Origin of the sequence: Halomonas sp. AOP13-D3-9, assembly GCF_052379125.1 — a bacterium.
Taxonomy (GTDB): Bacteria; Pseudomonadota; Gammaproteobacteria; order Pseudomonadales; family Halomonadaceae; genus Vreelandella.
On sequence record NZ_JBQSYH010000013.1, the window covers coordinates 57,672 to 113,963 of the forward strand.

At 55.3% G+C, this 56,292-nt stretch carries 48 protein-coding genes, 7 tRNA genes and 2 pseudogenes (1 of these 57 cut by a window edge); 27 read left to right on the top strand and 30 right to left on the bottom strand.

Translation table 11 applies throughout. From position 1 onward, the window contains the following. Positions 1 to 734: 734 nt before the first annotated feature. The 6 genes from ACT3UM_RS15180 to ACT3UM_RS15205 form a co-directional block, all read right to left on the bottom strand. Positions 735 to 822: transfer RNA gene (locus tag ACT3UM_RS15180), tRNA-Ser, on the bottom strand. 106 nt (positions 823 to 928) lie between these two features. Continuing rightward, positions 929 to 1,438 carry a YiiD C-terminal domain-containing protein gene (locus tag ACT3UM_RS15185; protein ID WP_498900146.1) on the bottom strand — a complete coding sequence of 170 codons (510 nt, stop codon included), beginning with the start codon at positions 1,436 to 1,438 and terminating at the stop codon, positions 929 to 931. Positions 1,439 to 1,453: 15 nt separating this feature from the next. Then, positions 1,454 to 2,014, bottom strand: a complete 561-nt coding sequence (locus ACT3UM_RS15190) for a nitroreductase family protein (RefSeq protein ID WP_498900148.1) — start codon at positions 2,012 to 2,014, stop codon at positions 1,454 to 1,456. A gap of 91 nt (positions 2,015 to 2,105) precedes the next feature. Next, positions 2,106 to 2,939: an NADPH-dependent 7-cyano-7-deazaguanine reductase QueF gene (queF, locus tag ACT3UM_RS15195; protein WP_498900150.1), complete on the bottom strand. Its 834-nt coding sequence runs from the start codon at positions 2,937 to 2,939 to the stop codon at positions 2,106 to 2,108. Between the two features lie 38 nt (positions 2,940 to 2,977). Then, the gene (locus tag ACT3UM_RS15200) at positions 2,978 to 3,751 is read right to left on the bottom strand and encodes an ABC transporter permease (protein ID WP_498900152.1); all 774 of its coding nucleotides are present in this window, start codon (positions 3,749 to 3,751) and stop codon (positions 2,978 to 2,980) included. Beyond that, positions 3,748 to 4,731: an ABC transporter ATP-binding protein gene (locus ACT3UM_RS15205; protein ID WP_498900154.1), complete on the bottom strand. Its 984-nt coding sequence runs from the start codon at positions 4,729 to 4,731 to the stop codon at positions 3,748 to 3,750. Before ACT3UM_RS15205 ends, ACT3UM_RS15200 begins: the two co-directional genes overlap by 4 nt. 402 nt (positions 4,732 to 5,133) lie before the next feature. On the opposite strand from ACT3UM_RS15205, the gene ACT3UM_RS15210 reads away from it, so the two are divergent. Then, positions 5,134 to 6,651 carry a methyl-accepting chemotaxis protein gene (locus ACT3UM_RS15210; protein ID WP_498900156.1) on the top strand — a complete coding sequence of 506 codons (1,518 nt, stop codon included), beginning with the start codon at positions 5,134 to 5,136 and terminating at the stop codon, positions 6,649 to 6,651. A 216-nt stretch (positions 6,652 to 6,867) separates the two neighbouring features. Here ACT3UM_RS15210 and ACT3UM_RS15215 read toward each other — a convergent pair. From ACT3UM_RS15215 to ACT3UM_RS15240, 6 genes are all read right to left on the bottom strand, one after another. Continuing rightward, positions 6,868 to 6,942, bottom strand: a tRNA-Gly gene (locus tag ACT3UM_RS15215). Positions 6,943 to 6,968: 26 nt separating this feature from the next. Further along, positions 6,969 to 7,044: transfer RNA gene (locus ACT3UM_RS15220), tRNA-Glu, on the bottom strand. A 131-nt stretch (positions 7,045 to 7,175) separates the two neighbouring features. Then, positions 7,176 to 7,250 (bottom strand) — tRNA-Gly (locus tag ACT3UM_RS15225). Between the two features lie 47 nt (positions 7,251 to 7,297). Beyond that, positions 7,298 to 7,373: transfer RNA gene (locus ACT3UM_RS15230), tRNA-Glu, on the bottom strand. A gap of 4 nt (positions 7,374 to 7,377) precedes the next feature. Continuing rightward, positions 7,378 to 7,452: transfer RNA gene (locus ACT3UM_RS15235), tRNA-Gly, on the bottom strand. Between the two features lie 53 nt (positions 7,453 to 7,505). Further along, a tRNA-Glu gene (locus tag ACT3UM_RS15240) sits at positions 7,506 to 7,581 on the bottom strand. A 332-nt stretch (positions 7,582 to 7,913) separates the two neighbouring features. On the opposite strand from ACT3UM_RS15240, the gene ACT3UM_RS15245 reads away from it, so the two are divergent. From ACT3UM_RS15245 to htpX, 8 genes are all read left to right on the top strand, one after another. After that, on the top strand, positions 7,914 to 9,017 hold the full coding sequence (locus ACT3UM_RS15245; RefSeq protein WP_498900158.1) for a TRAP transporter substrate-binding protein: 1,104 nt from the start codon (positions 7,914 to 7,916) through the stop codon (positions 9,015 to 9,017). Position 9,018: 1 nt separating this feature from the next. Next, positions 9,019 to 9,528, top strand: coding sequence for a TRAP transporter small permease subunit (locus tag ACT3UM_RS15250; RefSeq protein WP_498900160.1), 510 nt, complete (start codon positions 9,019 to 9,021; stop codon positions 9,526 to 9,528). 3 nt (positions 9,529 to 9,531) lie between these two features. Next, positions 9,532 to 10,857 carry a TRAP transporter large permease gene (locus tag ACT3UM_RS15255; protein WP_498900163.1) on the top strand — a complete coding sequence of 442 codons (1,326 nt, stop codon included), beginning with the start codon at positions 9,532 to 9,534 and terminating at the stop codon, positions 10,855 to 10,857. 24 nt (positions 10,858 to 10,881) lie between these two features. Further along, positions 10,882 to 12,468 carry a gamma-glutamyltransferase family protein gene (locus tag ACT3UM_RS15260; RefSeq protein ID WP_498900165.1) on the top strand — a complete coding sequence of 529 codons (1,587 nt, stop codon included), beginning with the start codon at positions 10,882 to 10,884 and terminating at the stop codon, positions 12,466 to 12,468. A 136-nt stretch (positions 12,469 to 12,604) separates the two neighbouring features. Continuing rightward, positions 12,605 to 13,003 (top strand): peptide-methionine (R)-S-oxide reductase MsrB, encoded by a 399-nt coding sequence (gene msrB / locus ACT3UM_RS15265; RefSeq protein ID WP_035577725.1) that lies wholly within the window; start codon positions 12,605 to 12,607, stop codon positions 13,001 to 13,003. A 79-nt stretch (positions 13,004 to 13,082) separates the two neighbouring features. Beyond that, entirely contained in the window at positions 13,083 to 14,039 is a 957-nt protein-coding gene (gene ylqF, locus ACT3UM_RS15270; RefSeq protein ID WP_035577722.1) for a ribosome biogenesis GTPase YlqF, read from the top strand. Positions 14,040 to 14,128: 89 nt separating this feature from the next. Next, positions 14,129 to 15,376 (top strand): pyridoxal phosphate-dependent aminotransferase, encoded by a 1,248-nt coding sequence (locus ACT3UM_RS15275; protein WP_498900167.1) that lies wholly within the window; start codon positions 14,129 to 14,131, stop codon positions 15,374 to 15,376. Between the two features lie 130 nt (positions 15,377 to 15,506). After that, positions 15,507 to 16,412: a protease HtpX gene (gene htpX / locus ACT3UM_RS15280; protein ID WP_498900169.1), complete on the top strand. Its 906-nt coding sequence runs from the start codon at positions 15,507 to 15,509 to the stop codon at positions 16,410 to 16,412. 289 nt (positions 16,413 to 16,701) lie between these two features. Here the strand turns inward: htpX and ACT3UM_RS15285 are convergent, their stop codons facing one another. Both ACT3UM_RS15285 and ACT3UM_RS15290 read right to left on the bottom strand, forming a co-directional pair. After that, complete coding sequence (locus tag ACT3UM_RS15285; protein ID WP_498900303.1) at positions 16,702 to 17,028, bottom strand: helix-turn-helix domain-containing protein; 327 nt, start codon at positions 17,026 to 17,028, stop codon at positions 16,702 to 16,704. 45 nt (positions 17,029 to 17,073) lie between these two features. After that, a pseudogene (locus tag ACT3UM_RS15290) lies at positions 17,074 to 17,271 on the bottom strand (Ada metal-binding domain-containing protein); the annotation flags it as partial. A 526-nt stretch (positions 17,272 to 17,797) separates the two neighbouring features. On the opposite strand from ACT3UM_RS15290, the gene ACT3UM_RS15295 reads away from it, so the two are divergent. Both ACT3UM_RS15295 and ACT3UM_RS15300 read left to right on the top strand, forming a co-directional pair. Continuing rightward, entirely contained in the window at positions 17,798 to 18,694 is an 897-nt protein-coding gene (locus ACT3UM_RS15295) for a DMT family transporter (RefSeq protein ID WP_498900171.1), read from the top strand. Between the two features lie 126 nt (positions 18,695 to 18,820). Next, positions 18,821 to 19,000, top strand: a pseudogene (locus ACT3UM_RS15300) (protease HtpX); the annotation flags it as partial. A gap of 73 nt (positions 19,001 to 19,073) precedes the next feature. Here the strand turns inward: ACT3UM_RS15300 and ACT3UM_RS15305 are convergent. The 3 genes from ACT3UM_RS15305 to pdxB form a co-directional block, all read right to left on the bottom strand. After that, positions 19,074 to 19,361: a helix-turn-helix domain-containing protein gene (locus ACT3UM_RS15305; RefSeq protein WP_498900173.1), complete on the bottom strand. Its 288-nt coding sequence runs from the start codon at positions 19,359 to 19,361 to the stop codon at positions 19,074 to 19,076. Continuing rightward, complete coding sequence (locus ACT3UM_RS15310) at positions 19,354 to 19,665, bottom strand: type II toxin-antitoxin system RelE/ParE family toxin (RefSeq protein WP_498900175.1); 312 nt, start codon at positions 19,663 to 19,665, stop codon at positions 19,354 to 19,356. Before ACT3UM_RS15310 ends, ACT3UM_RS15305 begins: the two co-directional genes overlap by 8 nt. A 115-nt stretch (positions 19,666 to 19,780) precedes the next feature. Further along, the gene (pdxB, locus tag ACT3UM_RS15315) at positions 19,781 to 20,944 is read right to left on the bottom strand and encodes a 4-phosphoerythronate dehydrogenase PdxB (protein ID WP_498900177.1); all 1,164 of its coding nucleotides are present in this window, start codon (positions 20,942 to 20,944) and stop codon (positions 19,781 to 19,783) included. Between the two features lie 110 nt (positions 20,945 to 21,054). Here pdxB and ACT3UM_RS15320 point away from each other — a divergent pair, with 110 nt between their 5' ends. After that, positions 21,055 to 21,336, top strand: coding sequence for a hypothetical protein (locus ACT3UM_RS15320; RefSeq protein ID WP_071695775.1), 282 nt, complete (start codon positions 21,055 to 21,057; stop codon positions 21,334 to 21,336). Between the two features lie 23 nt (positions 21,337 to 21,359). Here ACT3UM_RS15320 and ACT3UM_RS15325 read toward each other — a convergent pair whose 3' ends face one another. Continuing rightward, positions 21,360 to 21,695: a glutaredoxin family protein gene (locus ACT3UM_RS15325; RefSeq protein ID WP_035577713.1), complete on the bottom strand. Its 336-nt coding sequence runs from the start codon at positions 21,693 to 21,695 to the stop codon at positions 21,360 to 21,362. 29 nt (positions 21,696 to 21,724) lie between these two features. Further along, positions 21,725 to 23,962 (bottom strand): bifunctional 23S rRNA (guanine(2069)-N(7))-methyltransferase RlmK/23S rRNA (guanine(2445)-N(2))-methyltransferase RlmL, encoded by a 2,238-nt coding sequence (rlmKL, locus tag ACT3UM_RS15330; RefSeq protein WP_498900180.1) that lies wholly within the window; start codon positions 23,960 to 23,962, stop codon positions 21,725 to 21,727. 344 nt (positions 23,963 to 24,306) lie between these two features. Here rlmKL and rmf point away from each other — a divergent pair, with 344 nt between their 5' ends. Next, positions 24,307 to 24,516, top strand: a complete 210-nt coding sequence (gene rmf / locus ACT3UM_RS15335; protein WP_240716179.1) for a ribosome modulation factor — start codon at positions 24,307 to 24,309, stop codon at positions 24,514 to 24,516. Positions 24,517 to 24,592: 76 nt separating this feature from the next. On the opposite strand, the gene ACT3UM_RS15340 is transcribed toward rmf, so the two are convergent. From ACT3UM_RS15340 to ACT3UM_RS15360, 5 genes are all read right to left on the bottom strand, one after another. Beyond that, positions 24,593 to 25,606 (bottom strand): quinone-dependent dihydroorotate dehydrogenase, encoded by a 1,014-nt coding sequence (locus ACT3UM_RS15340; RefSeq protein ID WP_498900182.1) that lies wholly within the window; start codon positions 25,604 to 25,606, stop codon positions 24,593 to 24,595. 119 nt (positions 25,607 to 25,725) lie between these two features. Next, the gene (locus ACT3UM_RS15345; protein ID WP_498900184.1) at positions 25,726 to 30,549 is read right to left on the bottom strand and encodes an NAD-glutamate dehydrogenase; all 4,824 of its coding nucleotides are present in this window, start codon (positions 30,547 to 30,549) and stop codon (positions 25,726 to 25,728) included. Positions 30,550 to 30,707: 158 nt separating this feature from the next. Further along, entirely contained in the window at positions 30,708 to 31,832 is a 1,125-nt protein-coding gene (gene trmA, locus ACT3UM_RS15350; protein ID WP_498900186.1) for a tRNA (uridine(54)-C5)-methyltransferase TrmA, read from the bottom strand. A gap of 40 nt (positions 31,833 to 31,872) precedes the next feature. Beyond that, positions 31,873 to 32,709 carry a glutamate racemase gene (gene murI, locus ACT3UM_RS15355; protein WP_498900188.1) on the bottom strand — a complete coding sequence of 279 codons (837 nt, stop codon included), beginning with the start codon at positions 32,707 to 32,709 and terminating at the stop codon, positions 31,873 to 31,875. Positions 32,710 to 32,797: 88 nt separating this feature from the next. Then, positions 32,798 to 33,343, bottom strand: a complete 546-nt coding sequence (locus ACT3UM_RS15360; protein WP_035577700.1) for a hemerythrin domain-containing protein — start codon at positions 33,341 to 33,343, stop codon at positions 32,798 to 32,800. A 225-nt stretch (positions 33,344 to 33,568) separates the two neighbouring features. Here ACT3UM_RS15360 and ACT3UM_RS15365 point away from each other — a divergent pair, with 225 nt between their 5' ends. Then, a complete protein-coding gene (locus tag ACT3UM_RS15365; RefSeq protein ID WP_498900190.1) occupies positions 33,569 to 34,903 on the top strand; it encodes a replication-associated recombination protein A in 1,335 nt (444 codons plus the stop codon). Positions 34,904 to 35,123: 220 nt separating this feature from the next. On the opposite strand, the gene lolA is transcribed toward ACT3UM_RS15365, so the two are convergent. Next, entirely contained in the window at positions 35,124 to 35,774 is a 651-nt protein-coding gene (gene lolA, locus ACT3UM_RS15370; RefSeq protein WP_498900192.1) for an outer membrane lipoprotein periplasmic chaperone LolA, read from the bottom strand. 180 nt (positions 35,775 to 35,954) lie between these two features. Continuing rightward, positions 35,955 to 39,065 carry a DNA translocase FtsK gene (locus ACT3UM_RS15375; RefSeq protein ID WP_498900194.1) on the bottom strand — a complete coding sequence of 1,037 codons (3,111 nt, stop codon included), beginning with the start codon at positions 39,063 to 39,065 and terminating at the stop codon, positions 35,955 to 35,957. A 106-nt stretch (positions 39,066 to 39,171) separates the two neighbouring features. Between ACT3UM_RS15375 and aat the strand changes: the two genes are divergently transcribed. From aat to infA, 3 genes are all read left to right on the top strand, one after another. Next, positions 39,172 to 39,918: a leucyl/phenylalanyl-tRNA--protein transferase gene (gene aat / locus ACT3UM_RS15380; protein WP_498900196.1), complete on the top strand. Its 747-nt coding sequence runs from the start codon at positions 39,172 to 39,174 to the stop codon at positions 39,916 to 39,918. Between the two features lie 49 nt (positions 39,919 to 39,967). Further along, entirely contained in the window at positions 39,968 to 40,702 is a 735-nt protein-coding gene (locus tag ACT3UM_RS15385) for an arginyltransferase (RefSeq protein ID WP_144810180.1), read from the top strand. Positions 40,703 to 40,833: 131 nt separating this feature from the next. Then, positions 40,834 to 41,052 (top strand): translation initiation factor IF-1, encoded by a 219-nt coding sequence (gene infA / locus ACT3UM_RS15390; RefSeq protein ID WP_007111068.1) that lies wholly within the window; start codon positions 40,834 to 40,836, stop codon positions 41,050 to 41,052. A gap of 117 nt (positions 41,053 to 41,169) precedes the next feature. On the opposite strand, the gene clpA is transcribed toward infA, so the two are convergent. The 3 genes from clpA to ACT3UM_RS15405 form a co-directional block, all read right to left on the bottom strand. Next, positions 41,170 to 43,446 (bottom strand): ATP-dependent Clp protease ATP-binding subunit ClpA, encoded by a 2,277-nt coding sequence (clpA, locus tag ACT3UM_RS15395; RefSeq protein ID WP_035577685.1) that lies wholly within the window; start codon positions 43,444 to 43,446, stop codon positions 41,170 to 41,172. Between the two features lie 139 nt (positions 43,447 to 43,585). Next, the gene (gene clpS / locus ACT3UM_RS15400) at positions 43,586 to 43,894 is read right to left on the bottom strand and encodes an ATP-dependent Clp protease adapter ClpS (protein ID WP_035538640.1); all 309 of its coding nucleotides are present in this window, start codon (positions 43,892 to 43,894) and stop codon (positions 43,586 to 43,588) included. Positions 43,895 to 44,213: 319 nt separating this feature from the next. Then, positions 44,214 to 46,448 (bottom strand): NADP-dependent isocitrate dehydrogenase, encoded by a 2,235-nt coding sequence (locus tag ACT3UM_RS15405; RefSeq protein WP_498900198.1) that lies wholly within the window; start codon positions 46,446 to 46,448, stop codon positions 44,214 to 44,216. Positions 46,449 to 46,615: 167 nt separating this feature from the next. Between ACT3UM_RS15405 and ACT3UM_RS15410 the strand changes: the two genes are divergently transcribed. The 9 genes from ACT3UM_RS15410 to ACT3UM_RS15450 all read left to right on the top strand — a co-directional run bounded on the left by ACT3UM_RS15410 (position 46,616) and on the right by ACT3UM_RS15450 (position 55,470). Continuing rightward, positions 46,616 to 47,224, top strand: a complete 609-nt coding sequence (locus tag ACT3UM_RS15410; protein WP_498900200.1) for a pseudouridine synthase — start codon at positions 46,616 to 46,618, stop codon at positions 47,222 to 47,224. After that, on the top strand, positions 47,224 to 47,664 hold the full coding sequence (locus tag ACT3UM_RS15415; RefSeq protein ID WP_498900202.1) for an NUDIX hydrolase: 441 nt from the start codon (positions 47,224 to 47,226) through the stop codon (positions 47,662 to 47,664). The genes ACT3UM_RS15410 and ACT3UM_RS15415 overlap by 1 nt, the downstream gene beginning before the upstream one ends. A 103-nt stretch (positions 47,665 to 47,767) precedes the next feature. Continuing rightward, positions 47,768 to 48,943, top strand: coding sequence for a tRNA 2-thiouridine(34) synthase MnmA (mnmA, locus tag ACT3UM_RS15420; RefSeq protein ID WP_261377597.1), 1,176 nt, complete (start codon positions 47,768 to 47,770; stop codon positions 48,941 to 48,943). Next, complete coding sequence (hflD, locus tag ACT3UM_RS15425; RefSeq protein ID WP_035577673.1) at positions 48,940 to 49,581, top strand: high frequency lysogenization protein HflD; 642 nt, start codon at positions 48,940 to 48,942, stop codon at positions 49,579 to 49,581. Before mnmA ends, hflD begins: the two co-directional genes overlap by 4 nt. A 49-nt stretch (positions 49,582 to 49,630) precedes the next feature. Beyond that, a complete protein-coding gene (gene purB / locus ACT3UM_RS15430) occupies positions 49,631 to 51,016 on the top strand; it encodes an adenylosuccinate lyase (RefSeq protein WP_498900205.1) in 1,386 nt (461 codons plus the stop codon). Positions 51,017 to 51,072: 56 nt separating this feature from the next. Next, the gene (locus tag ACT3UM_RS15435) at positions 51,073 to 52,260 is read left to right on the top strand and encodes a JmjC domain-containing protein (protein ID WP_498900207.1); all 1,188 of its coding nucleotides are present in this window, start codon (positions 51,073 to 51,075) and stop codon (positions 52,258 to 52,260) included. Further along, the gene (locus tag ACT3UM_RS15440) at positions 52,260 to 52,685 is read left to right on the top strand and encodes a GNAT family N-acetyltransferase (RefSeq protein WP_498900209.1); all 426 of its coding nucleotides are present in this window, start codon (positions 52,260 to 52,262) and stop codon (positions 52,683 to 52,685) included. The genes ACT3UM_RS15435 and ACT3UM_RS15440 overlap by 1 nt, the downstream gene beginning before the upstream one ends. A gap of 406 nt (positions 52,686 to 53,091) precedes the next feature. Next, positions 53,092 to 54,690 carry an isocitrate lyase gene (locus ACT3UM_RS15445; RefSeq protein ID WP_498900211.1) on the top strand — a complete coding sequence of 533 codons (1,599 nt, stop codon included), beginning with the start codon at positions 53,092 to 53,094 and terminating at the stop codon, positions 54,688 to 54,690. A 309-nt stretch (positions 54,691 to 54,999) separates the two neighbouring features. Continuing rightward, positions 55,000 to 55,470 (top strand): outer membrane lipoprotein, encoded by a 471-nt coding sequence (locus tag ACT3UM_RS15450; protein ID WP_498900213.1) that lies wholly within the window; start codon positions 55,000 to 55,002, stop codon positions 55,468 to 55,470. A gap of 118 nt (positions 55,471 to 55,588) precedes the next feature. On the opposite strand, the gene ACT3UM_RS15455 is transcribed toward ACT3UM_RS15450, so the two are convergent. Then, positions 55,589 to 55,867 carry a hypothetical protein gene (locus ACT3UM_RS15455; protein WP_498900215.1) on the bottom strand — a complete coding sequence of 93 codons (279 nt, stop codon included), beginning with the start codon at positions 55,865 to 55,867 and terminating at the stop codon, positions 55,589 to 55,591. Positions 55,868 to 56,043: 176 nt separating this feature from the next. On the opposite strand from ACT3UM_RS15455, the gene ACT3UM_RS15460 reads away from it, so the two are divergent. Beyond that, on the top strand, positions 56,044 to 56,292 hold the 5' portion of the coding sequence (locus tag ACT3UM_RS15460) for an FKBP-type peptidyl-prolyl cis-trans isomerase (RefSeq protein ID WP_022520436.1). It continues 234 nt past the right edge of the window; 249 of the gene's 483 nt are visible here — the first part of the coding sequence; it begins with the start codon at positions 56,044 to 56,046; its stop codon lies beyond the right edge, outside the window.

The following is a 56,292-nucleotide window of genomic DNA, read 5'->3' on the forward strand; positions in this document are numbered from 1 at the left end:
CCACAGATCGAGAAAGCTAAGCGCCCAGTGTGACGGTTGTTTGTGATGCCTATGGAATCGGCTGAAGCCAACGATTCTGTTAACCTCAGTCAGACTGACTTCAGAGGCTGAAAGTAGATGCACTTTTGCGTTAACAGTTTATTAGTGCGCATGCGTGTTTTTCTGGCAACCAAAACCCTAACAATTTACCTATAATGCTATGAAATTTATAAAAAAAATATCGACTTTGCGATACCCTTGCCGAAAAGGCGCACGCACATTAACATTGTCACTACCCTTTCAAAGTTGCGTATAAGCACAAAATACTTCCCTGTAAATCATTGTTTTAATTAAATTAACAAGATCATTTTTCAGAAATATGAACACTCAACTTACAAACCCAAGTAGAAAATCGCGCATTGTGTGCTTGAGGCTGCCGTAAAAACGTGGCTAATTCTTAAGTCTATTTTGGCTAAAAATCAGATGTATAGAAAACTCACAATTCTTAAGATGACATTAGCGTAGTCGGCAGCCCCTGTCACCCAGCATTTGTAGGTTTAAAGCTTACGTGGAACATATAGTCTTAGGTCTGGACTGGGTAATGAGGTTGCAGAAGCTTAGATAGATGGATGAACTGTCCAAAGGCATCCCGTGCGTTACGAAGGGAGCCGATACACAAGTATGGGCTGAAGTATGGGCTGCTTAAAATAAAGACACAAAAAAGCCGCTGAAATCAGCGGCTTAATCTATATTCTTGGCGGAGGGGGAGGGATTCGAACCCTCGAAGCCTTGCGGCTTACACACTTTCCAGGCGTGCTCCTTCGACCACTCGGACACCCCTCCGCGTTTTGGCGCTGTTGAAAGGCTATACCTTTCGCGACAGAACGGCGCACATACTATGGGCTAAGCCTCGAAATAGCAAGCCTTTTCAGGCCGATTACCCATTCGGTTAGCGTGACGGCAACACCGCGTAACTGCCGCTGGCTTCCAGGCAGAGTGTCTCACCACAATAAAGCCGCTGGATTAGTTCTATACGCCCTTTACCGCGCTCTGCGAGCTTGTTGGCAAGCTGTGCGGGGCCTTCTGGTAGGGCTGGCGTGCATACCAAGCGGTAGTCACTCGTTACCGGCGCAAGAAAACGCTGACTAGCCTCGGCAACGACCACATCCCGCGCAATGCCCCGCTCGCGCAGCCATAGCGTTACCCAGCACCAGCCTTGCAGGGTGGTTTGCGCCGTCAGTGCGCCGCCAAAGCCCGTGCCTTTGTCGTTAAGGTTGGGGGCTAGCGCCAACTGCCACGTTAGCGCATTGCCTTGGCGTGATATTTCGCTAATGCCTAGCGCACTCACCATAGGGATAGCGTCACTCAGCCACTGCTGAAAAGCGGCCAGGTCTTCCGGCTGGTTCTCTGGCAGCGGCAAGCGCGGGTGCGGTATGCCTGGCTGACGGGGTAGATTCATGGCGCCTCCCGCACGCTAGTCCCAACGCTCCAAAAAGTCATCAACCTTATGCTGCGGTAAGGGTTTGTGGCGCCCGCCCAAGGTGCCCAGGTAGATAAACGCGACGACTTCGTCATCCTCATCCAAGCTCAGCCCTTTGCGAACCACGGGATCGAAAGCATATTTCCCGCTGCGCCACATAGCGCCTAGGCCTAGCGCGTGGGCGGCTAGCAGTATACCGTGGGCGGCGCACCCAGCGGAGATCACCTGCTCCATTTTGGGTACTTTTTCGAGTTCGGGCGTGACCTTGGCGATTACGGCGATAATCATCGGCGCTCGCAGCGGTTTTTTGCGCGCTGAGTTGAGCGTTTCGTCGTCGGCGCTGGGATCCTCCTGGAACTCCGCCTCGGCAAATAGCTCTCCTAGCCGCTCACGCCCTTCCCCGCTGAACTCGATAAACCGCCAGGGACGCAGCTCTTTATGGTCGGGCGCTCGTAGCGCGGCCTGATAAATGGCGCTGAGCTGTTCGCCGCTGGGCGCTGGTTCCGTCAGTTTGCCCATCGAACTGCGTTCGTGAAGTAGCGTGAGTGCGTCCATTAATGACTCCAAATCCAATCGTGTGTGGCTACTGTAACAGCGTCATTTATGACATCGCCATTTATAACATCACCGTTTATAACATCGCCTTTTACTGCCTTGCCAGGCGCAGCGGCGTAGGCGGTGTTAACCCAGGCGTTGCCCGCCAGGGGCTAATATCCAGCCCTCCGCGGCGCACGTAACGCGCCAGCACCAGCAACTGAGTAGGCTGTACCTGGGCCATTAAGTCGGTAAAGATATGCTCAACGCAGTGTTCGTGGAAATCCTGGTGCTGACGAAACCCAATCAGGTAGCGCAGCAGCCCTTCGCGGTCGATTTTGGGCCCTTTATAACAAATCAGCACGCTGCCCCAGTCCGGCTGGCCGGTAACGGGGCAGTTAGATTTCAGCAGGTGGGAGTAGAGCGTCTCTTCAACGACCTCATCGCCTACCGTTAAGTGGGCGCTACTAGGCGTGTAATCGCTTACTGCGATATCTAAATCGTCCAAGCATTCGCCTGGCAAGTGATGTGCTGAAAGCTCAGAAGCATCTACATCAAACAACTCAACACTCACCTCAGCTCCTGCCGCAACTGCAAGGTCATTGGCAAGCGTTTCCATCACTTCCTGGCGACTATAGAAACGGGTTTGATTGAAGCTATTGAGGTAGAGCTTCCAGGATTTAGACTCAATCAGATGGGGCGAGCTTGCGGGTAATCGAAAGCGTGCCACGGCGACAATGGGCTTGCCGCGGCTATTTAGCCAGGAGACTTCGAAGGCATGCCACTCGTCTTCGCCTACAAACGGCAAGTCACCCTCTTCTATCCCAAGAGGCGCGCGGTTGGCCGCACGGGGAATCGGATATAACAGCCCCGCGTCATACTGTTCAGGGTAGGCGGAATCGCGCCCTAAAGGCGCATATTCTAAGGTATTAGGGCGATGTGCCATGGTATAAAAGCTCTCTTCTCAATCAAGTTGTTATGCGCTTAGCTGCGAATGCCTTTGCCTCGCTCTAGCATCGCCAGCGCAATGCTAAACAGCACAATAATAAAGGCAAAAACGGCGGCAAGCGCCCAGCCAACGGGAATATCCGACACTCCCAAGAAGCCGTAACGGAAAACATTCACCATGTACAAAATCGGATTGAGCATGGAAACGCCCTGCCAGAAGTCAGGCAGCAGTGAGATTGAGTAAAATACGCCGCCCAGATAGGTAAGCGGCGTGAGAATAAAGGTCGGCACGATGGAAATATCGTCGAACTTATTCGCCAGTAAGGCGTTAATAAAGCCGCCAATAGAAAATAGCGCCGAGGTGAGCACAACGACCAACACCGTGAGCAACGGATGTTCCATGGTCAGGCGGGTAAAGAACAGCGACACCACGGTCACAATCAGCCCTACGCCCAGCCCACGCGCCATACCGCCTAGAATAAAGCCGGCCAAAATCACCCAGTTGGGCATCGGCGATACCATCATCTCTTCAATCGAGCGCTGGAACTTGTTTGAAAAGAAACTCGATGCCACGTTGGAGTAGCTGTTGGTAATCACCGACATCATGATCAGTCCAGGGACGATAAAGTCCATGTAACTGAAGCCGTCCATATCGCCAATCCGCGAACCAATTAGATTACCGAAGATGATGAAGTACATCGCCATGGTGATTGAGGGCGGCAGTAGCGTTTGCGGCCAAATCCGGGTAAAGCGCTTGATCTCTTTTAGCACCAGGGTCCAGAGCGCGATGAGTGTCTGGCTGAAATTCATGCGCGCACCTCTTTGGCTTCATCACTTGAGCTTGCTACGCGCTGGTCAATCGCTCCTTGGCCACTACCTTCCACCATCGACACAAACATCTCCTCAAGGCGGTTGGCCCGGTTACGCATTGATACGACTTCGATGCCCTGCTCACTCAACGCTTTGAACACATCATTCAATCGCTGGCCACGATGGACTAACAGCGAAAGCTGGGTGGGCTCTAGCTGGTGAAGCTCAAAACCTTCGATAGTGGGCACTTCTGCGACTGGCTCAGCCAAATCAATTAGGAACGTCTCAGTATCAAGCTCAGCCAATAACTCACGTACGCTGGTGTTACGCACAATATCGCCATTATTGATAATCGCCACGTTGCGACACAGGCTCTCTGCCTCTTCCAGATAGTGCGTCGTCAGGATGATGGTGGTGCCTTCGTCTTGGTTAATTCGCCGCATATACTCCCACATACTGCGCCGCAGCTCGATATCCACCCCGGCGGTTGGCTCATCCAGAATCAGCAGTTTGGGACGATGCATCAGCGCACGGGCGATCATCAGACGGCGCTTCATGCCGCCGGAGAGCATGCGCGCGCTGCCGTTGCGTTTTTCCCACAAGCCAAGATCAGTCAGCAGCTGTTGAGCACGGGGCAAGGCCTCGCGACTGGTCATCCCGTAGTAGCCCGCCTGGGCGAGCACGATATCAAGTACTTTTTCAAACTGATTGAAGTTGAACTCTTGGGGAACTACACCCAACTGATACTTCGCTTTGGCGAAATCTTTATCGACATCAATGCCAAAGATGGTGACCTTGCCCGCTGTCTTTTGCACCAGCGAACAAACCACGCCTAAAGTAGTGGATTTACCGGCGCCATTGGGGCCCAACAAAGCAAAAAAATCGCCCTGTTGGACGTCGAGATCAATACCTTTGAGCGCCTGAAAACCGTTGCCATACACTTTGGTAAGGCCACGGATCGACAATGCCGGTTCGGCCATGAATATGTCCTGTCAGCAAAATGAGAAGCACGAAAAAGTGCGTTAGAAGGAGAGATATCGGGGCAATCATATGTTTTTTCAAGCCACCCACTGCCGCACATAGCCTGCTATTGGCTAGCGCGCTATCGATTCAAGCGCATATGTACATTTAATGACACTTTGCCACGCTTTTGGGGCAGAAGCCCGCAAACTAATACTTTAGTATTAGCGCCGTGCTATGTAGGGAGTCGGGATAACCACCGCTTGGCATACAAGGGAATCAAGAAAACACATAAGAGAGCTAATCACATAATGAGCGCCACTGTTACTCACCACCCAAAGGCCTTAACCAGCTTACCGCCAGTTGCTTCGCCTAAGGCAAACAAGAGCTTAGCTGCTCTACCCCTTCGTCGACAGCGGCTTATGGGAGTCGTTGTACTCTGGTTGATCCTTGCCATCATGATTGTCGTTAACGCATGGCAAAGTCGTGCCTTACTGTATACCGAACGCGAACAACGCATGGTCACCGCCGTGGATATCGCGGTTTCGACCATGGAACATTTTGACATGCTGGCCCAGCAGGGCGACATCACGTTAGATGAGGCCAAAACCCTCGCTTTGAACACCATTCGCGATGTGCGTTTCGGGGAAGAAGACAATTATCTATTTGCGTTTAGTGGCGACCTAAAAATGCTTGCCCACCCTAAACGAGAACGGGGAGACGATCTGGCCCAGGTCACTGATCCTGAAGGTACGCGTATTTTCCAAGCCATTCTAAATAACACCCGCGGCGCAGGAAGCAGTTTCACTGAGTATTACTCAAATTTTGCCAGAGGAAATGATGCGCAACCATTGGTACGTACCTACGCCGAGGCTTACGAACCTTGGGATATGTACATTGCCAGCGGTGTTTTTATGGGGGATGTTAACAGCGCGATCATGGGTCAGCTTATCGAAAGCGTGGTAGTGGGCATACTAGCTGGCGTGCTCGTCACCATCGCCTTCTGGAGCATGATCTCGTTAATCCTGCGTCGTCTTGGCGGCGAACCTAGCTACGCCGCAAGCGTCGTTGGCCGCATTGCTCAAGGCGATTTATCCGCAACAGTGCTGCTCAGCCAGAACGATACCAGCAGCTTATTGCACGATATCCAAGCAATGCGTGACAAGCTGCGCGAAACCATGCAGGAAATACAGACCACCAGCAGCGCCGTTGATCATAATGCCGGCGAGATCGCCTCAGGCAATCAAGAACTCTCCTCGCGCACCGAGCAACAGGCTGCAGCGCTTCAACAAACTTCTTCCAGCATGGAAGAGGTTACCGCCACAGTGCGCCAAAATGCCGACAGCGTAGAACAAGCCAAAGAGCTGGTACGCAATGCAGGCGAAACGTCCCAAGCAGGCCAACAGGCAATAGGGGAAGCGGTCACCTCCATGCAGGCTATTAACGCAGAAGCCGCCAAAATCACCGAGATCGTGACTCTGATTGATGGCATTGCGTTTCAAACCAATATTTTGGCACTCAATGCTTCCGTGGAAGCCGCTCGGGCGGGCGAACATGGGCGAGGCTTTGCCGTCGTCGCTGGCGAAGTGCGCCAGCTAGCGAATCGTTCAGCCAACGCCGCTCAGGAGATCAAAACGCTGATCGACACATCGAACACACAGGTGAGCAATGGCGCTACGCTGGTCGGCACGGCGAAAGAGCGTATGCAAAAAATTGATCAGCAGATCCAGCAGGTTAATGACTTGTTTACCGACATTACCGCGGCCACCCACGAACAGACACGGGGCATTGAACAGATCAACGTTGCGATTGCTCAATTAGATCAGGCTACCCAGGATAACGCATCCATGGTTCAGCAAACGGCAACGTCCGCCTATGACCTAACCAAGCGTTCACAATCGCTAAACGATGTAGTAAGCCACTTTAAGCTCTCTTACTAACCAGTCAAAACACGTTTTTACGCTCAGGCCTTTTGGCTTGGGCGTATTGGCTATAGCAAAGTTAGATTAATTCAGCGCACGAAAAAAATCGCACAAAATAGGCGATAAAGACCAACGTAAAATAGAGAAGAATGTTCACATGGAGTGGGAAAGGAGATTCGACCGGGCTGGCGCCCCAGCTCACGACCCTTGCTTAACGACTAGGTACTGTTTACATGGAGCGGGAAAGGAGATTCGAACTCCCGACCCTCGCCTTGGCAAGGCGATGCTCTACCACTGAGCTATTCCCGCAACGCAAACACTAGGTTAAAGCTAGATGGCGTCCCATAGGGGGTTCGAACCCCTGTTACCGCCGTGAAAGGGCGGTGTCCTAGGCCACTAGACGAATGGGACTTATTGGAATAGGAAAATAATTTATATCCGATCCCTAAAACTGGAGCGGGAAAGGAGATTCGACCGGGCTGGCGCACCAGCTCCCGACCCTCGCCTTGGCAAGGCGACACTCTTTACCACACCATCAAAACTGGAGCGGGAAAGGAGATTCGAACTCCCGACCCTCGCCTTGGCAAGGCGATGCTCTACCACTGAGCTATTCCCGCTTATAGAACGCTTGCTCTTACTTAACGCTTACCTAAAGTACCGGAAGTGGCGTCCCATAGGGGGTTCGAACCCCTGTTACCGCCGTGAAAGGGCGGTGTCCTAGACCACTAGACGAATGGGACGTGTTGGAGCGGGAAAGGAGATTCGAACTCCCGACCCTCGCCTTGGCAAGGCGATGCTCTACCACTGAGCTATTCCCGCATTCCGATAACCCTGACGACCTCTTATTTTAAAGGCTTAGCCTTAAAAATAAGTGGCGTCCCATAGGGGGTTCGAACCCCTGTTACCGCCGTGAAAGGGCGGTGTCCTAGACCACTAGACGAATGGGACGTTGCAATGCCTCGTCGAGGTGGCGCGTATGTTACTCAGACCGCCTTAAGCTGTCAAGCACTCAGCCCTCATCAAGCTAACTGACCTGCTTTCAACCACCTACACGCTCAGGCTATAGAGAGCGATATAAAGTGCACACCAAGAGTGCCATTTGAGATCAAAAAGCTGCATAACGGTGCAAACGGTTAATTTTGTTGTACTTACTTTGCCAACTTGCAACCTACAAAACCCTTCAAAATCTTTTATTTATAAAAAAATCGATTTTTATGGCACACCCCTTGCTACTCCATTGTGTTCCTTGCTGACCTACTCCCTAATAAATGAGGTGTGCTATGTCCTTATCCCGCCGCAAGTTTCTCACCACGGCAGCTGTCTCCTCCACCGCTGGCTTGGTATTAGGTGCGCCGTCAATTGCTCGTGCGCAGTCAGCCGAAAGCTTTAACTGGCGTATGACCAATGCCTATCCTCCCGGCTCGCCCTTCTACGTGGAAGGCCCAGGCAGCCCCACCGATGTGATCGCCAAAATTAACGCCATGTCCGGCGGGCGATTGAATATTCAGCACTTCTCATCCGGCGAGCTGATTCCTGCCTTTGAAGGCTTCGAAGCCGTTCAAAGTGGCACCATCGAGATGAACGCCGCTAACAGCTACTTCTGGTCCGGCACCACCTTTGCTGCGCAGTACTTCACTACCGTGCCGTTTGGTATGAGCTTTATGGGCCATATGGCGTGGCTTTACCACGGCGGCGGTTTGGAACTTTGGCACGAAGTGTATGAGCCCTACGGCATGGTGGCCTTCCCGCTGAATAATACCGGCGTGCAAATGACCGGCTGGTTCCGAGAACCGATCGAGGACATTAGTCAGCTCAACGGGCTGCGCATGCGCGTGCCTGGCTTGGCGGGCCAAGTTTACTCGTCGCTTGGCGTGGATGCCCGGGTACTGCCCGGTGGCGAAATCTTTCCGGCGCTGGAACGTGGCGTGATTGATGCAGCTGAGTTTGTGGGGCCCTTCCAAGACCGCCGTATGGGGCTACATAACGCTGCCAAGTTCTATCACACCACCGGCTGGCACGAACCTTCTACCACTGGCGAACTGCTGATCTCGAAATCACACTGGGACAGCCTGCCCGAAGATCTGCAGATGATTGTGAAAAGCGCCTGCATGGCCGCCTGCTTAGAGAGCGTAACCTGGTCGGAAGCCGTGAACGGTGAAGCCATGACCGACCTGGTAGAGAACGAAGGCGTCACTGCCAGCATGCTGCCACAACCGGTGATTGATGCGCTGCGTGAGGCAACGATGGACACACTTTCCACCGAAGCCAACGCCGACCCGCTGGTACGTAAAGTGCACGATAGCTATATGGCGTTTAAAGCCAATCATGATCGCTGGGCAGGCGCCAGTGAACGCGCCTGGTTAAACGACATTATCGGAGTCTGATATGCGCGCCGTGGCATGTTTTGTCCACGGAGTTGAGGCGGTGGTTCGGCTTTTTGGCTGGGTCGCCGCCTGGACCTGCGTGGTATTAGTCGGATTAGTCGCTGGTGACGTATTGATGCGCTATGCGTTTAGCGTTGGCGCGGTATGGCTCCAGGAGCTGCAGTGGCACCTGATCTCCCCTATCGCACTGTTTGGTATGTCATACCTACTGCTGATGGGTGAGCAGGTACGCGTGGACGTTTTCTATGAGCGCTTTCCCGCGGGTCTGCAGCGGGTAATTGAGGTGATCGGCGGGCTATTACTGCTAGTCATGGGGCTGTATATCGCCTGGCTGACGCTGCCCTGGATCGCCCAGTCGTTCGCCCGCGGCGAAGCGTCACCCAACCCCGGCGGCCTACCTCTGCGCTGGCTGCTCAAATCGCTGATTCCGTTTGGTTTTGTCCTTCTCGCGCTGCAAGGGTTGGCCCACGCGCTGCGTCAGGCGTTCGCCCTGCCCACACGAGGTGAATAACGCATGTCTCCCAATGAATGGCTAGCGATCGGCATGATCGTGGCTTTTTTCGTGTTTCTGCTGATTGGTATTCCAGTAGGTATTAGCATCGCCGCCACGGCCTTTTTCTTTGGCTATATCGGCTTCGGCCCAATGCTATTTAACCTGCTGCCATCGCGTATCTATGGGGTGGTGACCAATTACACTTTTATGGCGATACCGCTGTTTGTGTTTATGGGGGTGATGCTGGAGAAGTCGAAATTGGCTGAAGAGCTGATCGACGTGATCGGCCACTTGTTTGGCGGTATTTCAGGCGGCATGGGGGTGGCGATTATTTTAGTTGGCGTTTTGTTAGGCGCCGCGACGGGCATTGTCGGCGCCACCATCGTCACACTGGGCCTGCTCACCCTGCCGACGCTGCTTCGCCGGGGCTATCCTAAAACACTTGCCACCGGCATGATCTGCGCCTCGGGTACCTTGGGGCAGATTATTCCGCCCAGTTTGGTGCTGATTCTGCTGGCTGAAATTTTGGGTGAATCAGTCGGCACGATGTTCGCCGCAGCCATGGTGCCGGGGCTGACACTAGCGGCGGTGTATATTATTGCCATTCTGGTAATCGCAAAACTCTACCCTGACCTGATGCCACCGATTCCGGCTGAAGAGCGTGCGGATATGGGGCGCCGCCAGCTGGTTCGCAAAGTTATCACTGTGGTGGGGCCGCCAGTGGGCTTGGTGTTTGCGGTATTGGGCTCGATTATTGGCGGTATTGCGGCGCCTACCGAGGCGGCCTCCATGGGCGCACTGGGGGCATTAGTCATTGTAACGTGCTCCGGACGGTTAACCTTTGCACTGCTCAAGGAGGTTGCCAAAGCCACGTTGGTGATCTCGGCGATGGTGTTCTTTATCTTAATCAGCGCCCAGGTGTTTGGTCTGGCATTCCGTGGCCTGGGCGGCGAGCATTTGGTGGCTCGAATGTTCGACTGGGTGCCCGGCGGCGAGCTCGGTGCGATGCTGTTTATGCTACTGCTGATGTTTGTATTGGGCTTCTTTCTGGAGTGGATTGAAATCAGCTATATTGCCTTGCCGCTATTTTTACCGTTCTTCGTTCAGATGGGCGTTGATATGGTATGGCTGGGCATTTTGGTGGGACTGGTGCTACAAACCTCGTTTCTTACCCCTCCTTTTGGCTGGTCGCTGTTTTTTCTAAAAGGCGTGGCGCCTAAAGAAGTCTCGACACTGGATATTTACAAAGGCGCGCTGCCCTTTATTGGCTTACAGTTTCTGGCCGTGGCACTGGTGTTTATCTTTCCGAGCATTGCCACTTGGCTACCGAACGCGATTGGCTGGTAATCATAATTAAAAAGGACGCTGGATATGCTCCACACTCAACGTAGTTATGGCGGCAGTTGTGTCGCCCCTCATCACCTAGCTGCCAGCGCAGGGCGCGATGTGCTTAAACAGGGTGGTAATGCGGTAGAAGCCATGGTTGCCGCTGCCGCGGCCATTGCCGTGGTTTATCCGCATATGAACGCCTTGGGCGGCGACGGTTTCTGGTTAATTCATGAGCCAGGCAAAGCGCCGGTAGCTATCGACGCATGCGGCCCGGCGGCAGGCTTGGCCAGCGCGGATTTCTACGCCGGGGAAACGCAGATTCCCGAGCGTGGCCCTAAAGCTGCGCTTACCATGGCGGGCACCATTGGCGGCTGGCATGAAGCACTGAACGTGGCATCAACATGGGGTAAGTCACTTCCGCTTACCACCCTACTGGCCGATGCCATTCATCATGCCGAAACGGGCATTGCGGTTTCCCAAAGCCAAGAGGCGCTCACTGCCAAACACGTAGAGCGTTTATCCCAAAGCCCTGGCTTTAGCGATGCCCTTCTGCTTAACGGCCAGATACCCCGTGAAGGCGAACGGCTGCGCCAGCCGCGTTTGGCCGCCACACTCAAGCGTTTGGCAGAAGCAGGATTAGATGACTTCTACCGCGGCGAGCTGGCCGCCAGTATGGCGCGGGATTTAGAGGCCGTCGGCAGTCCGCTGCGCCTGGCAGACTTTCACGCTTATCGCGCCCAACGGGTCACACCGCTGGAAGTAACGCTTCAGGATGCCACGCTGTATAACCTGCCTGCGCCGACCCAAGGCATGGCCTCGTTAATGATTTTAGGTATCTACGAGCGCCTAAAAGCCGCCGAGCCCAACGGTTTTGACCACCTGCATGGTTTAATTGAAGCCACCAAACGCGCCTTTATCCTGCGCGACCAAAACGTCACCGACCCCGGCCGCGTGCCAACACCGCTGCAAGATTTGCTCAGCGAAGAGAACATTGGCTTAGAAGCGGCTCAGATCGCCCCGCAGCACGCCCTACCCTGGCCCCACGAACCAGCGCCAGGCGACACCATTTGGATGGGCACCGTGGATAGCGAAGGACGTTCGGTGAGCTTTATTCAGAGCATCTACTGGGAGTTTGGCAGCGGCGTGGTGTTACCGGAAAGCGGCGTGCTGTGGCAAAACCGCGGCATCAGCTTCTCGCTTAACCCTGACGACCTGCGCGGCTTAGCCCCTGGTCGCAAACCCTTCCACACGTTGAACCCGGCGCTGGCCAAATTTAACGATGGCCGCACCATGGTCTACGGCACTATGGGCGGTGAAGGCCAGCCGCAAACCCAGGCGGCCGTATTTTCACGCTATGCAATGCACGGCATGCCGCTCCAGCAGGCGATTACCGCGCCGCGCTGGCTACTCGGGCGTACCTGGGGCGAAACCAGCACTAACTTAAAGCTCGAAGCGCGCTTTGACGACGCGTTAGTCACCGCCCTGGCAACGGCGGGCCACGATGTGGAAGTTTTACCTGACGCGTTCAGCGACACAATGGGCCATGCGGGCGGCATTGTGCACCACCCGGATGGTTTAATAGAGAGCGCCCACGACCCGCGCAGTAACGGCGGAGCAGCAAGCTTATAAAAAGCGGACTGATGGTTTTCTTAGCCTTCTTACAGGCTGAACTTGGTTAGATGGCTAGCTGTCACTTACACAAGTGATAAGCTAGTCTGCCTAATAAGCCTCTGAATGATTGAAACCAGAGGGAAAGGAGAACCCCATGGCGAAAATAGAAAAATCCCCCGACGAATGGCAACAGCAGCTAACACCCGAGCAGTACCGCGTAGCGCGTGAAAAGGGCACTGAACGCCCATTCACCGGCGACTATCAGGTGCGCGATGCGCAGGGCATCTATCACTGCGTTTGTTGCCATGCACCGCTGTTTGAGAACGAGCACAAGTTTGACGCTGGCTGCGGTTGGCCAAGCTTCGACCGGCCGCTGGGCACCCGCTGTGTAGAGGAGCATACCGATACCACTCACGGTATGCAGCGAACCGAGGTGGTCTGCTCCCACTGCGATGCCCACCTGGGTCATGTATTCCCCGATGGGCCTCCAGATACCACAGGTTTACGCTACTGCATTAACTCCGTGTCACTGGAATTTCACCCCGACGAGTAATCAGCGTTAAGTCCGGCGGGCTGCTATAATGGCAGCCCGCTTTTTTTGTGCCGTTTTTTTGTGCTTGTAGGAGAGATCCATGCTCGGCTGGTTTCCAGGACATATGAACAAGGCCCGCCGCCAGATTGCGGAGGTGCTGCCAGAGATCGACGTCGTAATCGAGGTACTCGACGCGCGTCTGCCCTACTCCAGCGCCAACCCGATGCTGGCCGAGCTAACGCGCCATAAACCGGTGTTGAAAATTCTCTCCCGCGCCGATCTCGCCGACCCTGAGCGAACGGCCGAGTGGGTGGCCTTTTTCGATGCCCAAGAGAATATGCGCGCCCTGGCGGTGACCACCACCAATACCCGCGAGCTAAAGAAAATCCCCAAGCTATGCCATGAGCTGGCCGGCGCCGTGCGCGCGGACCGGGATGTGCGGGTAATGGTGATGGGCATACCGAATGTCGGTAAGTCCACGCTGATTAACGGCTTAGCAGGGCGAAAAATCGCCAAAACCGGCAACGAGCCTGCGGTGACCAAGCGCCAGCAAAAGGTACGTATTGATGGGCGTGTGGCGCTTACCGATACCCCTGGGGTACTGTGGCCCAAAATTGAAGATCAGGCCAGCGCCTATCGCCTCGCCGCCACCGGTGCCATTCGCGACACGGCCATTGAGTACACAGACGTGGCGATTGTGACCAGCGCGGAGCTTGCAAAACGCTATCCTGAAGCGCTCACCGAGCGCTATAAGCTCAAAGAGCTGCCGCCCTACGCGGCACCCGATATTCCCCACGACATTGATGCGGACGGCCCCAAAAAGCCTGACTTCCTCGCTATTGCTGGCTTTGACGGCAACGCCATTTTGAAAGATATTGCTGCCCGCCGTGGCGGCCTGCGCCCTGGCGGTGCCGTCGACCTGCATCGCGGCGCGGAAGTACTGCTTCACGAACTGCGCGATGGCAAGCTGGGCCGACTCACCCTTGAAACTCCGGCGGATATTCCCCCACCGCCCGAGCAAAACAACGAAGACAATCAAGACCTTTCCGACGCATAATGGTTTGGCAGCCTGTTAGCCGATGACGGCTTGTAGGCGCTTACCTTTTGGATACTTTGGGCCTCTCGCCACTTTTGGATAAACACCTCATGGATACCCCGCAGTCGTACGAATCACAACCGTTAAAAAAATCTCATAAGCTGCACAATGTCTGCTACGACATTCGCGGCCCAGTACTCGACCATGCCAAGCGCCTGGAAGAGGAAGGCCAGCGGATTCTCAAGCTGAACATCGGCAATCCTGCGCCGTTCGGCTTCGAGGCGCCGGAAGAGATTCTTCAGGATGTGATGCGTAATCTGCCCACCGCCCAGGGCTACTGCGACTCCAAAGGCCTCTACTCTGCCCGTAAAGCAATAATGCAGGAGTGCCAGCGCAAGCAAATTCCCGGCGTGGGTATTGAAGATATCTTCATCGGCAACGGCGTTTCTGAGCTAATCGTGATGGCCATGCAGGCGCTGCTCAACGACGGCGATGAAGTACTCATTCCCGCGCCGGACTACCCGCTCTGGACCGCCGCCGCCCACCTTTCCGGTGGCCACGCGGTACACTACCTGTGCGACGAGCAGGCAGACTGGACGCCCGACATGGCGGATATTCGCGCCAAGATCACCAGTCACACCCGGGCCATTGTACTGATTAACCCCAATAACCCTACCGGCGCGGTGTATCCGCCTGCCGTGGTGAAAGAGGTGTTGGCGATCGCCAAGCAGCACAACCTGGTGGTGTTCTCCGACGAGATCTACGACAAGATCCTTTATGACGGCGTCGAGCACACCGCCACAGGCGCCCTGGCGGACGATGACCAACTAGTCATCACTATGAACGGTCTCTCCAAAAGCTACCGTTGCGCCGGGTTCCGCTCAGGCTGGATGATTATTTCCGGCACCCTGGCCAAGCTAAACGCCCAGGACTATATCCAGGGGCTGAATATGCTGGCCTCTATGCGGCTATGCGCTAACGTACCCGCACAGCACGCGATTCAAACCGCGCTGGGGGGCTATCAGTCGATCAATGATCTAATCCTGCCCGGCGGACGACTGCTGGCCCAGCGCGATATTACCGTGGAGAAGCTGAACGCTATTCCCGGCGTCTCCTGCGTGAAACCCAAAGGCGCGCTCTACGCCTTTCCACGCCTCGACCCGAAAGTGTTCAACATTAAAGATGACCAGCAGATGGTGTTGGATCTGCTGCTGCAGGAAAAAATATTGCTGGTGCAGGGCACCGCCTTTAACTGGCCCGAGCCGGACCATGTACGCATCGTCACGCTACCCTGGGCCGACCAGCTTGGCGATGCGCTGGACCGCTTTGCTAACTTTTTGTCCCGTTACCGTCAGTAAGTCAGGAAGATTTAACAGCCTCCATGACTTGAAACTGCCATCAACAGTACGTATCTAAGCAACTATTCCGTGACCCATTTCACTGGCTGCTGTTAAACCGTTTTATAAACGCTTAGGGAGAACCTGCACCATGATGCGAATTCTGCTGTTTTTAGGCACCAATATAGCGGTATTGTTGGTCGCCAGTATTACCCTGCGCCTGCTGGGCGTTGAAGGGTATCTGCGCGGCCAGGGGATCAACTTCACCAGTCTGCTGATTTTCTGCTTTATCTTTGGTATGGCAGGCTCGATTATTTCGCTGTTCATTTCTAAATGGATGGCCAAGCGCAGCACCGGCACGGTGATTATTGAAACGCCTTCCAACGCCACCGAGAAGTGGTTGCTGGATACCGTTGCGGAGCTTTCCCGTGAAGCGGGTATCAAAACCCCGGAAGTGGGCATCTTCCCCGCCCAGCAGTCCAACGCCTTTGCAACTGGCTGGAATAAAGATGATGCGTTAGTCGCTGTTTCAGCGGGCTTAATGAACCGCATGCGCCCGGAAGAAGTGCGCGCAGTACTGGCTCACGAAATAGGTCACGTCGCTAACGGCGATATGGTAACGCTGGCACTGATTCAGGGCGTGGTGAACACCTTTGTCATGTTCTTTGCCCGGGTAGTGGCGCACTTGGTCGATAACTTCCTGCGCAGCCGCAGCGAAGGCGGTGGCGGCCTGGGCTTTATGGGTTACTTCGCAGTGGTTATGGTCGCCGAGATTGTGTTTGGTATTTTGGCCTCGGCGATCGTCGCCTGGTTCTCGCGCTACCGCGAATACCGCGCCGACGAAGCAGGTGCACGCCTGGCGGGCACCAACGCCATGGTCAGCGCGCTGGCACGCTTGAAAACCGAAACCGAAATGCCCGACCAAATGCCTGATACGCTGCGCGCCATGGCCATCACCAAAGGCCAAACGCGCTCGCTGGTGGAAAAGCTATTTGCCAGCCACCCGCCGCTGGATGAGCGCATCAGGGCGCTGAAAGAAGCCGCTTATCGGCAGTAAGTTATCCAGCAGCTGCCTATATTTAAGGCCCGCATCTGCGGGCCTTATTTTGCACTGGGTTTAGCCTAACATCCCTGGGAACAGATTCCCTGAAGACAAGCTTATAATTTGCCATGGGTCTTCAAATCGTCCAGCAACCTCATAGCTCATTGGCTGACCGGGGTGCCCTCCAGAAACTCAGCCCGCCCAGCAACCATCAAGTCGGAAGCCTGTATGAAAGTCTCTGAGCATTTTGCCAAGATGGCTCGGCTTTACTGCGTCCGACTGTACTCGTTTGTTGTATATGCCTTTAATTGTCATCGCAATATTTTTTGCGATATTGAGATGGCGATTGGCGATATTTTTCAAGAAAGGAGTCGTTAAATTGCCTAATACTCCCATACCCAGCCATAAAGGCAATGCTGGAAATCTTAAGCTCACTGTTATCCAACATGCGTTTAGCTTTATGAAGGCGCACTGTCCTAGCTACTTGTAAAGGGCTGGCACCAACATATTGTTTGAACAAACGTGAGAGATGCCGGCTTCCAACGCCCAGACGCTCTGCTAATACTTCGACACTCGCACCATCAAGCGCACCGCTTTCTATAAGTCGCATTGCTCGTTTTACCGTAGTCAAGGTTCCATTCCATGCGGGTGAAAACGGTGCAGCTTCAGGTCTAAATCTCAAACAAGGTCTATAACAAGCCGCCTCAGCAGCTGACGCTGACTGAAAATAGGTTACATTTTTAGCGAGTGGCTGACGGACAGGACAAATAGTTCGGCAATATATTTTCGAGGTTTTAACCGCTACAAAAAATAAGCCGTCATATCTAGGGTCTCTGTCAAGCCTAGCCTTATCACATATATCGAAATTCAGCATTTATATAATGTACAGAATGAATATTTTCATGTCTATTACTCGAATATCTAGAGGTCTGAAAACCGCCACACCCTAAGCTCTGATACTAAATCATTCCGATAAGCACATGATATATTTATCATTATTGTAACATTTAACTGGGGCCTTTTGACGTTTCACTCGCGACCGCGATAAAACGTCAACAGGCCCTAATCTGATCTCTCAATTATCTGCGCTGAGCTTGCTGTCGGTAGTAATTTTCACTAAAAATCCAGTAGGCCAGCAAATACGGATGCGCTTTTCCATACACATCTCTGCACCTCTCACGACAATGAGACAGCTTCACCACTTTTAGCCCTACTATCCTTGGAGATGCCTGCCTTACGACGTTCATTCGAGTCCTCATGGACGTGTCTATATCGCCATGCTTAGCTCGCCACTTGCAGAAGTTTCGTGCTGCCACTTTAGAAATTAGAGTCCGAATTCCGCGAGTAAATTAAATCGAGTCCACTTAAAATTTACCGTCAACCAGATATAGGAAAGTTTTATGTTTAAATCTGATGATCAAAACTTAGCGATGATCGTTGTCGCTATTTCAGGGCTTGTGTGGGGTATTCTCTGGATACCTCTACGCATGCTACATAATGCTGGCATTGACGGACTTTGGACAATTGTTATTTTCTACGCTTTACCAGTAGTTATATTGATGCCTTTTTATTTTTTTCGGTGGCGATACATTATTCAAGGTGGTATTTCTTTACACCTGCCCAGTCTGCTAGCCGGGCTAGGGTTAGTGCTTTATGCAGGTGCTTTACTTTATACACAAGTCATTAACGCAATGCTTTTATATTACTTAACTCCACTTTGGAGCACTTTACTTTCCCGATATTTATTAGGTGAGAATTTTTTTCTTGATCGCTGGATTACCATGATCTTAGCCTTCGTCGGCATCTTGATAACTTTTAAAATAGACACTGGGTTCCCATCTCCCAAAAACATTGGAGACTGGATGGGGTTTGCGTCAGGGGTCGTCTGGGCCTTTGCGGCGGTATACATGAAAAAGAGTGGCGCGCAAAACAATATGGACGTCACGCTGTGTTATTTCTTATGGGGCAGTGCTTTCGCCCTGGCTTTGACACAACTTCCAATGAAGGACGTTCAGGAACCCCCAACACTTATACAGCTATATGAAGTATTTACCTGGCTTATCCCAGTGGTACTGCTATTAATCATTCCACCCGCCATGGCGATATTGTGGGGCGCAGCCGTATTGAGCCCTGGGATATTAGGTATTTTGTTTATGACTGAAATTAGCACCGGCTCAATGAGTGCCGCCATTTGGGCAGATGAGCCGTTCGGATTACGCGAGATACTCGGGATTACCTTAATTTCTTTAGCGGGGTTGTGGGAACCATTGCGCAACTTGAAACCACTGAGGATCTGATAAGTGATGTTCATTTTCATCCAAATACGTCAGCCAATTCCTTCAAAGCTGAAGCCTGCGGGATAACGCAACATACGCATAATATATTGAAAACTCCTCGCTTAGCTCTCTACCACGAGGCACAGCACTAAGGCCACAGCCAGCGCGCTGGCACGTTTGAAAACCGAAACTGAAATGCCCGATACTCTGCGCGCCATGGCCATCATAAAAGGCCAAACCTGCTCGCTGGTGGAGAAGATGTTTGCCAGCCACCCTCGGCTGGATGAGCGCATCAGGGCGCTGAAAGAAGCCGCTTATCGGCAGTAATTTGTTAGCAGCTATACGTTTAAGGCCCGCAGATGCGGGCCTTATTGTTTTCTTCAACACAACGTCACTTTGCTCAGTGAAGTTGCTCAAATACTTCCGGGTGTTGCTCAGCAATACGCAAAAGGGCAACCGCTGGGCCCTGCGGCTCTCTTCGACCTTGCTCCCAGTCTTGGAGAGTACGTATGCTTACCCCCATAAGACCTGCAAAAGCTGATTGCGTCAGTTTCAGTTTTAGCCGAATCATTTTTGGCGGTGAGGGCTCTGCTAACTGATTAGTTCGCAGAGCTACGTTGCCTTTCTTGAACTGCTTAATTTCATTAATACCGTCGAGAATCTCTGCCCCAAGATTTCTATCAATCATTTTTTATGGCCTCCGCGATCTGCTTGAGCGTATGCCCAGAAATACTGGCGCGCTCCGATTTGCTGTACAGCGTAAGCATCCATATTTCGTGGTCAGACTTCTTCCAGTAGTAGATAGCTCTAATACCACCGCTCTTTCCAGAACCTTCTGATGCCCAACGTACCTTACGCACACCACCCGAACCTTTTATGAGGTCGCCCGCATCCGGCTTCTGCAATAGATACGTTTGCAGCCCACGATACTCCTCATCCGTAAGGTAGCCCGGTAATAGCTTGGTGAAGGTAGACGTTTCGATAAATAGCATCACTGAAATATACGGCTTTGCCGTATAAACATCAAGATTTAGCCAGAGAGTTGCTATGTCTAGTTCGCTAGTAAATTAAGAGCGCTGTGAGCAATTAATCAGTAGCAGCACTTTTTTAGTGCTGGTTCTCATCGAAGCGGCTATTGACGCTAAATCCCGCACCACGCAACAGGACTTCCAGGGCTACCGCTTCCCCTGACAGCTGCACGTTGAGCGTAGCGAACTCTCTCCGCAGCGGGTAGTTGGCGCGGCAGTCGTCAAAGCCTTTGCGCATACCGTGGTGCTGCGTTTGGCGCTGAAGCGCATCGTGGTCGCGGCGAACGTCATACACCGCTCTCATGCAGAGCCGCAGAGCGTCTTCCGGGGGTAGCGCGTGCTGCAGATGTAGCGACGCGAGCACGGGCGGCGGACAAATATCGGCAAACGTTAGCTCGCTTGGCTGACCGCAGTGGTGAGCCAGCGCCTGCTGAATCATCCAGGTGCCGCGCAGCTTGCCATCTAAGCTATGCCCGGCAATATGCGGTGTTGCGAGAGAGACCAGATCACGCAGGCCAGCATCGATATCGGGTTCTTCCTCCCACACGTCCAGTATGGCGCTTATATCGCCCTTGCCCGCAAGGCGGCTACGTAGCGCTAAACCATCCACGCAGTCACCGCGCCCGGCATTGAGCAGCACGCACCCCGGCGCCAGCTCCTCGATACGTTGAGCATTAAGCAGTTGATAAGTAGCGTGAGGGCCTTCGCGAGTCAGCGGCATATGCAGGCAGAGCACGTCACAGCGTTCGATTAGGGCGTCTAAAGAGTGAAACCCTGCCTGGCCCTCCTCGTCAGCCCGGGGCGGGTCACAGGCCAGCGTTGCCACATCCATGGCGTTTAGCCGAGCCTGCAGTCTGCTACCGACATTGCCCACCCCTACAATACCTACGGTACGCTCGCTAAGTGCCCAGCCATCGCGCTCCGCCAGGGTCAGCAGGCTGCTTAATACGTAGTCAACCACCGCTTCGGCGTTGCAGCCTGGTGCACTGACGAAGGCGATATTGCGCTGGGCAAGCGCTGTTTGGTCAATATGATCCGTGCCGATGGTACAGGTGCCAATAAAGCGCACGGGGCTATCGGCAAGCAGCTGATCGTTGACCTGGGTAATCGAGCGCACGATGAGCGCCTCGGCATCCTGCAGGTGGGCGGCGTTTATCTCCCGCCCTGGCACGCGGGTAAGCGTACCGAAATGGCCGAAGCAGTGCTCGGCAGCGGGGATATTGGCGTCGATGACAAGTTTCATAGGCGTTTGGGTATCCGGGCTTTACAATACGCCCGCGACGGCTGATGGGCAGGCGTGTTTCAAGGCTATTTTTAAGGACTATCTTTTAAAGGCTATCTAAGGAGAATGTTGTGATCGTACGCTGGGAAACCAACCATGACTATGTGTTGGTTCATATTCACCAGGATATGTTTGGTGACTGGATTTTCAGCCGCGCTTGGGGCCAAATCGGCACTCAGTTTGGCGGCCTGAAACATCAGCTAGCCGATACGCTGGATCAAGCCCATATGTGGCTGGAGGACGAAACCACCATCCAATCCTCGCGAGGGTTTCGCAAGGTGCTGGAAGTGGCCGACCATACCCCTGAAGGCCAGGAAGCCATGCGCCAGCTTTCACTGCTGGATGTGCTTTAGCCGCCACGTTTAGCCAAGCAGTTTTAGCCTAAGAAACGCCGCCCGTCACGCTCATGGGCGCCTTTAGGCGCTGTGCTTTCTGGCGGTGCGGTAAACGCCGCCAGCGCTGACTCATCCAGCCAGCCGCGTTCGCGCAGCCAGGCACTTAAGCGCTCCAGCTCAAAACCACGATCCAGCTCCTTACCGTCACTGTCCATCAGCACCGGGATACGCACGCCGTAGCGCTCCACCAAGGCATCGTCGTCGCTAATCTCGATATGGTGCAACCATACCTTTTGGTTCGCGAGCGTGGCCACCAGTGACTCTAATTGGGTACACAGGTGGCAGCCCATGGTCGTGTAAAGCGATAGCTGGATCATACTGAAGCTCTCTTCATACTACAGCTCTCCTATGACGCCTTATGGCGAAGTAGAAACACATGGTGCAAGTTCGTGCGCCGCTGGAAATCGGGGTCGAAGCTACGCCCGGTAATGTCCTCTACGGCAAATTGCTCGCTAAGCGCTTCATCCAGTTTAAAGCGCCGCTGGTTATTAGAAAATACCAAGGTTCCACCGGGTGCCAGGCGCGCCATTGCGAGCTCCACAAGCCGCGGGTGGTCACGCTGCACGTCGAGGGTGTCGCGCATCTTTTTGGAGTTAGAGAACGTAGGTGGATCCATAAAGATCAGGTCGAACTCGGCGTTGGCGGTCTCCAGCCAGCGGAAACAGTCGTCGCGCACCACCCGATGCAGTCGCGTATCGAGTTTATTCAGCGCAAAGTTATCCTTGGCCCACTCCAGGTAAGTGTTGGACATATCGACACTCACACTGTCGCTGGCGCCTCCCAATGCCGCCTGTACCGTTGCTGTGGCGGTGTAACAGAACAGATTTAAAAAGCGCTTACCGCTGGCCATTTCGCCTAGCATGCGTCGTACCGGACGATGATCAAGAAACAGCCCGGTATCCAGGTAGTCGCGCAGGTTTACCCATAGCCGAGCGGCGCCTTCCTGCACCTCAAAACGTTCACCGCTGGCGGCGCGTTTTTGGTACTGGGCGCTGCCGGTTTGGCGCTCGCGGCGCTTGATATAGATCTTGCTGGCGTCAACGTTAAGCGCTTCGGGCATCACTTCCAGGGCGTCGTACAGGCGCTTTTGCGCCTGCGCCGGGTTGATCGAGCTGGGTGCTGCGTACTCTTGCACATGCACGCGGTCACCGTAGCGATCAACCGCCAGGGCGTACTCCGGCATATCGGCGTCATAAACACGATAGCTGGTTTCACCGCTCTGCTTCAGCCATTTCTTTAAGCGCTTCTGATTTTTAATCAGCCGATTGGCAAACATCTGCGCATTGTCTTGGTTTTTATGAGCCGCTTGCTCTTCGCCAACCACGTCACTGGGCGCTGCCTCTGCACCACTTTCACGCTGTGCGGGCGCCACATCGCTCGCAGCAGGTGAATGCTCAGCTCCACCAATCTCCATTAATAGCAATTTGGCGTCCAAAGCACCGTTTTTGAGCGCGTACTGCTTGTGCGCACGCATTCCCAGGCGATGGCCGAGATCCGGATTGCCGGTAAATACCGCCAGCGTCCAGCCGGGGAACAGCGCTTTAGCTTTCTCGCCAAGTTGGGCATATAGACGCACCAGCTCCGGCAATTCACCCAGACGTTCGCCGTAGGGGGGGTTGGTGATCAACAGGCCACTTTCAGCGGTCAATGATTCAGGCCGGGTAAGCTGAGCAAGGCTCTGACCATGTAGGGTAATCAGCGCAGGAATACCGGCACGCATGGCATTGGATTTCGCGGCAGTCAGTGCAGCAGGGCTCTGGTCAAAGCCGAGTAGCTGGGCTTTGCAGCGCTTGCGGCCTATCGATGCACGGGCTTCGGCTTCGCGCTTCTGTTCTCGCCACGCATCATCATCGTGCCCCGCCCAGCCGTGAAAGCCGAAGCGTTCACGGTTCAGATTCGGCGCCTGGTCAGCGGCCATCATGGCGGCTTCGATGAGTAGCGTGCCTGCACCACAAAGCGGATCAATCAACGGTTCACCGGCTTTGAGCCTTTCTGGCCAACCCGCTCGCACCAGCAGCGCCGCCGCCAAATTCTCTTTAAGCGGGGCGTGGCCTACGTCACGGCGATAGCCACGGCGATGCAGGCTTTCACCCGAGAGATCCAGGCCAATGGTTAAATTCATCCGGTGCAGGTGGGCGTAAATGCGCAAATGCGGGGTTTTAGTATCAACGTTGGGGCGTTCCTGCCCTGCCATTTGGAGGGCATCAACCACGCCGTCTTTAACCGTTTGGGCACCAAAGCGGGTGTGGCGAATATGCTCGCTACGGCCGTGGAAATCCACCGCCAGCGTGTTGCCTGGGGCTAGGTGTCGCGTCCAGGCGATGCGGGCGACCACGTCGCGCACCTGCTCGGCGGTGTCGATCATCGATTCGCGCACCAGGGTTAAAATCACCCGGTTAGCTAATCGCGACCATAGGCATACGCGGTAGGCGATGGCCTGACTGGCAGTGAAGTACACCCCAGCCACCGTGGTTTTGCCCGGCGTGGCGCCCAGCGCTATGAGTTCATCGTGGAGCAGGCCTTCAATGCCTTTGGGGCAAGTGGCAAGCAAATTTAGCGGAGCGGTTTGGTTCGACTCGATCATGATAATAGCGGCGCTGAAAGGCGCGATATTCCTGTATATAACAAATGAGTTTACGTTTTATGACAAATTGATAGTCGACAGATGACCCCATCATGGTCTAACAATAAGAGAGTAGCTACTGAAAAACGCATGCGTTTCTAGTCAGGGTCGGTTCATCACTAGACCTATGGCTTGTAAGTGTTCTTTGCAAGAGATCGCCGCCCGACTCGTTCAGCCCGTGAGAGCTAGACACTGGGGTTGATGCGGCGTCTCGCTCTTGAAGCAAGCTCTCGGAATAGGGTTGTTTTTCGTTTTCGATAACGCCCTATTTCTTATCAAAGGCTTTCGTGAAAAGAGGTTAGCCAATGAAACGGCAAAAACGTGATCGCTTCCAGCGGGCTTATGTCCACGGCTACAAAGCGGGTGTATTGGGTCGTTCTCGTGACGACTGTCCCAGTCAAGATGTCAATTTACGCGAATACTGGATGAGCGGTTGGCGTGAAGGTCGCGGAGACCAGTGGGATGGCATGACCGGTATCTCGGGCATTCATAAAAATCCCTTAGTCATGGCCTAACGTTTTATTTTTCAAAGTTTTAAAAGAAAAATTTTGAACGAAAGGTTTATAGTGAGCCCACTTTTAAGTGGGCTTTTTAGCTAGCTTTCAGTGCCCTCGCACACTCGCCGACTAGTTTAGGCCCTTGGTAGATCAAACCTGAGTAGAGTTGCACTAAATCCGCGCCAGCCGCAATTTTGGCCTGTGCAGCAGCGGCACTATCGATCCCGCCAACGCCAATAATAGGGAGCGATGGTAAATGCTCACGCAACTGGCGAATAACCCGATTGGATACCTCAAACACCGGCTTACCAGAAAGCCCCCCGGCCTCCTCCGCCTGCGGATCACCCTGCACAGCCTCTCGGGAAACAGTGGTATTGGTGGCAATCACGCCATCAAGGTGGTTGCGCTCAATACTTCCCGCCATCAGCGCCACTTCTTCAGCACTCATATCCGGAGCGATCTTAATCAGCAACGGCACCTTGCGGCCCGCTTGGGCATCAAGCTCTATAGCGCGGGCACGAATAGGCGCCAATAGCGCGTCCAACTGCTCGCCAAACTGCAGACTGCGCAGCCCGGGGGTATTGGGTGACGAGACATTGACGGCAATGTAATCCGCATAAGGGTGCACTGCGTCTAAACACACCAGGTAGTCATCCAGCGCCTGCTCTACCGACGTGGTGAGATTCTTACCAATATTGATGCCGACGATGCCATCGTAGTGTCGCTGCTTAACCTGCTGGATCAGATGTTCCACCCCTTTGTTGTTAAAACCAAAGCGGTTGATGATCGCCTCATGCTGCGCCAGACGAAACAGCCGGGGCTTGGGATTTCCCGGCTGGGATTTGGGCGTGACGGTGCCCACTTCTACAAAGCCAAAGCCCAGCGCACCCAGGGCATCCAAATGGTCGGCGTTCTTATCCAACCCGGCGGCGAGCCCGACGCGATTGGCAAACCGCAGCCCCATCAGCTCGACGGGATTATTGACCGGCTGTCCAAATAGCCGCGTCACGCCGCCCATGCGATGCAGTGTCTCCAGCGCGCTTAGCGCCATGCCATGGGACGTTTCTGGATCAACGCGAAAGAACAGCGAACGGGCAAGGTTATACATAGCGGGTCTCTAAAAACGGGTGCGGGGCTGAAAACGGGCGCCAGTATAACGCAATAAAGCGCGCCCCGGTGGAGAACCGGAACACGCTTTACAGTGGCGTATGAAAAAGCTAGGCGAACCTACGCCTCGCTATCGCTCTCGGCAAGATCGACCAGCTCGCGTACCGCGACGGCAAACAGCGCAAAGCCGCCTTCACTGCCGCCACGCACCTCTTCAATAAGACGACACCAGCGGCGATGCAGGTCAGCGTGCTGATCCAGCCACTGTGCCACCCGCTCCTGAGTATCGCGGCTTCCTGCATCCAGCTTCAGCACGCTGGTGGTCAGCGCAAGCTGCTGGCGCTCGATATCATCACGGAAGGTTTCCCGCGCCTGGGCCTGCCAGGCGTCGCGCACTTCCAGCTGGGTTACCTGCTGAATCATCCACGGCAGTTCCAAGCGGCTGCCAATTTCATATAGCACTTCCGCCACCCGCTGAGGTTTCTCGTTGGTCAGGCGCGCCGCCTGGATAATACCCAGCCCCGCGTAAAGGCTTGATGACGCCGCCAAGGTGGATGCTAAGGCATCCGGCACGCCCGCCTCCAACAGCTCGTCACGACGCTCGTTCCAAGCGCTCAGCTCTTCACCACTGAGTAGTTCACCGATGCCTTCCTGTAACTGCGCTAAGCGAGGAGCAAAGTACTCGATAGTGTCTTGCGTCGAAAGGCCTAAATGCTGACGCACAAACCAGCGTGTGGCTCGGCGGATCAGGCGCATCAGATCGAGCATCATCGAGTACTGAATACGGTTGGGCACCTGATTGTCCAGGGCTTCAATTTGCGCCCATAAATTGGGCAAGTTAAAGCTGTCACGGGCTACGATGTAGGCTCGGGCAATGTCGGCACGTCCCGCTCCGGTGGAGTCCATCAGGCGGCGTACAAAGACGATCCCCATATGATCCACCAGATCATTCGCTACCTGAGTGGCGACGATTTCACGCTTAAGACGGTGCTCGTACATTTCATTCTTAAAGCGCTCGACCAGCACTGATGGGAACAGCCGCTCCAGGTGACGGTGAATATATTGATCGTCCGGTACGTCAGAGGTGATCAAGTCACCTTTCAAGGTGCTCTTGGCGTAGGAGATCAGCACCGAAAGCTCTGGCAAACGCATCCCTTGGCCATTACTGGTGCGCTCTTTGAGCACCTCATCGGTGGGCAGGAACTCCAACTCGCGATCAATTTGTCCTGCAGCTTCCAGTTCGCTAATAAAACGGCGGTAAGGGCCCATCGAATAATCGGAAAGGATGGCCGAAAGATCCAGCGCCTGACTCTGGCGGTAGTTATCCAGGATCACCAGATCACCTACCTCATCGGTCATTTCCGCCAGCAGTTCATTGCGCTGCTTGTCGGTCATATCGCCACGTTTGACCACTTCATCGATCAAAATCTTGATATTGACCTCGTGGTCAGAGCAGTTGACCCCGCCCGCGTTATCAATGAAGTCGGTGTAAACGCGTACGCCCTTAGCGGCGGCTTCCATACGCCCGCGCTGGGTCAAACCGAGGTTGCCACCCTCGCCAACCACACGGCAGTTTAAGTCATTACCGTTGATGCGCAGGGTGTCGTTGGCTTTATCGCCCACATCAGCGTCGGTTTCGTCGGAACCCTTCACGTAGGTGCCAATACCGCCGTTCCAGATCAAATCCACTTTGGATTTGAGCATGGCGCGGATCAGTTCATTGGGCGACAGGCGCTCTTCCTTGATACCAAATACCTGCTGCATCTCCGGCGTGATGGCAATTGACTTGGCGCTACGGCTAAAGATGCCGCCCCCAGCGGAGATCAACTCCTGGCTGTAGTCTTCCCAACTGGAGCGTGGCAGTGCGAATAGCCGTTTGCGCTCGGCAAAAGTGGCCTCGGCATCTGGGTTGGGGTCGACAAAGATATGTAGGTGATTAAAGGCGCCGACTAGCTGAATCTTGTCAGACAGCAGCATGCCGTTACCAAACACATCGCCAGCCATATCGCCGATCCCCACCACGCTAAACAGGTCGCGTTGGGTGTCGAGATCAAGATTTTTGAAGTGGCGTTTAACCGATTCCCAGGCACCGCGCGCGGTGATACCCATTTTCTTGTGGTCATAACCATTGGCGCCGCCAGAGGCAAAGGCATCACCCAGCCAGTGGCCATACTCAATGGAAATTTCGTTAGCGATATCCGAGAAGGTAGCGGTGCCTTTATCGGCGGCCACCACCAGATACGCATCATCCGCATCGTGGCGAACCACATTTTCCGGCGGGACTACGTCCCCCCCCACCAGGTTGTCGGTGACATCCAATAGCGCACGGATAAAGAGTTGATAGCAGGCAATACCTTCTTTCTGGACAACGTCACGGCTGGCATTTTCCGGCATGCGTTTACACACAAAACCGCCTTTGGCGCCGACCGGCACGATAACCGCATTCTTCACCTGCTGGGCTTTCACTAGCCCCAGCACTTCGGTGCGGTAATCTTCAAAGCGATCCGACCAGCGCAGACCACCGCGGGCCACTTTGCCGCCACGTAGGTGCACGCCTTCTACCCGCGGCGAGCAGACAAAAATCTCAAACATCGGCCGCGGCTTGGGCATACCGGTGACTTTAGAGGGCTCGAGCTTGTAGGCGATGTAGTCTTTAAAGCGCCCACCCTCGGCAAGCTGGTAGTAGTTGGTCCGCAGGGTGGCGAGGATCAGCTCCATAAAGCGGCGCAACAGCTGGTCGTCGTTAAGGCTGGCGACGCCTTCCAGGCGCTCGTTCAAGCTGGCGATACACTCGTCAGTGGCATGGCTCTGCTGCTCAGGATCAAAACGCAGCCGGAAGAGTTCAACCAGCTCGCGGGTAATGGCCGGGTAGTTGGCCAGCGTGGCGGCAATATAGTCCTGGGACATGCCGAAGCGGATCTGCTTTAGATAGCGAGCGTAGCCGCGCAGCATGGCCACTTCGCGCCAATCCAGCCCGGCGCCGATAATCAGGCGGTTAAAGGCATCGTTATCGGCTTCGCCGGTCCAGATGCGCTTAAAGGCTTCGGTGAACACATCGCGCATATCGCCCAGACTGACATCCGCACCGCTGTGCTCAAGCTCGAAATCGTGGATCCAGTAGCGCTGTTCAGGGGCATTGATATCGTAGGGACGCTCGCCAATTACGCGCAGACCAAGATTTTCCATCATCGGCAGCACGTCAGAGAGAGGGATCTGCGTACCGCGGTGGAACAGCTTCAGATTAACCCCGCCGCCCTGCTCTTCCAGCGGGCGGTAGAGCGACAGCGATAAATCGTCGCCGTTGTCCAGCGTCAGCAGGTGCTGAACATCAAACACCGCGGTACGCGCGGAGAAGTCTTCCCGGTAGCTGGCAGAGAACGCCTCGCGGAACTGATCCATAAGCAGATTAGCGCGCTCTTCACCGAAGCCTTCGATCATCGCGCTGTGCAGCTCATCGCGCCAGCTGCGCGCCAGCCGCGCCACTTTGCTCTCAAGGCGTTTGAGGTCGTAGTCGCTGGGCGTGTCGCCATTAAAGCGCAGAATCAACTGAATACGCGCCAGCACCGATTCGGATAAATAGGTATTGAAGTCGCCAAAGTGGGCGTCCAGCTCATCGCACAGCACGTTTTGGATGCGCTGACGCAGGTCCGTAGAGAACACGTCGCGGGGCACAAATACCAGGCAGGAGTAAAACTTGCCGCTGATATCGGCGCGAATAAACAGCCGCACCTGACGGCGCTCGCGGATATTGAGAATGCCCAGCGCTGTACTCGCCAGTGACTCGGTATCGATCTGAAACAGGTCATCGCGAGGATAGACTTCCAGCACCTGGAGCAGTTGCTTGCCGTTGTGGCCTTGGGGGTTGAAGCCGGCAATGTCCATCACGGCTTTGAGCTTGCGGCGCAGTAGCGGAATATTGCGCGGCGATTCGTTATACACCGTAGAGGTGAACAGACCAAAGAAGCGCCGCTCGCCAATCACATTGCCGTCGTCGTCGTAACGGTCAACGGTGATGTAGTCTGGATAGGTAGGGCGGTGCACCCGGGAGTGATGGGCGCTTTTGGCAAACGACAGCAGCTGCGGCACCAGCACATAATCGTTGTGCTCATTCACGCCCTCTTCGGTACGAATGCGCTCGCAGTAGCGCGGCTGATCCAGACGGAACACGCCCAGTACGCTATCGGCATCGCGCTGCAGCTCATGGCCTTCCAGTAGGTACTCATCGTAGCCCAGGAAAGTAAAGTTATCTTTGAGCATCCACTCCAAAAAGGCAATCGCCTCTTCGTGGTCGTCGGGGTCGATCTGCGGCGGGCAGTTTTTCTCAAGCTCTTGAATCGATGCGGTAATTTGCGAGCACATAGCGTCGAAATCACCCACGGCGGTACGTACGTCGCGGAGCACTTCGTGCAGGTTGTGCTCAATCTTCTCAAGCAGCGCCACATCAGTATGGCGGTCTACCTCAATCACGATCAGCGACTCGCGGGCTTCAGGCGCGTTTTCATCCCTGGGCGAGGCCAGCGCCTGTAGCTGATGACGCTCATCACGGGCGACTGCCAGCACGGTGTTTTGAATGGCGTGTACCGTTAAGCCGCGGCGATTGAGCTCGATGCGCACCGAGTCGACAAGAAACGGCATATCTTCATTCAGCACTGCTACGAAAGTATGCGTCGACTGCCAGCCGTGCTCTTCAAAATCCGGGTTAAATACCCGTACCTTGGGGCTTTTCGGATCGTGATGCTGCAAAAACTGCCAAATCGACAGCGTCGCGCCATACAGATCGTCCAGGCGACGATCTACCAGGTCTTCCACCGGCACGGTGGCATAAAAGTGTCGAGCAAAGGCGTCCACAGTGGCGGCGCGTGCGGGGTCTAACCGCGCGTTTAGCCGCTCCTGAAGCTGCTTCAAAAGATCTTGCCGACTCTCTTCAATCGCAACGTAGTGCATCCATCACCTCGACTGCATAGGCCACTAAACGGCCAAAAAACGAAGGACAATAGGCCTTTAGGCCAACATAACGGCTAGCTTACGCTACCTATCGTCGCGTCCCTAATCACCTGACGTGTTGTTCATGACGCATACCGTTTACGCATTAGGTCGAGCGCTTACTCGACCTCGCGCCGCTTTAACAACACCCCACACTCACAGTGGTCAGTAAATGGAAACTGGTCAAACAGCGCAAAGCGTTCTATCCAATGGGTGTTGGTCAGTATGGTCAAGTTTTCAGCCAACGTGGCTGGGTTGCATGAAATATAGACGATCTGGGCATACTCGCTGAGTTGCTCACAGCTCTGCGCGTCTAAACCAGCACGCGGCGGATCGACCAGCACGGTAGAAAAATCGTACTCATCCAAGGCCATTTCCGCCACGCGCCGCCCGGCTTTTTCGCCCTTTAGCGCCTGCGAAAACTCCTCGGCTGACATACGACCAATCTGCGCGTTCGTGACGCCATTGGCTTCCAAGTTCACGTTGGCACTGGCCACCGACGTGCGGGAAATCTCTGTTGCTAACACGCGGCGGAAGTTATCGGCTAGGGCAATGGTAAAATTGCCGTTACCACAGTAGAGCTCGACCAGATCGCTCTTTTCGCCACTCTCTTGCTGGCCAGCGGTGACCTCTCGCGCCCAGCTAAGCATTTTCTGGCAGATATGCGCATTGGGCTGGGTGAAGCTGTTTTCGACCTGCTGGTAGTGTAGCGTTCGGCCATCCACCTCCAGCCGCTCCCAGACGTGGTCACGGGTCAACACAAGGCGCTGCTTGCGGGAACGACCAATAATCCTAATGCCCAGCTGTGCTTCCAGCGCCCGCGCCGCTTGCTCCCACTCTTCGCCTAATGGGCGGTGATAAATCAGCGTTACCAGCGCCTCACCTGACAGTGTGGTTAAAAACTCGACCTGAAACAGCTTGCGGCGTAGCTCGTCAGACTTAAGGCAGGCCTCGCGCAATTGCGGCATAAGCTGGTTAATGCGCTCGCTGGCCACCGCGTACTGATCTAGCCGAATCACCCGCTTGTTCTTTGGGTTCTCAGGGTCGACTTCGAACATGGCATAGAAGAGATCGTCCTCTTCGTGCCATATGCGAAACTCGCAGCGCTGGCGGTAATAACCCGGCGGCGATTCAAACACCTCTAACGCCGGTGGCTGGAAAGGGGCAAAGGTACGTTCCAGGTAGTCGCGCTTGGCGGCTAGCTGCTCAGCGTAGCGCTCAGGTTCTACAACGGGGATAGCCAAGGCTGCTCCTCTTTATATTTTGATCAGAAGTAAATAACGTTCAGTCGCCCATATCCAGCCATTGGGACGCCTTAAACCCATAGCGGGCGAAACCAGCGGTCAGGTTGGCAGCGGGTGCCGTGGTAAAGCAGCGGCCATCCTGTTGACCGCTATAGAGCTCATCAACCACTTGCGCGACCCGGCGGGCAATCGCGTCGCCGGAATCGATCCAGTGCAGCGGCACAGGGGCCAGCTGGGTCAGCCAGGGCTTTAGCAGCGGGAAATGGGTACAGCCCAGCACCACGGTATCCAGGGCCTGATAGCCAGCAGAAGAGTAGTCAGACGATAAACAGTGAGCAGACGATGAAGGTGTCGAGGCATGCCATAACGGCGCCAGGGCCGCCTGCATACGGTCAGTATTGGGGCTTATACCCGCCAAGTACGCTTCTGCTTCGACGACCAAGGCATCAGCGGCGACCCGAGTAATGACGCAATCACCGGCAAAGCTATCAATCAAGCGCTGGGTGTAGGGCCGGCCTACCGTGGCTTTGGTGGCAAGCAGCCCAATATGGCGTGTCTGGCTGATCGCCGCGGCAGGTTTGATAGCAGGTACGGTGCCCACAACGGGGATCGTTAACCGCGCGCGCAAATTTTCCAACGCCAGGGTGCTCGCGGTATTACAGGCAACGACCAAAACACTCGGCTGGCATGCTGCCACTGCGGCGCAACACACTGCCACGATACGATCAGTCAGCGCTGCGTCTTCGCGCAGTCCATAAGGCAGCCAAGCGTTGTCGCAGGCGTAACACAGCGCAGCATCAGGGTAGTGTTGGCGCAGGGACTGCGCCACCGACAGGCCGCCAACGCCGGAATCAAAAATTAACACGGGCCCTTTCATGACTCTGCCTGAAAAAAACGGAGCCGCTAGTTTAGCATGCTCCGTCATTTTATTAATGGCCGTTAGTGCGCGGCGAATGCCGCTAGCGCTATAACACGGGCACGTCGGCCCCGCGCAGCTCGGCGTAGAGTTCGGGGTAGGCTTGCTGCAAACGCTCTAACTCCTGCTCAGCGCCTGCTGGGAGCGCCTGACGCAGCTCTTCCATGTCCTCGGGGCCAAAGTGTTCATCAATCAGCGGGAATAGGCCTTCACGCTCATGGCGCAGATAGGCACGGTGGGCTTCTAAATAGGCTTTCAAATCATCGGCAAAGCGATCCATTGGCAGGACATTATCCATCAGGATCATGTCAATATCGTTGGACAGACGCTGGAGACGTGGCTTTAACTCACGATAGTCCTCGGCCATTTGTTCAGTAAGCGCAACATGCTCAGGCGCCTGGGTTTGCAGGCGTTCGACACAGACGCGCTCCAGCGGCGCGGCAAAACCATCCATGTAGGACAAAATATAGTCGACAACCTCGCGCATCAGCTGAAAGTTGGGTCGCTCGCCCTGGACAAGGGTTTTCTGCTTGAGCTGCAGTACATGGAGTAACCTCGCCATGTTGGCATGATCTAGACGCAGTTGGTTTAACATCGAACTGTCTCCTTTATTATGTCATGCCTACCGTCGAAGCCTTGGTGTTAACGGCATGCGATCATAAGCGCGTGGGGTTATCATAAACAATGCCCCTCTAGCGTTATCCTAGCAAGTGTATCTTTCTGATAGGTTACGCCAAAGGTAGTTCGCTAAAGCGCGATTTGCCACCCACACTTGTTGGCAATTTGTTGCTCAACGTACTGATTTATAACGGAAGCTTACATGGATCTTTTCGATAGCGCCCAGGCGATACCCGCCGACGATGCCCCCTTAGCCTTTCGTATGCGTCCACGTCAGTTGGAAGATTACGTGGGCCAGCAGGCGCTGGTGGGGCCAGATAAACCTCTCCGCCGCATGGCGGAATCGGGCTTGGTGCGCTCAATGATTTTATGGGGGCCGCCGGGGGTTGGTAAAACCACCCTCGCAGAGCTGTTAGCCAGGGCCTCCCAGGCCCATCTGGAACATCTCAGCGCAGTGATGGCTGGAGTAAAGGAGATTCGCGCCGTGGTCGAGCGCGCCCAGCAGATGTCCTCTACAGTCATTCTCTTTTTAGACGAGATTCATCGCCTTAACAAGAGCCAGCAGGATGCCCTACTGCCCCATGTGGAGTCGGGCCTGTTGACGCTGATTGGTGCCACCACCGAAAACCCCTCCTTCGAAGTCAATTCGGCGCTGCTTTCCCGCGCGCGGGTTTACGTGCTGAAATCGCTCACTCAAGACGAACTGATCACGGTGATGCGCCAGGCCCTTAACGACGTTGAGCGCGGGCTGGGCAAGCGCGATATTCAGGTGGATGACGAGGTATTAACCGCCCTGGCCCACGCCAGCGCAGGCGACGCCCGACGGGCGCTGGGGCTTTTAGAAACCGCCTGCGATTTCGCTACCCACGAAAACGGCCGTGAAGTGCTTCATAAGGAAGTGTTAGCCGATGTGATTGGTCATCAGGCCAGCTCCTTTGATAAGCAAGGCGATGCCTATTACGACCTGCTCTCAGCAATTCATAAGTCGATACGCTCTTCGCGCCCCAATGCCGCGCTGCTGTATATGGCGCGCTTTATCCAGGGCGGCGGCGACCCGCTGGACGTGGTGCGCAGGCTGACCGCCATTGCCTCAGAAGATGTCGGCAACGCCGACCCCCGCGCGCTACCGCTGGTGATTGCGGCCTGGGATGCTTACTTACGTTTGGGGGATTACGAAGGCCAGCGGGCGATTGCCCATGCGGCGATTCATTTGGCAGTGGCGCCCAAAAGCAACCGCATCGACCGCGCCTGGAGTGAAGCTAAACAGTATGTGCGCCAGCAGCCCCAGGTGGACGTGCCCACTTACCTGCGCAACGCGCCGACCAAGCTGATGGAGCAGTTGGGCCACGGCGAGGGCTATCGCTATGCCCATAACGAGCCTGACGGCTACCCGGCGGGCAGTGCCCACGACTGTTGGCCTGAAGAGCTGCCTAAGGCCGACTTTTTCAAGCCAAGCGCCATCGGGCAGGAGAAACGCTTTGGGGAAATTATGGCGTGGCGGGAAAACCTCGATCAGGAAGCAGATCAGGCGCCCTAAGGCGCCTGATGGTTATTGCTTAACAACCAATCTCTATAAACAACTTACCGCTGACTACCCCCTTCGGTGCCTTGATCACTGCTGATCGCGCAATGAATTGCGCTCCTACAACACCCTGTGCCTGCACCCAGCCAATGCAGGAGCCCGACTTGTCGGGCGATCAGGCTATCTAGAAGCAATGACTCTCGGCACCCCGATCACTCTGCTGATCGCTTCTTCGTTAAAGCTCTTCGCGAATCACATCGGTGCCTTCGGGAATCTCGAAATCAAACATGTCTGACGCAATCTCACCATTGAGGGTAATATTGCTAAACGTAATCGAGGTGCGCTGGCCGGTGCTGTCCATCATCCACAGTTCGCTTAACTCTTCACCTTCAAACACCATGCTCAACTCTTCAAACAGCGTGTCGGCAGAGATAGGCACCAGGGTAAAGACATCATCTCCCCCATCCTGCTCGTAGAAAACCTCATAGCTTTCGGCTAGATCATCTACGCTTCCCGACAGCAACAACGCCGGGGTATGGGTGACCCGATCATCCATCTCTTGAACGGTGACCTGTTCAAGGTCAGGGTCGTACATATACACATCTTCACCGTCGGACACCACGGTTTGAGAGTACGGCGCTTCCACTTCCCAACGCAGCATGCCTGGGCGGGATAACCACATATGCCCCCGCGCGCTCTGCATCCGCTCGCCACTTCCATCCAGAATCTGCTGTTCAAAGTCGGCTTGATAGCGCTCAAGCGGATCCAGCCGCTCGGTCAAACGTTCGGCCGCGTCATCCGCAAAAGCGGGAGCACCAAATGTTAACCCCAAAGCGCTGGCCGCAAATGCCAGTTGTGAAGGACGTTTTGTTTGCGTATCGCGCATATGATCTCCCTAGGCAACCGTTGACAGATAACCGTTGCTAAATAACGAAGCTTGTTAAAAATAACTGAGGCCGGTGTAAACGCTCATGCCTCACTCGGAAACGTAACAGTCAGACGTGAAAAACGCCGTGGGGTTTCACCTACGGCGTTACTTTCACGCTTATTGCATAATTGCGCGCGGTTAGTGGCCCACCGGCGGCGGCGCCAGCACTTCCCGCGCCCCGTTGGAACCCATGGACGTCACTACGCCAGCGCCCTCCATAGCCTCAACCAAGCGCGCAGCTCGGTTGTAGCCAATTTTAAAGCGCCGCTGCACCGCAGAAATCGAGGCTTTGCGTGTTTCGGTGACAAACTGGACGGCCTCATCGTAGAGCGCGTCCTGCTCCGCATCGTCGCCATCGCTCCCTTCAGCCTCAAGGCCGGTTAGGGCATCGGCAGAGACGCCGCCAGAAAGAATCTCTTCGATATACTCCGGCGCACCACGACGCTTCCAGTCATCGACCACCCGATGCACTTCGTCATCATCCACAAAGGCACCATGGATGCGGTTAGGCGGCCCAGAGCCCGCGGGCAGATAGAGCATATCGCCATGCCCCAGCAGGCTTTCGGCGCCGCCCTGGTCAAGAATGGTGCGCGAATCGATTCGAGATGAGACCTGAAACGCCATCCTTGATGGTATGTTGGCTTTAATCAAGCCCGTCACTACATCCACCGAGGGCCGCTGGGTCGCCAGAATCAAATGGATACCGGCAGCGCGGGCTTTTTGTGCCAGGCGCGCAATCAGCTCTTCGACCTTTTTACCGACAATCATAAACATATCGGCAAACTCGTCGATCACCACGACAATGTAGGGCAGTTTCTCCAACACCGGATGGGGCTGGTGCACTTCCCAGGGCTGCGGCTCCCAGAGCGGGTCGGCCACTTGAGCCCCGGCGCGCTCGGCTTCATCCAGGCGACCATTGAAGCCCGCGATGTTACGCACCCCCATGGCTGCCATTAGCTTGTAGCGGCGCTCCATCTCGGCCACGCACCAGCGCAAGCTGTTGGCCGCCTCTTTCATATCAGTGACCACAGGCGCCAGCAGGTGGGGTATGCCGTCATACACCGACAGCTCCAACATTTTCGGGTCGACCATGATCAGCTTCAGCTCGCTGGGCTTCGCTTTCAGCAGCATCGAAATCAGCATGGCGTTAACGCCCACTGATTTACCCGACCCGGTGGTACCCGCGACTAGCAGATGGGGCATCTTGCCCAGGTTAGCGACCACGGGGCTGCCGCCAATATCCTGGCCAAGCGCCATGGTCAGCGGCGAGGTCTCCTGTTGATAGCGGTCGGAGTCGATGACTTCGCGCAGCCGGATCATGGCACGGTTGGGGTTGGGTATTTCGATCCCCACCGTGGGGCGACCGGGAATCACCTCGACCACCCGCACGCTTTTGACCATCAGTGAGCGTGCCAGGTCTTTGGCTAGGTTACTGATTTTAGACACTTTGACGCCCGCGGCAGGCTTAATCTCAAAGCGCGTAATGACCGGCCCAGGCCAGGTATCGACGACTTCTGCCTTGACGCCGTATTCGCGCAGCCGCACTTCAAGCAACTCAGCCATATCGGCCAACTGCTGGTCGCTGTAGTTGGGCTGATAAGGCTCTGCTGGCGTCAGCAGTTGCAGGCTCGGCACGTCGCCTTCGGGCTCGTCAAAGGTCTCAAAAGCAGGCCGCTGGCTCTGCAAATGCTCCACGGTCCATAGTGCAGGTCCTTCATCCGCTTCTGGCGTGCTCTCGTCGGGCGCGAAGGTGGGCTCCTGACGGGCTGCCGGGGTTGGCGTAGGCGGCGCATTGCCTATCTCTTCATCGTCCAGCTCTTCATCATCCAGCTCTTCATCGTCCCACACTGGCTCCGGGACGACCTCAGCCACCCGTTCAGGTCTACGGGCAGGTTCAGGTGCAACAATGCGTTCAGGCGCACGCTCAGCCTCGCTAACACGTTGCTCGGCCTCGGTGGGGACTTCGTCGTCGACAAAAAAGCGGCTTTCCGCAGGCGCTGGCGGCTCTTCTTGACGCGTCGCACGCAGCGGGAAGGCAGTGTCGGCTTCTTTGGGCTCTTCAAACGCAGGTGTCTGCGTCTCAGCCACCGCTGCCGGTTTCTCAGCCTGGACAAAGGCATTTTCGCGCGGCGCTGCTGCCTTTTGCGCGCTGCTATCGGCTGGCTCCGCGGCAGGTGTAGAGGTGTTAGGTGTAGAAGCGATAGGTGCGGGCGTTTTAGCTGGCACATGCTTATTGCTTGAAAAAGCCGCCGCTTCCCAGGGAATCGAAGTGTCCGTGGTCTCGCTGCTTTCTGACGTGCTGCCCGAAAGCGGCATAGACAAGCCTGGCTCACGGCGCTCGCGACCGCTAGGGCTTTTGCCGACGGGCTCCGCCGCAGGCACAGCGTCGGGCTTAGTCTCCGCGGGTGCGGCTTCAGGCGCTACTGGAGACTTACTTTCAGGCGCTAGTGAAGACTTAGCTTCAGGCTGTACTGGAGACTTAGCTTCTGGTTTCGGCGTAGGCTTAGCGGCGGCTTTAGCAGCCGCACGTTGCGCTGCGCGCATGCGGCGAGACTGCCGACGCGCCGATAACCAGCTGCCCAGGCGACATAGTCGCTTGCCGAGTTCATCCGCCACCTGCAGCCATGACATACCGCTAAACAGCGGAAAGCCACTTAAAATTAACGCCGCGGCGATTAGCCCCACGCCGCCACTGCTTACCAGCGGCCTAAGCGCGCCGACCAGGCCTTCGCCCAAAATACCGCCAGAGGCGTAAGGCAGCATGCTTTCAGGGTGATAAAAGTGCAGCGCCCCCAGCATGGTAGTGCCAAAAATAAGCAGCACCAAGCCGCCCGCGTGCACGGCAATCGCCACCGGGTCGAGCTCAAAACGCACCTGGCGCGAGCGAATCAGCCACCAGGCGGCAAAACCAAACATGCCTGGCCACCACAATGCGCTGGCGCCAAGCAGTGAATAGAAGACATCGGCTAGCCAGGCGCCTACTTGGCCCATCCAGTTACGAACATCGGTTTCCGGGCCCTGATAAGACCAGCCTGGATCAGACGGGTGGTAGCTAAATAGCGCTAATAAAAAAAATACACACAGCGCCAGCAGTATTACCACTACGCCTTCGCGTACGGAGCCTTGTAAGCGCAGGCCAAAACGACGAGCCTTATCCTTTGCGGCGTTAACACGCGCAGAAGAAGCCGATGATGGTGTTTGACGCGCGCTACGCTGCGTTCGCTTGTTGACTGCTTTATTCACTTTCAAGCGACTCTCCCTTTACACCTCAATGGCGTCTTTAATCCACTTGCGAGTTTGCATGATACCGAGCATCCTTCCGCCGTCACAGAGCACGCTGCAACAGGAGCAAGTAATGCTACCCTGGCTTTCCTCGCCACATCCTACATTTCCAGCTACGCATAACGCCCTAGAGGCGCCCAATGGCCTGCTGGCCGCTGGCGGTGAGCTCTCTCCCGCCTGGCTGGTAGAAGCCTATCGGCAGGGCATATTTCCCTGGTTCAGCGACGACGACCCCATTCTGTGGTGGAGTCCAGACCCGCGCATGATACTCCTACCAGAGCAATTTAAGCAGCGTCGTAGCCTAACCAAACGATTACGGCATGGTGGCTTCCATGTCACCCTGGATCAACACTTCGACCAGGTAATTCAGGCCTGCGCCGCCCCACGTGGCGAAGAGGCGGGCACCTGGATCACGGATGACATGTGCGACGCCTACAGCCTGCTGCATGCCTTGGGCATTGCCCATAGCATTGAAGTCCATCAAAACAGTCAATTAGTGGGCGGGCTGTATGGCATTGCCATGGGCCCAGTGTTTTTCGGCGAGTCGATGTTCTCCCGCGCCCCGGATGCCTCAAAGGTAGCGCTGGCCCACCTTGCCAGGGCCATGCGCGAGCACGGTGGCAAACTCATCGACTGCCAAATGCATACGCCCCACCTGGAGAGCCTGGGCGCTATTACAGTCGCCCGCGAGGCATTCATCAACTATCTTAAAAACTGGTTGCCCGAGAAGGCGTTTACGTTCACTTCATCAACCACTGAGACACCCACTGTTCCCGCATCGCTGTGGCTAAACGCGATTGCCGCTGAGGGTAATGCATAGTGACGAACTTATTCTGTTTCAACCCTTTCTTTCAACAAGGAGGCAAGCCGTGAGCAGTAACACTCCGCGTCGCCCGGTGCGGGATTTGCGCTTCTTCCTTACCGTGCCCCATGCCTGTAGCTATCTACCCGGTAGAGAGGCGACGACACTGTTTCTCGACCCTCAGGAGTCGCCAGTCCCAGGTGTCTATGACTCGCTGGCGCTGTTAGGGTTTCGTCGCAGCGGGCGCCATTTATACCGCCCTCACTGTGAGGGGTGCAACGCCTGCCGCTCGGTGCGTATTCCCGTTGAACAGTTTGCGGCTAACCGCACGCAACGCAAAATTTGGCGCCGCAACGCCGATATTAGCGTGCGTGTCGTGCCCGCTCACTTTGCATCAAGCCACTACTCGCTCTACGCTAACTACATTCGCCAGCGCCATGCCGACGGCGATATGTACCCGCCCAGCCGCGAACAGTATCGCACTTTTCTCACCCTTGATGAGCCCTATGCCCATCTAATGGAGATGTACCTCGACGACGAACTGGTCGGGGTAGCCGCTTTTGACCAGTTGGAGCATGGGCTCTCGGCAATCTACACCTTCTTTGCCGTGAGCGAGGCCTTAGACAAGCGTTCGCTAGGCACTTTTGCTATTCTCCAGCTCATTGAACTCAGCCGAGAAAAAGCGCTGCCGCACCTTTATTTAGGGTATTGGATCGAAGAGTGCCGTAAGATGCGCTACAAGCAGGCGTTTGCGCCGTTGGAAATCCTTGATGGGCGCCATTGGCGGCCGTTAATTCGCTAAACATGCCAGCTTTTTTGCCTTGACGGCGGGCTTACGGCACAATATAGCGCTGTTTCTTGAGCGCCCACCTAGCGGCACTCAAATTCTGGCCGGTTATTACATCACTAACTCATAAGTGAGGACATGCCTATATGGCACGCGAAGATCATATTGAAATGGAAGGCGTTATCGTCGATACCCTTCCGAACACCATGTTTCGGGTTGAGCTGGAAAACGGTCACGTTGTTACTGCTCACATCTCCGGCAAAATGCGCAAAAATTATATCCGCATTCTGACCGGCGACAAGGTAAAAGTAGAGCTGACACCGTACGACCTGTCCAAAGGCCGTATCGTATACCGTTCGCGCTAAGCCCTCAGCGGGTTGATGACTGCTGACTAAGAACGACAACGCCCCGTCAAAGACAGGGCGCTGCGTTTTTGTGGGTACAACATAAGTGATGGGCTTTAATGCGGCTTAGCGCCCTTTTCAGGGCGCGTCTGCCATTTCAGTCTCTGTGGAAAGGTGCAACTCGCCCTCCTCCAGGCTGACGTGAACAATGCCGCCCTGGTCAGCCAGCTCGCCAAACAGAATCATCTCGGCTAATGGCTTCTTCAGCTTCTCTTGAATGAGGCGCGCCATTGGGCGTGCACCCATGTCAGGATCGTAGCCTTTATCGGCCAGCCAATCTCGCGCCATATCGTCCACATCCAGCTGAACACGCTTCTCATCCAGCTGCGCCTGCAGCTCAATCAAGAACTTGTCGACGACGTTGCGCACCACCGAAACCGGCAGCGAATGGAATTGAATAATGCCATCCAGACGGTTGCGGAACTCCGGCGAGAAGGTCCGGCGAATCACTTCCATGGCATCGGTGGAGTGGTCTTGATGCTGGAAGCCGATTGAGCGGCGCGATGCCTGCTCAGCACCGGCGTTAGAGGTCATGATCACGATAACGTGGCGGAAGTCCGCTTCACGGCCATTGTTATCCGTTAAGCGACCGTGATCCATGACCTGCAGCAGCAGGTTAAAGACTTCCGGATGCGCTTTCTCGATCTCATCCAGCAGCAGCACGCAGTGCGGCTGCTTAGTGACCGCTTCCGTCAGCAGACCACCCTGGTCGTAACCAACGTAACCCGGGGGCGCACCGATCAAACGCGATACGGTGTGACGCTCCATATACTCCGACATGTCAAAGCGCACCAACTCGATGCCCATAATATGCGCAAGCTGCTTGGCCACTTCGGTTTTACCCACCCCTGTGGGGCCAGCAAACAGGAAGCTACCGACGGGCTTATCGGGGGATTTAAGCCCTGCCCGGGAAAGCTTAATGGCCGCTGAGAGGCTATCGATTGCTTCATCCTGACCAAACACCAGCATCTTCAGGTCACGATCCAGCTTCTCTAGCAGCTTGCGGTCAGAGCTTGAAACACTCTTCGGCGGAATACGCGCAATCGATGCCACCACGGCTTCCACTTGCTCGACGTCGATGGTCTTGAGGCGCACTTCCGGCGGCAATAGACGCTGGTGAGCGCCCGCCTCATCAATCACATCAATCGCTTTGTCGGGCAGGAAGCGGTCGTTGATGTAGCGATCCGCTAAACGTGCCGCGCTCTCAAGCGCGCCATCGGTATACTTCAGTTCGTGGTGCTCTTCAAAGCGTGAACGCAACCCTTTGAGGATTTTGATGGTGTCGTCGACCGACGGCGCCATCACATCCACTTTCTGGAAGCGCCGCGCCAGGGCACGATCTTTCTCGAAGATACCGCGGAATTCTTGGAACGTGGTCGAACCAATGCAGCGCAGCTCGCCCGAAGAGAGTAGTGGCTTAAGCAGGTTAGACGCATCCATCACACCACCAGAGGCGGCGCCTGCGCCAATCACCGTGTGGATCTCATCGATGAATAGCACCGCGTTAGGCTGCTTGCGTAGCTCGCTCAGCAGGCTTTTGAGGCGTTTTTCAAAGTCGCCACGGTACTTGGTACCGGCCAGTAGCGCGCCCATATCCAGCGAATAGACCACCGCATCGGCAATAACGTCGGGAACATCTTCTTCAACGATACGCTTGGCCAAGCCTTCGGCCACCGCGGTTTTACCCACGCCTGCCTCACCGACCAACAGCGGATTGTTCTTGCGCCGCCGGGCCAGAATTTGCACCACGCGCTCAAGCTCGTGGTCACGGCCAATCAGCGGATCAATTTTGCCCAGCCGCGCCTGCTCATTTAGGTTGGTAGCGTAGCCCGTGAGCGGATGCGCAGCGCCCTCATTGCCACCCTCTTCCGCGTCTTCGCTCTCTGACGAAGAAGGAGCGGGAGACGGCCCGTGACCAGCCACTTTGGAGATACCATGGGCGATGTAGTTGACCGCATCAACCCGCGCAACACTCTGCTGTTTAAGGAAGTAAACCGCTTGGCTCTCTTGCTCGGAGAAGATCGCTACCAGCACATTAGCGCCGGATACTTCACTTTTACCCGATGACTGAACGTGGAAGACCGCCCGCTGTAAAACACGCTGAAAACCAAGCGTGGGCTGGGTCTCGCGATCACCCTGGCCTTCTGGAATCAGTGGCGTGGTCGAGTTAATAAAATCCTGCAGATCGGACCGCAGCTTGTCGAGGTTCGCCCCGCAGGCCTTCAGTACGTCTACCGCTGAGGCATTATCTAGCAACGCTAGCAGCAGGTGCTCAACGGTCATAAACTCATGGCGCTTTGAACGCGCCACGGTGAAGGCCGTGTTCAGGGTCATTTCAAGTTCTTTGCTCAGCATGGCAGTCCCCTTTTCGCTACTACCTAGGGCGTATCGCCACCTAGGGCTTGCGTCGGATCAGTTTAATCGACCGGCACTCTCAACATCGGGTACAAATGGCACGGTTGCAAGCCTCACCGCCAATTATTTCTCAACGTTTTTAATTGGCGGCCTCAATATCACTTATCAACGGATGCTCACACTCCCGGGCATATTCGTTTACCTGATAGCTTTTGGTTTCAGCTATATCCCGCGTAAATACGCCGCAGGTGCCCTTTCCTTGGGTATGTACGGCGAGCATAACCTGAACGGCTGTCTCGCTGTCCATGTTGAAAAAATCTTGCAGCACTTCAATGACGAACTCCATCGGCGTGTAATCGTCATTGTGAAGCACCACCTTATAAAGCGGCGGTTGCGCCAGCGCCGGTTCTGCTGACTGCACCGCGATATCGCCATCTTCATCGGGCATATTTGGCCGTGTCATCCCCGCTTGTACGGGTAGCATGGCCAAGCATGAACTATCTAGGTTGGGCATAAGCAGCACGGTGGTTATCTCAACACTGACCGCTGGAAGCGTCTACAGGTCTCACGATGGCTAATTGGCTACTAACTTTCACTATTAGCTAAGACGCTTTCGATCAGCAAGGGTTCATGGAAAAATTAAAATATCACAGGGTGTAACAGGGAGTGCAAGAGCGGGTGGAATCGGGTGGAATAGAGAACTTAATACGAAACCCCCGCCCGCCGAGCGGACGGGGGTTAACAAGCCTCATCGCGGGCGGTTGCTATTAGCTCTTAGCGACCATGGCCAGCGTTTCGTTAAGAGTCTTGCTGGGGCGCATAACCTGACCAGCCAACTCAAGATCCGGGTGGAAATAGCCACGAATATCGACAGACTGCCCCTGAACGCTGTTCAGTTCATCGACAATGGTCGCCTCTTTGGCCGTTAGCGCGTCGGCCAAACGACCGAATAAGGCTTGCATCTCGGCATCTTCACTCTGCTCAGCCAAGGCTTCTGCCCAGTATAGCGCCAAATAGAAGTGGCTGCCGCGGTTGTCGAGCTCACCCACTTTGCGCGACGGCGACTTATTGCTATCCAGGAACTTACCGTTCGCCTGATCGAGGGCTTTAGCCAGCATTTTCGCCCGGGCGTTATCGAAGGTGCTGCCCAGGTGCTCAAGGGATGCCGCCAGGGCCAGGAACTCGCCCAGCGAATCCCAGCGCAGGTGGTTCTCTTCCAGCAACTGTTGAACGTGCTTGGGCGCAGAGCCGCCAGCGCCGGTTTCAAACAAACCACCGCCATTCATCAACGGTACGATTGAGAGCATTTTGGCACTGGTGCCCAGCTCCATAATCGGGAACAGATCGGTCAAGTAGTCGCGCAGTACGTTGCCAGTGACGGAGATGGTGTCTTCGCCCTTACGGATACGCTCCAGGGAGAAGCGCATGGCGTCTTCCGGCGCCATGATACGAATATCCAGGCCAGTGGTATCGTGATCTTTCAAGTAGCTTTCGACTTTCTTGATCAACTGAGCATCGTGAGCGCGCTGGGCATCCAGCCAGAAGATAGCGGGCGTGGCGCTTTCACGGGCACGGTTAACCGCCAGCTTCACCCAATCGCGCACCGGGGCATCTTTGGTCTGGCACATCCGCCAAATGTCGCCCTGTTCAACGCTGTGCTCTAACACGACATTGCCGCTGGCATCGGTAACGCGCACCGTACCGTCAGTGGGGATTTGGAAGGTCTTATCGTGAGAGCCGTACTCTTCAGCTTTCTGCGCCATGAGACCCACATTGGGCACGCTGCCCATGGTGGTCGGATCAAAGGCACCGTGCTGTTTGCAATCTTCAATCACGGTTTGATAGATACCGGCGTAGCAGCGATCTGGAATCACTGCTTTAACGTCGTGTAGCTGGTCGTCGGCGCCCCACATTTTACCAGAGTCGCGGATCATCGCGGGCATAGAGGCGTCGATGATCACGTCGCTGGGCACGTGTAGGTTGGTGATTCCTTTGTGGGAGTTCACCATCGCCAAACGCGGACGCTCGGCATACAGCGCCTGAATCTCATCCTGAATCTGGGTCTGACGCTCTTCTGGCAGCGATTTAATCGTCGAGTAGAGGTCACCGATACCGTTATTGGCATCGAAACCCGCCTGCTGAAGATCATCAGCATGCTTGCTCAGCACGTCCTGATAAAACTCGCTGACCACCATCCCGAACATGATCGGATCAGAAACTTTCATCATGGTCGCTTTAAGGTGCAGCGAGAACAGCACGTCTTTGGCTTTGGCGTCAGCGACTTCTTCGGCCACGAAACGACGCAGGGCGTTACGGCTCATCACCGCACCATCGACCACTTCGCTTTCCAGCACCGAGGTTTTCGGCTTGAGTACCGTCGTGCTGCCATCTTTGGCGACCAGCTCAATCTTAAGATCGGTGGCCTTTTCAATTAGCGCCGACTTTTCACTGCCGTAGAAGTCGCCTTCACGCATATGCGCGACATGAGACTTGGAGTCGCTGCTCCATTCACCCATACGGTGAGGATATTTGCGGGCGTAATTTTTAACTGACAAGGGCGCACGGCGGTCAGAGTTACCTTCACGCAGTACGGGATTGACGGCACTGCCTTTGGTTTTGTCGTAGCGAGCCTGGATATCTTTCTCTTCGTCAGTTTGGGGCGTTTCCGGGTAGTTGGGAAGTTTGTAGCCCTGCTGCTGTAATTCTTTGATCACCGCCTTTAACTGGGGCAGTGAGGCGCTGATATTAGGCAATTTAATAATATTAGCTTCTGGGGTCTTGGTCAGTTCGCCAAGCTCCGCCAGGTGATCGCCGATCTGCTGCTCTTTACTCAGATAGTCGGGGAACTGAGCGATGATGCGAGCGGCCAGGGAAATATCGCGGGTCTCTACCTGGATACCAGCAGAATCGGTGAATGCGTCGATAATGGGTAGCAGGGAGTGTGTCGCGAGCGCAGGCGCTTCGTCGGTGAGCGTATAGATGATCTTCGGCGTTTTGGTCATTTTTGCGTTAACCTCTCTCTTTTCGCTGCGGTGGCAAGAAATCTTGAGCGGAGCGCGAGCTCAACGATGGGCGCCCCATTAGGTAGCCGGAGTATACCAGCGCTGCCCTCCATGCGCATGGTCGACATGCCAAAGGCACCGAGTAAATAGAGTATCAACGAGACTTCATGAGCAACCTTTATCTACTGCATAAGCCTTTCCAGGTACTGAGTCAGTTCACTGACCGCGAGGGTCGCCCAACGCTGGCGGACTATATTGATGTCAATAATGTTTACCCCGCCGGCCGGTTAGATTACGACTCTGAAGGCCTGCTGCTGCTCAGCGATGACGGTGAATTGATTCACCGCATCTCTCACCCCCGCCATAAGCAGCCCAAAACCTACTGGGCTCAGCTCGAAGGGCACATTGATGACACGGCGCTCAAGGCGTTACGCCAGGGCATTACCCTTAAAGACGGCCCCACCCAGCCCGCTAAGGCGCGGCGAATAGATCCTCCCACTACCGCGCCGCGCCAACCGGCCATCGACCCCAAGCGCCACCCCTCGACTAGCTGGCTGGAGTTAACCCTCAGCGAAGGGCGTAACCGACAGGTGCGCCGCATGACGGCCCACGTGGGCTTTCCCACCCTGCGCTTGATTCGCATCGCCATTGGCCCATGGAGGCTGGACGGTTTGGCCCCTGGCGAATGGCGTAAGGAAACGCTACACGCTCCTCGATCCGCCAATACGCCTGCTCGCCAGCGAGCAAGACCCACCACAAAGCGCAGGAAGCCCTGATGAGCCTTATTCGCAGCACCGCAGCCTGCGTGATTCAGCAGGGTGAGCGCTTTTTGATGGTAGAAGAGCAGCGCGGCGGCCCGCAGAGCGTGTTTAACCAGCCCGCCGGCCATATCGAACCCGGCGAGGGGCCTATCGCGGCGATTATGCGTGAGGTTCAGGAAGAGACCGCTTGGCAGGTCTCACTCACCGGTTACCTGGGCCTATACGTATTCCATAGCGACGCAGGACAGACATTTCATAGCCACGGTTTTATTGCCGCGCCGCTTGAGAAGCTCGATCTCGCCCTTGACCCCGATATTTTCTCCACCCATTGGCTCACACTTGAGCAAATACGCGCCTTAGATCACCAGTCACGTCTACGCAGCCCACTAGTACTCAAACGTATTGAGGATGCGCTCAGCGGAGCGAGTTATCCGCTAGCGGTTATTCGCGAGTGAAGCACTCGAAGCCATCACCCCCCATCGTGTATAATCCCCACCCAATTGCATAACACTTTTTAGCAAACCACCTTTTGCACACTATTTCTTACTGAGGATGCCGATGTCATCCAATACCCAGCCAGCCAGCGATGGTTCAACCACTACCGAGCCCTCCACTAGCGGCAAAGTCATTGTCGGTATGTCCGGCGGCGTCGACTCGTCCGTTTCCGCCCTTCTGCTCATGCAACAAGGCTATGAGGTGGAAGGTCTGTTTATGAAAAACTGGGACGAAGACGACGGCACCGAATACTGCACCGCTAAAGAAGATCTCGCCGACGCCGAAGCGGTCTGCGCCAAGCTGGGCATTAAACTGCACACCGCCAATTTTGCCGCGGAGTACTGGGATAATGTCTTTGAGCACTTTTTAGCCGAATACAAAGCGGGCCGTACGCCCAACCCGGATATTCTGTGTAACCGGGAAATCAAGTTTAAGGTGTTCCTTGAGTACGCCGAAATGCTGGGTGCCGATAAAATCGCCACCGGGCACTATGTTCGTCAAGGGCATGTCCGCCAAGGCATGAGCGAAAGTCGTCCGCGCCTGCTTAAAGGCCTGGACGGCAATAAAGATCAAAGCTACTTCCTACATGCGGTGCCGGAAGCCGCGATCGCGCGCACCCTGTTTCCCGTGGGCGAGCTGGAAAAACCCGCCGTGCGTGCGTTAGCGGAACAGCACGAGCTGATTACCGCCAAGAAAAAAGACTCCACCGGGATCTGCTTTATTGGCGAGCGGCGTTTTCGCGACTTCCTGCAGCAGTACCTACCCGCCCAACCCGGCAGCATTGAAACGCCGGACGGCGATGTGATTGGCCAACATATGGGGCTGATGTACTACACCCTGGGCCAGCGCCAAGGCTTAGGCATAGGCGGGCTGGCCAACTACTCAGAAGAGCCCTGGTACGTGGCGGCGAAAGACCTTGATCGCAACGTACTGGTCGCGGTGCAGGGCAAGCACGATCAATTGCTCTACTCCGACACTCTGGCCACGGAAGCCATGGATTGGGTGGCGGGCGAGCCGCCGGTTCAGCAGGGTCGCTTTACTGCCAAGACGCGTTACCGGCAAAGCGACTGCCGCTGCGAAATGCGTGTGCTGCCCGACGGCGGTGTCGAGGTTACCTTCGATGACCCGCAGTGGGCCGTCACCCCCGGCCAATCGTTGGTACTTTACGATGGCGACATTTGCTTGGGCGGCGGCGTTATTCGCGCCACCTGGAAGAAAGCCGCGGAGGCTGCTGCATGAATCCCACCACGCCGATTCATCGCGCGCCCGACTCGCCGTCTGCCCGCCAAGCGCTTGCGTTAGCAGGCGTGTTCCAAGCCGCCAGTCTGGTGGACGAACTCGCCCGCACCGGGCAAGTCGACCCGCGCGCCTGGGAAACGCTGATTGAAGCCACCGTGGATACCAACCCGGAGAGCTTTGAAGCTATTTACGGCGGGCACCCCAACAACTTACGCCGTGGCCTGGATACCTTAGAAGCCCTGGTGGGCCGCAAGCAGGCGAACCCGGTGGTGCTGCGTTACGGTTTTTCGCTGCTGATGCTGATGAATAAACTGCGCACCAGCAATGACATGATGGACGCTCTGGGCCAAAAGCTCACCCGCATTCAGGGTCAGGCCGAGCATTTCGGTGCTACCCATGAAAACGTGGTCGCCAGCCTGGGGGAAGCCTACCAAGAGACCATCTCCACCTTTAAAACCCGCATTGTGGTGCAGGGTGACCCCTCGCTATTGCAAAGCCGCATGATGCCCGAGCGTGTGCGCGCCTGCCTGATGGCAGGGATTCGCTTTGGGTTATTGTGGCATCAACAAGGCGGGCGGCGTTGGAAGCTGGTATTCCAGCGCAAAGCGCTACGCCGGGCGCTGGACAGCCTCAGCTGACCGCCACCCAATCGACTATTCTGTTCTCGAACCATCTGGAAACCATGCCATGCAACTCTCCGCTTTGACCGCCCTCTCCCCCGTTGACGGCCGCTACGCTTCTAAAGCCGCTGCCCTGCGCGAACACTTCAGTGAATTCGGCCTGATTCGCGCCCGTGTGATTGTGGAAGTTCGCTGGCTTCAGCGCTTGGCCGAGCACACGAAAATTACCGAAGTGCCGCCCCTCTCGGCTGAAGCGACCGCCTTTCTTGAGCAGCTGATTCGTGAGTTTTCGATCAGCGATGCCGAGCGCATCAAAGAGATCGAGCGCACGACCAATCACGACGTCAAAGCGGTGGAGTATTTCCTCAAAGAGAAAATTGCCGATCAAGCCGAGCTGCATGCGGTCACTGAGTTTATTCACTTTGCCTGCACCAGTGAAGATATCAACAACCTCTCTTACGGCGTGATGCTCAGCGATGGCCTAAACGCCATGCTACCCACCATGCACGAAGTGGCCGACGAAATCGCCAAACTGGCCATCGCCCACGCCGCCCAGCCGATGCTCTCTCGTACCCATGGCCAAACGGCGACACCTACCACACTGGGCAAAGAGATGGCCAATGTGGCCTACCGCCTTAAGCGCCAGTTGAAGCAGATTGAAGCGGTGGAAGTGCTGGGCAAAATCAACGGCGCCGTGGGCAATTATAACGCCCACCTGACCACCTACCCAGAGATCGATTGGGAAGCCAACGCACGTACCTTTGTGGAAGGCCTAGGGCTAACGTTCAACCCTTACACCACCCAGATCGAGCCCCACGACTATATCGCCGAACTGTTCGATGCTATCTGCCGCTTCAATACGATCTTGATCGACTTCGATCGCGACGTATGGGGCTATATTTCATTGGGTTACTTCAAGCAGCGTACGGTAGAGGGCGAAATTGGCTCATCGACCATGCCGCACAAAGTCAACCCGATCGACTTTGAAAACTCCGAGGGCAACCTGGGCCTGGCCAATGCGGTACTTAGCCACCTCGCCCAGAAACTACCCATCTCGCGCTGGCAGCGCGACCTCACCGACTCTACCGTACTGCGCAATCTGGGTGTGGGCTTGGCCTACGGTTTAATTGCTTACCACGCTAGCCTGAAAGGCGTCAGCAAGCTGGAAGCCAATCCCGAGCGTTTAGACGCCGACCTGGATAACAGCTGGGAAGTGCTCGCTGAGCCGATTCAAACGGTGATGCGCCGCTACGGCATCGAAAAGCCCTACGAAAAACTTAAGCAACTGACCCGTGGCAAACGTATTGACCAAGCGGGCTTTGCGGCGTTTATTGATACGCTGGAACTGCCCAGCGAGGTCAAAACCGAGTTGAAGGCGCTCTCACCGGCCAACTATATTGGTAATGCTCAGGCTCAGGCCGAAGCATTGACGCAACAATTAAACTGTTTATAACGACATCTATAACGCCACCTTATATTAACGCCAACTTACTAACGCTAGGGTATGCCATGAGCCATCACGATAAGCCGCTAACCCTGCTGGGCGATCTTACCGCCGCAGACTTTCTGGCCAATTATTGGCAGCAAAAGCCGCTGCTGATTCGCGGCGCGATGCCCGACTTCATTAGCCCCATTGAAGCTGATGAACTGGCTGGCCTTGCCTGCGAACCTGGCGTAGAGGCACGCTTGGTCGAAGAGGAAGGCCCGGATGGCCCCTGGCAGGTCTCTCACGGCCCCTTCGATGAAGCCACCTTCGAACGGTTGCCGGAACATAACTGGAGTCTGCTGGTGCAGGCGGTTGACCACTATGTGCCCGCGGTAGCAGCACTGATGGATGAGTTTGACTTCCTACCCCGCTGGCGGTTAGATGATGTGATGATCAGCTACGCTCCTCCTGGCGGCAATGTGGGCGCGCATATCGACCAGTACGACGTTTTCCTACTCCAAGCCAGCGGCCACCGCCGCTGGCAGCTGGGTGGCAAACTGACCGAAGATGCGCCGATTATCCAAGGCATTGATCTCCGCATTCTGAAAGAATTCAGCGTAGAGCCAGACTCCGACTGGGTGCTTGACCCCGGCGATATGCTCTATCTTCCTCCCGGTTGGGCGCATCACGGCGTCAGCCAGAGCGATGACTGCATGACCATTTCGGTGGGCTTTCGCGCACCTTCCGCCGATGAGGCGATCACCTCCTATGCGGACTACCTCGGCGAACAGCTACCAGCCTCTCAGCGTTACAGCGATGCAGGCATGGCGCCTGCTCAGCAGCCCGGTGAACTGGATGACGCTGCGGTGGAGCGGATGCGTCAGCTGATTATGTCGACACTGGATAACCCTACCCAAGTTGCCCAGTGGTTTGGCCGGGTGATGACCCAGCCAAAATATGTCGATCAAGTGGTACCGCTTGAAACACCGATGACCGAGGCGGCGCTTGTTGCTCAGCTACAAGACGGCGAACCGCTTTATCATATGCCGGGCTCACGCTTTGCCTGGCGTAGCGACGCCAGCGGCACCACGCTATTTGTTGATGGCGACGGCCACGCAAGCTCTGCTGAGTTGGCTAAACGCCTTGCCGACACTACCCCGCTCTACGCCGACGACCTTGAGCTTGACGGTGCTGCTGCGTTAGTCACACAACTGGTCAATACCGGCAGCCTCGGTTTTATGAGCGATGAAGGTGACGACGAGGCGTATTAATGGCGATTACCCACATTAGTACCGGCGACTGGGAAACGCTTGGCCCTGCGGCCAGCGAGATCCGGCGTAGAGTGTTTGTTGACGAGCAGAACGTGCCTCAGGAAGTGGAGTGGGATGGCCTGGACCCTGAGTGCCAACACTTTCTGGCTCTGCTCGACGGGCAGCCGGTAGGCACCGCACGGCTGCTGCCCGATGCGCATATTGGCCGTGTTGCAGTACTTAGTGATGCCCGCGGCACCGGCATCGGCGTGCTGCTGATGCAGGCCGCCATTGAAGCGGCCCGCCATGCGGGACACACTCAAGTCGTCCTGAGCGCCCAGGTTCACGCGTTGGCGTTTTATCAGCGGCTAGGCTTTGTTGCCCACGGCGAGGAGTTTCTCGATGCAGGTATTCCCCATCGAGAAATGACGCTTTCACTCGCGTAATAGATCCTCTTGTTTGATCTCTAGCACTGCTCCGGCAGTGCTTTTTTATGCCCTTCTGACGAAAAACCACTACACAAACCCACCGCTGTATTACCCCGCTGTAGTCGGGTTACAACCCACTGTGCCCCCAAGTGTCAATTGTTGAATGCGCCATCCTCGTGGATAGTTATTGCATTGCAGCGTTATGGCGATGTGGTTAAGGCTTCAAGCCCGCAACGCTGTATCAGATGTCTCTAGCACCCAAGACAATGGGCTTAGAGACGATTGACTTAGAGACGATTGACTTAGAGACGATTGGCTTAAAGACAGTAACGCGAAATTCAATGATGCTGAACACAACTTCGCAGGTGCAGCATAAGCAAGCGCTGATTTGCGAAACAACATCAAGACCAAAGAGGGTAAGCTCATGACAGGACTGCTCGACGATATCAAAGCCATGGCCCAGCTCCGCGAAGCACAAGGCGGCAAATGGGAAGCCATCAAACCTGAATACGCCGCCCGCATGCGTGCTCAAAACCGCTTTCACACCGGCCTGGACATTGCTCGCTATACCGCCAAAGTCATGCGTGAAGACATGGCCGCTTACGATGCTGACACCGCACAGTACACCCAGTCACTAGGCTGCTGGCACGGCTTTATTGGTCAGCAGAAGCTTATCTCGATCAAAAAGCACTTTGGCACCACCAAACGTAGCTACCTCTACCTGTCTGGCTGGATGGTGGCCGCGCTGCGCTCCGAGTTCGGTCCGCTCCCCGACCAGTCAATGCACGAGAAAACCTCCGTCGCGGACCTGATCGAAGAGCTCTACACCTTCCTAAAGCAAGCCGATGCCTGGGAACTTAACCACCTGTTCCGCGCCCTGGATGAGGCTAAAGAGGCCGGCGATAGCGGCAAAGAGCAGGAGTTGATCAGCAAAATCGATAATTACGAGACCCATGTTGTACCGATTATTGCTGATATCGACGCAGGCTTTGGTAACGCAGAAGCCACCTATCTGCTCGCCAAGAAGTTTATTCAAGCGGGCGCCTGCTGTATCCAGCTGGAAAACCAGGTCTCTGACGAAAAACAGTGCGGCCACCAGGACGGTAAAGTCACCGTGCCCCATGAGGACTTTCTGGCCAAGATTAACGCCGTGCGTTATGCCTTCCTGGAACTCGGCATTGAAGATGGCGTTATCGTGGCGCGCACCGACTCCCTCGGCGCTGGTTTGACGCAGAAAATTGCCGTCACCAATCAACCAGGAGATCTAGGTGATCAGTACAACAGCTTCCTGGACGGCGATGTAATCGAAAATGCCGCCGACATCAACAACGGCGACGTAGTTATCAAGCAGAACGGCAAGCTGGTTAAGCCCAAGCGTCTCGCGTCGGGCCTCTACCAATTCAAGGCGGGCACCGGTGAAGATCGCGTCATTCTTGACTGCATCACCAGCCTGCAAAACGGCGCCGACCTGCTATGGATCGAAACTGAGAAGCCCCACGTAGGCCAGATCGCCAGCATGGTTAACCGGATTCGTGAAGTCGTGCCGGATGCCAAGCTGGTCTACAATAACTCACCGTCGTTTAACTGGACGCTGAACTTCCGCCAGCAGGTGTTCGATGCCTGGCAGGAAGAGGGTAAAGATGTATCGGCTTACCAGCGTGACAAGCTGATGAGCGCCGAGTACGACGACACAGAGCTTGGTCAGTTGGCCGATGAGTGGACGCGCAACTTCCAGCGCGACTCATCTCGCGAAGCGGGGATCTTCCACCACTTGATCACCCTGCCGACTTACCACACCGCCGCCCTGTCCACCGACAATCTGGCGAAAGGCTACTTCGGCGACGAAGGCATGCTGGCTTACGTGAAAGGCGTCCAGCGCCAGGAAATTCGCCAGGGGATCGCCACGGTTCGCCACCAGGATATGGCGGGCTCCAATATCGGTGATGACCACAAAGAGTTCTTCCACGGCGATGCCGCGCTCAAAGCCGGTGGCAAAGACAACACGATGAACCAGTTTGGCTGATTAGCGGGTTTTAAACTGCCTTAACTCGCCAAGCAAACCCTGCAACAGGAGGCCTTACGGGCCTCCTGTTTTGCTTGTCTAGCGGTATTTGCACACTGTTTTCTTAATACGCTGTTACACTCTGGAGTAGGCTATTTGTTAGCGACTGCGCTACCAGTTGTGATCTTTTTAAACGATCACTGGTCAAAAGCGGTGGCATCAGCTATCTTTAACGAACACTGTTCTATAACTGTAATTGCTCCTCAAACCGTCATCTTAATGACAGCCATGTGGGCGACAGTTATCAAAATAGACACCCTGGAGGTTTTAATGAAACGTCTTCTTTTACCCGTTGCCGCACTCAGCATTCTCACCCTGGCTGGCTGCGCCAACACATCCGGCTACTCTGGCAATGTCTATAGCGGTAATCAGGCCAAAACGAGCCAAAGTGTCACTTATGGCACGATCGTGGCGGTTCGTCCGGTACAGATTCAAGCAGAAAGCCGTGCAGGCGGCCTTTTAGGCAGTGGTGGTGGCGCGATCATTGGCGGCCTTTTGGGCAACCAAGTCGGCGGCGGCTCAGGTCGTCAATTGGCAACGGTTGCTGGCGCACTCGGCGGTGCGGTGGCAGGCACCGCCGCTGAAGATGCGACTAACCGCGTCAATGCGCTGGAAATGGAAATTCGTCGTGACGACGGCTCTGACATCGTTGTCGTTCAGCGCGCAGACCAACAATTCCAAGCCGGTCAGCGTGTTCGCCTGATTGGTAGTGGTGCTAGCGTGAGCGTTGCACCTTATTAATGTAAGCAGCGTTTATGAATAGCGTTTAATCGCCACGAAAAAGCCCGACCATCATGGTAGATGGTCGGGCTTTTTTATGACTATTTTATTGCCGCCGACTTTATTGCTGTCGACGAAATCAGTGAGCTTTGCTGCCCGCCCAGTTAACCAGCGCCATAACTGCCCAGCCAATGAGGCCCAACAAAATAACGACCAGCAGCATATCAACCGGCTTCACTAACGTGGTCGCGCCCAATACTGCCAGCGTAATCACCCATAGATAACGGTTATCGCCATGGCTTTTCAAAAAACCGGGCAACAACTTATCTAATCCCTCGCTCACGCCGCTATTCCAGCGCTGATGCACAAAGTAAGCAATCAGGCAAAATGCGACAAGCCAAATAATTAAGATCGTCATTGCATGCTCCAAAAGTGATAGGGCAAAGGAAAAAGTGATGGTCGTAGGGTATCCCTGGTCACCCTGGTGCGCAATACCGCCGAAAGTGTTGAGTAGGAAAAAGCGCCGCTACCCCCTGACAAGCCAGCCCACACGCGTTACCATATTGGGACATGCACTCACCGAAAGGTTATTCCATGCAAATTGCGCAAAACTCGGTTGTCGCGTTTCACTACACTCTGACCAACGATGCAGGTGAAGTGCTAGACAGTTCCGAAGGCCGTGAGCCGCTTACCTACCTCCATGGCGCCGGTAATATCATTCCGGGCCTTGAGAAAGAGCTGGAAGGTCGTGCTGCGGGTGAAAAACTGAACGTTGCCGTATCGCCTGAAGAAGGTTACGGCGAGCTGCAAGAGCAGCTAATGCAAGAAGTACCGCGCGATGCG

What these genes read in the sequence shown, in the direction of transcription:
- ACT3UM_RS15450 (WP_498900213.1), top strand. Translation starts at nt 55,000, where the DNA reads ATGAAACGTCTTCTTTTACCCGTTGCCGCACTCAGCATTCTCACCCTG.
- murI (WP_498900188.1), bottom strand. Translation starts at nt 32,709, where the DNA reads ATGAAAGGGCCCGTGTTAATTTTTGATTCCGGCGTTGGCGGCCTGTCG.
- ACT3UM_RS15205 (WP_498900154.1), bottom strand. Translation starts at nt 4,731, where the DNA reads ATGGCCGAACCGGCATTGTCGATCCGTGGCCTTACCAAAGTGTATGGC.
- ACT3UM_RS15410 (WP_498900200.1), top strand. Translation starts at nt 46,616, where the DNA reads ATGAGCAACCTTTATCTACTGCATAAGCCTTTCCAGGTACTGAGTCAG.
- ACT3UM_RS15295 (WP_498900171.1), top strand. Translation starts at nt 17,798, where the DNA reads ATGTTTAAATCTGATGATCAAAACTTAGCGATGATCGTTGTCGCTATT.
- clpA (WP_035577685.1), bottom strand. Translation starts at nt 43,446, where the DNA reads ATGCTGAGCAAAGAACTTGAAATGACCCTGAACACGGCCTTCACCGTG.
- ACT3UM_RS15305 (WP_498900173.1), bottom strand. Translation starts at nt 19,361, where the DNA reads ATGATTGATAGAAATCTTGGGGCAGAGATTCTCGACGGTATTAATGAA.
- mnmA (WP_261377597.1), top strand. Translation starts at nt 47,768, where the DNA reads ATGTCATCCAATACCCAGCCAGCCAGCGATGGTTCAACCACTACCGAG.
- msrB (WP_035577725.1), top strand. Translation starts at nt 12,605, where the DNA reads ATGGCGAAAATAGAAAAATCCCCCGACGAATGGCAACAGCAGCTAACA.
- ACT3UM_RS15435 (WP_498900207.1), top strand. Translation starts at nt 51,073, where the DNA reads ATGAGCCATCACGATAAGCCGCTAACCCTGCTGGGCGATCTTACCGCC.
- ACT3UM_RS15245 (WP_498900158.1), top strand. Translation starts at nt 7,914, where the DNA reads ATGTCCTTATCCCGCCGCAAGTTTCTCACCACGGCAGCTGTCTCCTCC.
- rlmKL (WP_498900180.1), bottom strand. Translation starts at nt 23,962, where the DNA reads ATGATCGAGTCGAACCAAACCGCTCCGCTAAATTTGCTTGCCACTTGC.
- ACT3UM_RS15255 (WP_498900163.1), top strand. Translation starts at nt 9,532, where the DNA reads ATGTCTCCCAATGAATGGCTAGCGATCGGCATGATCGTGGCTTTTTTC.
- aat (WP_498900196.1), top strand. Translation starts at nt 39,172, where the DNA reads ATGCTACCCTGGCTTTCCTCGCCACATCCTACATTTCCAGCTACGCAT.
- ACT3UM_RS15340 (WP_498900182.1), bottom strand. Translation starts at nt 25,606, where the DNA reads ATGTATAACCTTGCCCGTTCGCTGTTCTTTCGCGTTGATCCAGAAACG.
- ACT3UM_RS15455 (WP_498900215.1), bottom strand. Translation starts at nt 55,867, where the DNA reads ATGACGATCTTAATTATTTGGCTTGTCGCATTTTGCCTGATTGCTTAC.
- infA (WP_007111068.1), top strand. Translation starts at nt 40,834, where the DNA reads ATGGCACGCGAAGATCATATTGAAATGGAAGGCGTTATCGTCGATACC.
- ACT3UM_RS15260 (WP_498900165.1), top strand. Translation starts at nt 10,882, where the DNA reads ATGCTCCACACTCAACGTAGTTATGGCGGCAGTTGTGTCGCCCCTCAT.
- ACT3UM_RS15445 (WP_498900211.1), top strand. Translation starts at nt 53,092, where the DNA reads ATGACAGGACTGCTCGACGATATCAAAGCCATGGCCCAGCTCCGCGAA.
- ylqF (WP_035577722.1), top strand. Translation starts at nt 13,083, where the DNA reads ATGCTCGGCTGGTTTCCAGGACATATGAACAAGGCCCGCCGCCAGATT.
- ACT3UM_RS15345 (WP_498900184.1), bottom strand. Translation starts at nt 30,549, where the DNA reads ATGCACTACGTTGCGATTGAAGAGAGTCGGCAAGATCTTTTGAAGCAG.
- ACT3UM_RS15185 (WP_498900146.1), bottom strand. Translation starts at nt 1,438, where the DNA reads ATGAATCTACCCCGTCAGCCAGGCATACCGCACCCGCGCTTGCCGCTG.
- ACT3UM_RS15360 (WP_035577700.1), bottom strand. Translation starts at nt 33,343, where the DNA reads ATGTTAAACCAACTGCGTCTAGATCATGCCAACATGGCGAGGTTACTC.
- ACT3UM_RS15325 (WP_035577713.1), bottom strand. Translation starts at nt 21,695, where the DNA reads ATGATCCAGCTATCGCTTTACACGACCATGGGCTGCCACCTGTGTACC.
- ACT3UM_RS15210 (WP_498900156.1), top strand. Translation starts at nt 5,134, where the DNA reads ATGGGAGTCGTTGTACTCTGGTTGATCCTTGCCATCATGATTGTCGTT.
- ACT3UM_RS15415 (WP_498900202.1), top strand. Translation starts at nt 47,224, where the DNA reads ATGAGCCTTATTCGCAGCACCGCAGCCTGCGTGATTCAGCAGGGTGAG.
- ACT3UM_RS15275 (WP_498900167.1), top strand. Translation starts at nt 14,129, where the DNA reads ATGGATACCCCGCAGTCGTACGAATCACAACCGTTAAAAAAATCTCAT.
- purB (WP_498900205.1), top strand. Translation starts at nt 49,631, where the DNA reads ATGCAACTCTCCGCTTTGACCGCCCTCTCCCCCGTTGACGGCCGCTAC.
- rmf (WP_240716179.1), top strand. Translation starts at nt 24,307, where the DNA reads ATGAAACGGCAAAAACGTGATCGCTTCCAGCGGGCTTATGTCCACGGC.
- ACT3UM_RS15365 (WP_498900190.1), top strand. Translation starts at nt 33,569, where the DNA reads ATGGATCTTTTCGATAGCGCCCAGGCGATACCCGCCGACGATGCCCCC.
- hflD (WP_035577673.1), top strand. Translation starts at nt 48,940, where the DNA reads ATGAATCCCACCACGCCGATTCATCGCGCGCCCGACTCGCCGTCTGCC.
- queF (WP_498900150.1), bottom strand. Translation starts at nt 2,939, where the DNA reads ATGGCACATCGCCCTAATACCTTAGAATATGCGCCTTTAGGGCGCGAT.
- htpX (WP_498900169.1), top strand. Translation starts at nt 15,507, where the DNA reads ATGATGCGAATTCTGCTGTTTTTAGGCACCAATATAGCGGTATTGTTG.
- ACT3UM_RS15440 (WP_498900209.1), top strand. Translation starts at nt 52,260, where the DNA reads ATGGCGATTACCCACATTAGTACCGGCGACTGGGAAACGCTTGGCCCT.
- ACT3UM_RS15405 (WP_498900198.1), bottom strand. Translation starts at nt 46,448, where the DNA reads ATGACCAAAACGCCGAAGATCATCTATACGCTCACCGACGAAGCGCCT.
- pdxB (WP_498900177.1), bottom strand. Translation starts at nt 20,944, where the DNA reads ATGAAACTTGTCATCGACGCCAATATCCCCGCTGCCGAGCACTGCTTC.
- lolA (WP_498900192.1), bottom strand. Translation starts at nt 35,774, where the DNA reads ATGCGCGATACGCAAACAAAACGTCCTTCACAACTGGCATTTGCGGCC.
- ACT3UM_RS15310 (WP_498900175.1), bottom strand. Translation starts at nt 19,665, where the DNA reads ATGCTATTTATCGAAACGTCTACCTTCACCAAGCTATTACCGGGCTAC.
- ACT3UM_RS15250 (WP_498900160.1), top strand. Translation starts at nt 9,019, where the DNA reads ATGCGCGCCGTGGCATGTTTTGTCCACGGAGTTGAGGCGGTGGTTCGG.
- clpS (WP_035538640.1), bottom strand. Translation starts at nt 43,894, where the DNA reads ATGCCCGATGAAGATGGCGATATCGCGGTGCAGTCAGCAGAACCGGCG.
- ACT3UM_RS15200 (WP_498900152.1), bottom strand. Translation starts at nt 3,751, where the DNA reads ATGAATTTCAGCCAGACACTCATCGCGCTCTGGACCCTGGTGCTAAAA.
- ACT3UM_RS15190 (WP_498900148.1), bottom strand. Translation starts at nt 2,014, where the DNA reads ATGGACGCACTCACGCTACTTCACGAACGCAGTTCGATGGGCAAACTG.